At 59.8% G+C, this 57,671-nt stretch carries 48 protein-coding genes and 2 pseudogenes (1 of these 50 running past the window's edge); 21 read left to right on the top strand and 29 right to left on the bottom strand.

Annotated features, from left to right (window positions below; translation table 11 throughout):
• The 6 genes from hslU to ACIPLA_RS09865 form a co-directional block, all read left to right on the top strand.
• Nucleotides 1-1,126 carry the 3' portion of an ATP-dependent protease ATPase subunit HslU gene (gene hslU / locus ACIPLA_RS09890; protein ID WP_123499960.1) on the top strand. It extends 215 nt beyond the left edge of the window, so 1,126 of the gene's 1,341 nt are visible here — the last part of the coding sequence; the start codon falls outside the window, past its left edge; its stop codon occupies nt 1,124-1,126.
• Nucleotides 1,127-1,306: 180 nt separating this feature from the next.
• Nucleotides 1,307-1,684 carry a gamma-butyrobetaine hydroxylase-like domain-containing protein gene (locus tag ACIPLA_RS09885; RefSeq protein ID WP_008009230.1) on the top strand — a complete coding sequence of 126 codons (378 nt, stop codon included), beginning with the start codon at nt 1,307-1,309 and terminating at the stop codon, nt 1,682-1,684.
• A 242-nt stretch (nt 1,685-1,926) separates the two neighbouring features.
• A complete protein-coding gene (gene phaC, locus ACIPLA_RS09880) occupies nt 1,927-3,606 on the top strand; it encodes a class II poly(R)-hydroxyalkanoic acid synthase (RefSeq protein ID WP_218397027.1) in 1,680 nt (559 codons plus the stop codon).
• 134 nt (nt 3,607-3,740) lie between these two features.
• Nucleotides 3,741-4,595 (top strand): poly(3-hydroxyalkanoate) depolymerase, encoded by an 855-nt coding sequence (phaZ, locus tag ACIPLA_RS09875; RefSeq protein ID WP_008067658.1) that lies wholly within the window; start codon nt 3,741-3,743, stop codon nt 4,593-4,595.
• A 129-nt stretch (nt 4,596-4,724) separates the two neighbouring features.
• Entirely contained in the window at nt 4,725-6,407 is a 1,683-nt protein-coding gene (gene phaC / locus ACIPLA_RS09870) for a class II poly(R)-hydroxyalkanoic acid synthase (RefSeq protein WP_123499964.1), read from the top strand.
• A 59-nt stretch (nt 6,408-6,466) separates the two neighbouring features.
• Nucleotides 6,467-7,087: a TetR/AcrR family transcriptional regulator gene (locus ACIPLA_RS09865; RefSeq protein WP_218397020.1), complete on the top strand. Its 621-nt coding sequence runs from the start codon at nt 6,467-6,469 to the stop codon at nt 7,085-7,087.
• 176 nt (nt 7,088-7,263) lie between these two features.
• On the opposite strand, the gene ACIPLA_RS09860 is transcribed toward ACIPLA_RS09865, so the two are convergent.
• The 3 genes from ACIPLA_RS09860 to ACIPLA_RS09850 form a co-directional block, all read right to left on the bottom strand.
• Nucleotides 7,264-8,064 (bottom strand): phasin family protein, encoded by an 801-nt coding sequence (locus tag ACIPLA_RS09860; protein ID WP_401173030.1) that lies wholly within the window; start codon nt 8,062-8,064, stop codon nt 7,264-7,266.
• A 10-nt stretch (nt 8,065-8,074) separates the two neighbouring features.
• Nucleotides 8,075-8,497, bottom strand: a complete 423-nt coding sequence (locus ACIPLA_RS09855) for a phasin family protein (RefSeq protein WP_007899266.1) — start codon at nt 8,495-8,497, stop codon at nt 8,075-8,077.
• A gap of 245 nt (nt 8,498-8,742) precedes the next feature.
• Nucleotides 8,743-9,018, bottom strand: a complete 276-nt coding sequence (locus ACIPLA_RS09850; protein WP_007899268.1) for a polyhydroxyalkanoic acid system family protein — start codon at nt 9,016-9,018, stop codon at nt 8,743-8,745.
• Between the two features lie 155 nt (nt 9,019-9,173).
• On the opposite strand from ACIPLA_RS09850, the gene ubiE reads away from it, so the two are divergent.
• From ubiE to ACIPLA_RS09795, 11 genes and pseudogenes are all read left to right on the top strand, one after another.
• Nucleotides 9,174-9,944: a bifunctional demethylmenaquinone methyltransferase/2-methoxy-6-polyprenyl-1,4-benzoquinol methylase UbiE gene (gene ubiE / locus ACIPLA_RS09845; RefSeq protein WP_123499969.1), complete on the top strand. Its 771-nt coding sequence runs from the start codon at nt 9,174-9,176 to the stop codon at nt 9,942-9,944.
• Nucleotides 9,944-10,567 carry an SCP2 domain-containing protein gene (locus tag ACIPLA_RS09840; RefSeq protein WP_401173029.1) on the top strand — a complete coding sequence of 208 codons (624 nt, stop codon included), beginning with the start codon at nt 9,944-9,946 and terminating at the stop codon, nt 10,565-10,567. Before ubiE ends, ACIPLA_RS09840 begins: the two co-directional genes overlap by 1 nt.
• Complete coding sequence (ubiB, locus tag ACIPLA_RS09835) at nt 10,564-12,168, top strand: ubiquinone biosynthesis regulatory protein kinase UbiB (RefSeq protein WP_123358798.1); 1,605 nt, start codon at nt 10,564-10,566, stop codon at nt 12,166-12,168. The genes ACIPLA_RS09840 and ubiB overlap by 4 nt, the downstream gene beginning before the upstream one ends.
• A 90-nt stretch (nt 12,169-12,258) precedes the next feature.
• The gene (gene hisI, locus ACIPLA_RS09830) at nt 12,259-12,660 is read left to right on the top strand and encodes a phosphoribosyl-AMP cyclohydrolase (RefSeq protein WP_007909357.1); all 402 of its coding nucleotides are present in this window, start codon (nt 12,259-12,261) and stop codon (nt 12,658-12,660) included.
• On the top strand, nt 12,653-12,985 hold the full coding sequence (locus ACIPLA_RS09825; protein ID WP_003220849.1) for a phosphoribosyl-ATP diphosphatase: 333 nt from the start codon (nt 12,653-12,655) through the stop codon (nt 12,983-12,985). Before hisI ends, ACIPLA_RS09825 begins: the two co-directional genes overlap by 8 nt.
• A 24-nt stretch (nt 12,986-13,009) precedes the next feature.
• The gene (locus ACIPLA_RS09820; RefSeq protein ID WP_401173028.1) at nt 13,010-13,288 is read left to right on the top strand and encodes a twin-arginine translocase TatA/TatE family subunit; all 279 of its coding nucleotides are present in this window, start codon (nt 13,010-13,012) and stop codon (nt 13,286-13,288) included.
• A gap of 10 nt (nt 13,289-13,298) precedes the next feature.
• Nucleotides 13,299-13,730, top strand: coding sequence for a Sec-independent protein translocase protein TatB (gene tatB, locus ACIPLA_RS09815; RefSeq protein WP_218397009.1), 432 nt, complete (start codon nt 13,299-13,301; stop codon nt 13,728-13,730).
• On the top strand, nt 13,727-14,521 hold the full coding sequence (gene tatC, locus ACIPLA_RS09810) for a twin-arginine translocase subunit TatC (RefSeq protein WP_007899282.1): 795 nt from the start codon (nt 13,727-13,729) through the stop codon (nt 14,519-14,521). The genes tatB and tatC overlap by 4 nt, the downstream gene beginning before the upstream one ends.
• Nucleotides 14,518-15,225: a 16S rRNA (uracil(1498)-N(3))-methyltransferase gene (locus tag ACIPLA_RS09805; protein ID WP_008005066.1), complete on the top strand. Its 708-nt coding sequence runs from the start codon at nt 14,518-14,520 to the stop codon at nt 15,223-15,225. The genes tatC and ACIPLA_RS09805 overlap by 4 nt, the downstream gene beginning before the upstream one ends.
• A 239-nt stretch (nt 15,226-15,464) precedes the next feature.
• Nucleotides 15,465-16,544, top strand: a pseudogene (locus tag ACIPLA_RS09800) (methyl-accepting chemotaxis protein); the annotation flags it as partial.
• Entirely contained in the window at nt 16,530-17,402 is an 873-nt protein-coding gene (locus tag ACIPLA_RS09795) for a methyl-accepting chemotaxis protein (protein ID WP_401173070.1), read from the top strand. The pseudogene ACIPLA_RS09800 and the gene ACIPLA_RS09795, both read left to right, overlap by 15 nt.
• A gap of 198 nt (nt 17,403-17,600) precedes the next feature.
• Here ACIPLA_RS09795 and mdoH read toward each other — a convergent pair whose 3' ends face one another.
• The 18 genes from mdoH to hutC all read right to left on the bottom strand — a co-directional run bounded on the left by mdoH (nt 17,601) and on the right by hutC (nt 40,829).
• Nucleotides 17,601-20,171 (bottom strand): glucans biosynthesis glucosyltransferase MdoH, encoded by a 2,571-nt coding sequence (mdoH, locus tag ACIPLA_RS09790; protein WP_218397005.1) that lies wholly within the window; start codon nt 20,169-20,171, stop codon nt 17,601-17,603.
• A complete protein-coding gene (locus tag ACIPLA_RS09785; RefSeq protein ID WP_401173027.1) occupies nt 20,164-21,969 on the bottom strand; it encodes a glucan biosynthesis protein G in 1,806 nt (601 codons plus the stop codon). Before ACIPLA_RS09785 ends, mdoH begins: the two co-directional genes overlap by 8 nt.
• A gap of 321 nt (nt 21,970-22,290) precedes the next feature.
• Complete coding sequence (gene dtd / locus ACIPLA_RS09780) at nt 22,291-22,728, bottom strand: D-aminoacyl-tRNA deacylase (protein WP_008068825.1); 438 nt, start codon at nt 22,726-22,728, stop codon at nt 22,291-22,293.
• Nucleotides 22,725-23,696, bottom strand: coding sequence for a prolyl aminopeptidase (gene pip, locus ACIPLA_RS09775; protein WP_218396999.1), 972 nt, complete (start codon nt 23,694-23,696; stop codon nt 22,725-22,727). The genes dtd and pip overlap by 4 nt, the downstream gene beginning before the upstream one ends.
• Nucleotides 23,697-23,801: 105 nt before the next feature.
• Nucleotides 23,802-24,731 (bottom strand): alpha/beta hydrolase, encoded by a 930-nt coding sequence (locus ACIPLA_RS09770; protein WP_401173026.1) that lies wholly within the window; start codon nt 24,729-24,731, stop codon nt 23,802-23,804.
• Between the two features lie 174 nt (nt 24,732-24,905).
• The gene (locus ACIPLA_RS09765; protein WP_218396995.1) at nt 24,906-25,853 is read right to left on the bottom strand and encodes a choline ABC transporter substrate-binding protein; all 948 of its coding nucleotides are present in this window, start codon (nt 25,851-25,853) and stop codon (nt 24,906-24,908) included.
• A 283-nt stretch (nt 25,854-26,136) separates the two neighbouring features.
• Nucleotides 26,137-26,940 carry an N-formylglutamate deformylase gene (gene hutG, locus ACIPLA_RS09760; RefSeq protein ID WP_218396993.1) on the bottom strand — a complete coding sequence of 268 codons (804 nt, stop codon included), beginning with the start codon at nt 26,938-26,940 and terminating at the stop codon, nt 26,137-26,139.
• 10 nt (nt 26,941-26,950) lie between these two features.
• Complete coding sequence (hutI, locus tag ACIPLA_RS09755) at nt 26,951-28,156, bottom strand: imidazolonepropionase (RefSeq protein ID WP_401173025.1); 1,206 nt, start codon at nt 28,154-28,156, stop codon at nt 26,951-26,953.
• A 16-nt stretch (nt 28,157-28,172) separates the two neighbouring features.
• The gene (locus tag ACIPLA_RS09750) at nt 28,173-29,582 is read right to left on the bottom strand and encodes an amino acid permease (RefSeq protein WP_401173024.1); all 1,410 of its coding nucleotides are present in this window, start codon (nt 29,580-29,582) and stop codon (nt 28,173-28,175) included.
• Nucleotides 29,583-29,692: 110 nt separating this feature from the next.
• The gene (hutH, locus tag ACIPLA_RS09745) at nt 29,693-31,225 is read right to left on the bottom strand and encodes a histidine ammonia-lyase (protein WP_218396987.1); all 1,533 of its coding nucleotides are present in this window, start codon (nt 31,223-31,225) and stop codon (nt 29,693-29,695) included.
• Nucleotides 31,226-31,340: 115 nt separating this feature from the next.
• Complete coding sequence (hutH, locus tag ACIPLA_RS09740) at nt 31,341-32,864, bottom strand: histidine ammonia-lyase (protein WP_401173023.1); 1,524 nt, start codon at nt 32,862-32,864, stop codon at nt 31,341-31,343.
• Between the two features lie 169 nt (nt 32,865-33,033).
• Complete coding sequence (locus ACIPLA_RS09735) at nt 33,034-33,864, bottom strand: glycine betaine/L-proline ABC transporter ATP-binding protein (RefSeq protein WP_007907824.1); 831 nt, start codon at nt 33,862-33,864, stop codon at nt 33,034-33,036.
• The gene (locus tag ACIPLA_RS09730; protein WP_030129253.1) at nt 33,861-34,712 is read right to left on the bottom strand and encodes a proline/glycine betaine ABC transporter permease; all 852 of its coding nucleotides are present in this window, start codon (nt 34,710-34,712) and stop codon (nt 33,861-33,863) included. The genes ACIPLA_RS09735 and ACIPLA_RS09730 overlap by 4 nt, the downstream gene beginning before the upstream one ends.
• Nucleotides 34,713-34,783: 71 nt before the next feature.
• On the bottom strand, nt 34,784-35,752 hold the full coding sequence (locus ACIPLA_RS09725) for an ABC transporter substrate-binding protein (protein ID WP_123500000.1): 969 nt from the start codon (nt 35,750-35,752) through the stop codon (nt 34,784-34,786).
• A gap of 68 nt (nt 35,753-35,820) precedes the next feature.
• The gene (locus ACIPLA_RS09720; protein WP_218396985.1) at nt 35,821-37,293 is read right to left on the bottom strand and encodes a cytosine permease; all 1,473 of its coding nucleotides are present in this window, start codon (nt 37,291-37,293) and stop codon (nt 35,821-35,823) included.
• A gap of 134 nt (nt 37,294-37,427) precedes the next feature.
• A complete protein-coding gene (gene hutU / locus ACIPLA_RS09715) occupies nt 37,428-39,110 on the bottom strand; it encodes a urocanate hydratase (RefSeq protein ID WP_218396984.1) in 1,683 nt (560 codons plus the stop codon).
• A gap of 470 nt (nt 39,111-39,580) precedes the next feature.
• Complete coding sequence (locus ACIPLA_RS09710; protein ID WP_218396983.1) at nt 39,581-40,150, bottom strand: HutD family protein; 570 nt, start codon at nt 40,148-40,150, stop codon at nt 39,581-39,583.
• 10 nt (nt 40,151-40,160) lie between these two features.
• A complete protein-coding gene (gene hutC, locus ACIPLA_RS09705) occupies nt 40,161-40,829 on the bottom strand; it encodes a histidine utilization repressor (protein ID WP_232252242.1) in 669 nt (222 codons plus the stop codon).
• Nucleotides 40,830-41,029: 200 nt separating this feature from the next.
• Between hutC and ACIPLA_RS09700 the strand changes: the two genes are divergently transcribed.
• The gene (locus ACIPLA_RS09700; protein WP_063341839.1) at nt 41,030-42,394 is read left to right on the top strand and encodes a formimidoylglutamate deiminase; all 1,365 of its coding nucleotides are present in this window, start codon (nt 41,030-41,032) and stop codon (nt 42,392-42,394) included.
• 119 nt (nt 42,395-42,513) lie between these two features.
• Here ACIPLA_RS09700 and ACIPLA_RS09695 read toward each other — a convergent pair whose 3' ends face one another.
• Together ACIPLA_RS09695 and ACIPLA_RS09690 are read right to left on the bottom strand one after the other, a co-directional pair.
• On the bottom strand, nt 42,514-43,083 hold the full coding sequence (locus ACIPLA_RS09695) for a lipocalin family protein (protein WP_008068806.1): 570 nt from the start codon (nt 43,081-43,083) through the stop codon (nt 42,514-42,516).
• Nucleotides 43,084-43,116: 33 nt separating this feature from the next.
• Nucleotides 43,117-43,371, bottom strand: coding sequence for a hypothetical protein (locus ACIPLA_RS09690; RefSeq protein ID WP_007907841.1), 255 nt, complete (start codon nt 43,369-43,371; stop codon nt 43,117-43,119).
• Between the two features lie 279 nt (nt 43,372-43,650).
• Here ACIPLA_RS09690 and ACIPLA_RS09685 point away from each other — a divergent pair.
• Together ACIPLA_RS09685 and ACIPLA_RS09680 are read left to right on the top strand one after the other, a co-directional pair.
• Nucleotides 43,651-44,685, top strand: a pseudogene (locus ACIPLA_RS09685) (cache domain-containing protein); the annotation flags it as partial.
• Nucleotides 44,686-44,778: 93 nt separating this feature from the next.
• The gene (locus ACIPLA_RS09680) at nt 44,779-45,543 is read left to right on the top strand and encodes a methyl-accepting chemotaxis protein (RefSeq protein WP_370694726.1); all 765 of its coding nucleotides are present in this window, start codon (nt 44,779-44,781) and stop codon (nt 45,541-45,543) included.
• A gap of 112 nt (nt 45,544-45,655) precedes the next feature.
• On the opposite strand, the gene ACIPLA_RS09675 is transcribed toward ACIPLA_RS09680, so the two are convergent.
• From ACIPLA_RS09675 to ACIPLA_RS09655, 5 genes are all read right to left on the bottom strand, one after another.
• Entirely contained in the window at nt 45,656-46,258 is a 603-nt protein-coding gene (locus ACIPLA_RS09675; protein ID WP_218396977.1) for a DUF924 family protein, read from the bottom strand.
• 3 nt (nt 46,259-46,261) lie between these two features.
• A complete protein-coding gene (locus tag ACIPLA_RS09670; protein ID WP_063341843.1) occupies nt 46,262-47,272 on the bottom strand; it encodes a class 1 fructose-bisphosphatase in 1,011 nt (336 codons plus the stop codon).
• Between the two features lie 305 nt (nt 47,273-47,577).
• Nucleotides 47,578-48,945, bottom strand: coding sequence for a DUF3999 domain-containing protein (locus ACIPLA_RS09665; protein WP_401173022.1), 1,368 nt, complete (start codon nt 48,943-48,945; stop codon nt 47,578-47,580).
• Nucleotides 48,942-52,529, bottom strand: coding sequence for a DUF2339 domain-containing protein (locus ACIPLA_RS09660; RefSeq protein ID WP_401173021.1), 3,588 nt, complete (start codon nt 52,527-52,529; stop codon nt 48,942-48,944). Before ACIPLA_RS09660 ends, ACIPLA_RS09665 begins: the two co-directional genes overlap by 4 nt.
• Before the next feature lie 289 nt (nt 52,530-52,818).
• Entirely contained in the window at nt 52,819-55,269 is a 2,451-nt protein-coding gene (locus tag ACIPLA_RS09655; protein WP_123500018.1) for a glycogen/starch/alpha-glucan phosphorylase, read from the bottom strand.
• Between the two features lie 256 nt (nt 55,270-55,525).
• Between ACIPLA_RS09655 and ACIPLA_RS09650 the strand changes: the two genes are divergently transcribed.
• A complete protein-coding gene (locus ACIPLA_RS09650) occupies nt 55,526-55,963 on the top strand; it encodes a YkgJ family cysteine cluster protein (protein ID WP_008005123.1) in 438 nt (145 codons plus the stop codon).
• Nucleotides 55,964-56,188: 225 nt separating this feature from the next.
• On the opposite strand, the gene ACIPLA_RS09645 is transcribed toward ACIPLA_RS09650, so the two are convergent.
• The coding region (locus ACIPLA_RS09645; protein ID WP_401173020.1) for a GTP-binding protein TypA/BipA at nt 56,189-57,671 on the bottom strand (1,483 nt) is incomplete at its 5' end.

The following is a 57,671-nucleotide window of genomic DNA, read 5'->3' as shown; positions in this document are numbered from 1 at the left end:
CGCCAACGCGCCGTTCATCAAAGTCGAAGCGACCAAGTTCACCGAAGTGGGCTACGTTGGCCGTGACGTCGAATCGATCATTCGTGATCTGGCCGACGCTGCGATCAAGCTGTTGCGCGAACAGGAAATGACCAAGGTTCGCCACCGCGCCGAAGACGCCGCCGAAGAACGCATCCTCGACGCCCTGCTGCCACCGGCACGCATGGGCTTCAGCAACGAGGACTCCGCACCGTCCCAGGATTCCAACACCCGTCAGCTGTTCCGCAAACGCCTGCGTGAAGGTCAGCTGGATGACAAGGAGATCGAAATCGAAGTGGCCGAAGTGTCCGGCGTCGATATCTCCGCGCCACCGGGCATGGAAGAAATGACCAACCAGTTGCAGAGCCTGTTCGCCAACATGGGCAAGGGCAAGCGCAAAAACCGCAAGCTCAAGGTCAAGGAAGCGCTGAAACTGGTACGCGACGAAGAAGCCGGTCGCCTCGTCAACGAAGAAGAATTGAAGGCCAAGGCCCTGGAAGCCGTCGAGCAGCACGGCATCGTGTTCATCGACGAAATCGACAAGGTCGCCAAGCGCGGTAATTCCGGGGGCGTCGACGTGTCCCGTGAGGGCGTACAGCGCGACTTGCTGCCGCTGATTGAAGGCTGCACCGTCAACACCAAACTGGGCATGGTCAAGACTGACCACATCCTGTTCATCGCTTCCGGCGCGTTCCACCTGAGCAAGCCGAGCGATCTGGTGCCGGAGCTGCAAGGTCGCCTGCCAATTCGGGTCGAACTCAAGGCCCTGAGCCCGGAAGATTTCGAGCGCATCCTCAGCGAACCGCATGCATCGCTCACCGAGCAATATTGTGCACTGCTGAAAACCGAAGGCCTGCTCATCGAATTCCTCCCGGACGGCATCAAGCGTCTCGCCGAGATCGCCTGGCAGGTCAACGAGAAAACCGAAAACATCGGCGCCCGTCGCCTGCATACCCTGCTCGAGCGCCTGCTCGAAGAGGTGTCGTTCAGCGCCGGTGATCTGGCCAGCACCCACGAGGACAAGCCGATCCTGATCGATGCCGATTACGTCAACAGCCACTTGGGCGAATTGGCGCAGAACGAAGACCTGTCCCGTTATATCCTGTAAGCCATACTTACAGCGGTAGCGGACCCTGTGGGAGCGGGCTTGCTCGCGAAGAGGCCGTAACATTCAACATCTGTGTTGACTGTTACACCGCTTTCGCGAGCAAGCCCGCTCCCACATTTGAACTGTGGTGTTTTGCAGATCAGGTTCCACCAGGTCTCCCACACAGACGGACTGCCAGCCATGACCCAACTCCCCACCGACATCAAACTCCACAAAGCCTCGAAAACCCTGTCGCTCAAATACGCGTCCGGCGAGGAATATCACCTGCCCGCCGAGTTTCTTCGCGTGCACTCTCCTTCCGCCGAAGTCCAGGGCCACGGCAAACCTATCCTGCAATTTGGCAAGATCGGCGTCGGCCTGAGCAAGGTCGAACCGGCCGGTCAGTACGCACTGAAATTGACCTTCGACGACGGCCACGACAGCGGCCTGTTCACTTGGGAGTATCTGTACCAGCTGGCAGTGCGCCAAGAAGATCTTTGGAACGATTATCTTGCGGAACTCAAAGCGGCTGGAAAGACCCGTGATCCGAATGAGTCGGTCGTCAAGCTGATGCTCTAATACAGGCCTCTGGCTGTTTAGAGGGCATTTTCTAATTCCATCTGTTTGAATGCTCCGCTGCGGTGTCAACGATTGGCCCGCTTGCGAAAAAAATTAAACTCGGGTAACCAATGGAGCTGGCAAGTTCCGTGCATTTGTAGCTATTCGCAATTAACGGTCACCCGAGCAGTAGTACCTGGCGTTTGCTGTGTGACTACACAGCTGAGCTCAGGTACTCGTCTCAGGACAATGGAGCGTCGTAGATGAGTAACAAGCTTAACGATGACTTGAAATTTCAGGCTTCGGAAAATACCTTGGGGCTGAATCCTGTTGTTGGACTACGTAGAAAGGATCTCTTGGGCTCTGCCCGCATGGTGCTGAGCCAGGCCATCAGGCAACCCATCCACAGTGCCAGGCATGTCGCTCATTTCGGCATCGAACTGAAGAACGTACTGTTTGGAAAATCCGAGCTTCAACCGCAAAGTGATGACCGTCGCTTCCTTGACCCGGCGTGGAGTCAGAACCCGCTCTACAAACGTTATTTGCAAACTTATCTGGCGTGGCGCAAGGAGCTTCACGCGTGGATCGATGACAGCAATCTTTCGCCCAAGGACGTCGCTCGCGGGCATTTCGTGATTAACCTCATGACCGAAGCCATGGCCCCGACCAACACGGCGGCCAACCCGGCGGCGGTCAAACGCTTCTTCGAAACCGGTGGCAAGAGCCTGCTCGACGGTCTCTCCCACCTGGCCAAGGATCTGGTGCACAACGGCGGTATGCCGAGCCAGGTCAACATGGGCGCGTTCGAAGTCGGCAAGAGCCTGGGCGTGACCGAAGGCGCAGTGGTGTTTCGCAACGATGTGCTGGAGTTGATCCAGTACCGACCGATCACCGAGCAGGTGCATGAACGCCCGCTGCTGGTGGTGCCGCCACAGATCAACAAGTTTTATGTTTTCGACCTGAGCCCGGACAAGAGTCTGGCGCGCTTCTGCCTGCGCAACAATGTGCAGACGTTCATCGTCAGCTGGCGTAACCCGACCAAGGAGCAGCGCGAGTGGGGTCTGTCGACCTACATCGAAGCGCTCAAGGAAGCGGTCGACGTGGTCACCGCAATCACCGGCAGCAAAGACGTGAACATGCTTGGCGCCTGCTCCGGCGGCATCACCTGTACCGCCCTGCTGGGTCACTACGCAGCGATCGGCGAGAAGAAGGTCAACGCCCTCACCCTGTTGGTCAGCGTGCTGGACACCACCCTGGACAGCGATGTGGCCCTGTTCGTCGACGAGCAGACCCTCGAAGCCGCCAAGCGCCATTCCTACCAGGCCGGCGTGCTGGAAGGTCGCGACATGGCGAAAGTTTTCGCCTGGATGCGCCCCAACGACCTGATCTGGAACTACTGGGTCAACAACTATCTGCTGGGTAATGAGCCGCCGGTTTTCGACATCCTGTTCTGGAACAACGACACCACCCGGTTGCCGGCAGCGTTCCATGGCGACCTGATCGAGATGTTCAAAAACAACCCACTGATCCGCCCCGATGCACTGGAAGTGTGCGGCACAGCGATCGACCTCAAGCAGGTGACCGCCGACATCTTTTCCCTGGCCGGCACCAACGATCACATCACTCCGTGGAAGTCCTGCTACAAATCCGCGCAGCTGTTCGGTGGCAAGGTCGAGTTCGTGCTGTCCAGCAGCGGGCATATCCAGAGCATTCTGAACCCTCCGGGCAATCCGAAAGCGCGCTATATGACCAGCACCGACATGCCGGTCAAGGCCGAAGAATGGATGGAAAACTCCACCAAGCACACCGACTCCTGGTGGTTGCATTGGCAGGCGTGGCAGGCCGAGCGTTCGGGCAAGCTGAAAAAATCCCCCGCCAACCTTGGCAACAAGGCCTATCCAGCGGGTGAGGCTTCGCCGGGTACCTACGTGCATGAACGTTGAGCTTCAAATAACTCGCAGTCCGCGGCACTGGGAGGTGCCGCGATCTCTATCGATTACTCTCGAGGCCAGCCTCGAACATTCTGCGACGGCCCGGGACGGCTCGATCAGCGTTTAAAACCTACAGGGCTTCGTGCATGCCGCAACCGTTCGTCTTTCGTACCGTCAACCTGGATGGCCAGACCCTCCGCACTGCGGTACGCCCCGGCAAGCCTCACTTGACGCCCTTGCTGATTTTCAACGGCATCGGCGCCAACCTGGAGCTGATATTCCCGTTCGTCCAGGCTCTGGATCCGGACCTGGAAGTCATTGCCTTCGACGTGCCCGGTGTCGGCGGCTCATCGACTCCCAATCGACCCTATCGCTTCTCGGGCCTGGCAAAACTCACGGCGCGAATGCTCGACTATCTCGATTACGGGCAAGTCAACGTGATTGGCGTTTCGTGGGGCGGCGCTCTGGCGCAGCAGTTCGCCCATGACTATCCCGAGCGCTGCAAGAAGCTGGTGCTGGCGGCCACGGCGGCGGGCACCGTGATGGTTCCGGGCAAGCCTAAAGTGCTGATGATGATGGCCAGCCCGCGACGCTATATCCAGCCCTCCCATGTGATCCGCATTGCACCGATGATCTACGGCGGCTCGTTCCGTCGCGATCCGACCCTGGCAGCCAGTCACGCCGCCAGGGTTCGTTCGGCAGGCAAGCTCGGTTACTACTGGCAACTGTTCGCCGGCCTCGGCTGGACCAGCATTCACTGGCTGCACAAAATCCATCAACCGACCCTGGTACTGGCCGGCGACGACGACCCACTGATCCCGCTGATCAACATGCGCATGCTGGCTTGGCGAATTCCCAACGCCCAACTGCACATCATCGACGACGGCCATCTGTTCTTGATTACCCGCGCCGAAGCGGTGGCACCGATCATCATGAAGTTTCTCGAGGAAGAACGTCAGCGCGCAGTAATGCATCCGCATCCGGCGCCATCGGGCGGTTAACCGACCCCGGCTTTCATTTATGAAAAGGAGTCGGCAGGAGGCCGTGCCGCGCAACAACCCGCAACAACGTCTATGGTGTTTTGTTCGGGTGTGTTTGTTTTTGGCCTGATGACGAAGGAGTGTTAACTCATGCGCGACAAACCAGCGAAGGGCTCTTTGCCCACTCCCGCTGCATTCATCAATGCTCAGAGTGCGGTTACCGGTCTGCGCGGCCGGGACCTGCTTTCGACCTTGCGCAGCCTGGCCACCCACGGCCTGCGCAACCCGGTGTATACGGCCCGGCATGCCTTGAAGCTGGGCGGCCAGTTGGGCCGCGTGTTGTTGGGTGAAACCCTGCATCCGACCAACCCGCAAGACAGTCGCTTTGCCGACCCGACGTGGAGCCTCAATCCCTTTTATCGCCGCAGCCTGCAGGCCTATCTGAGCTGGCAGAAAGAAGTCAAAAGCTGGATCGACGAAAGCAACATGAGCCCGGACGATCGTGCCCGCGCCCACTTTGCCTTTGCCTTGATCAATGACGCCGTGGCGCCGTCCAACACCCTGCTCAATCCGCTGGCGATCAAAGAGTTTTTCAACTCCGGCGGCAATAGTCTGGTGCGGGGTATCGGCCATCTGGTCGACGATGTCCTGCACAACAACGGCCTGCCAAGACAAGTCACCAAACAAGCATTCGAGGTGGGCAAAACGGTCGCCACCACTACCGGCTCGGTGGTGTTTCGCAATGAGCTGCTGGAGCTGATCCAGTACAAGCCGATGAGCGAAAAGCAGTATTCCAAGCCATTGCTGATCGTGCCGCCACAGATCAACAAGTACTACATCTTCGATTTGAGCCCCAACAACAGCTTCGTTCAGTTCGCCCTTAAAAACGGTTTGCAGACCTTCGTTATCAGCTGGCGCAATCCCGATGTGCGTCATCGCGAATGGGGATTGTCGTCTTACGTCGAAGCCACTGAAGAAGCGATGAATGTGTGCCGGGCAATCACCGGAGCGCGCGAGGTCAACTTGATGGGGGCCTGTGCCGGTGGGCTGACCATTGCCGCATTGCAAGGGCATTTGCAGGCCAAGCGACAGCTACGACGAGTATCCAGCGCGACCTACCTGGTCAGCATGCTCGACAGTCAGATAGACAGCCCGGCTACCCTCTTCGCCGACGAACAAACGCTGGAAGCGGCCAAGCGCCGCTCGTATCAGAAGGGCGTTCTGGAAGGTAGTGACATGGCCAGGGTGTTTGCCTGGATGCGTCCCAACGACTTGATCTGGAATTACTTCGTCAATAACTACCTGATGGGCAAGGAGCCGCCGGCGTTCGACATCCTCTACTGGAACAATGACAACACGCGTCTGCCAGCAGCGTTTCATGGCGACCTGCTGGATTTCTTCAAGCACAACCCGCTGAGTCATCCGGGCGGGCTGGAAGTGTGCGGCACACCGATCGACCTGCAGAAAGTCACCGTCGACAGCTTCAGCGTGGCAGGCATGAATGATCACATCACCCCGTGGGATGCGGTGTATCGCTCGACTTTACTGCTGGGGGGCGAGCGGCGCTTCGTGCTGTCCAACAGCGGTCATGTACAGAGCATTCTCAACCCGCCGAACAATCCGAAAGCCAACTACGTCGAGAATCCGAAACTGAGCAGCGACCCGCGGGCCTGGTATTACGACGCCAAGCGCGTCGACGGTAGTTGGTGGACGCAATGGCTGGACTGGATTCAGGAACGCTCCGGTGCACAACACGAAACCCGGATGACCCTCGGCAACCAGAACTATCCACCGATGGAGGCGGCACCCGGTACTTACGTGCGCGTGCGCTGATGTTTAACGAACCACGGCCACCAATGGCCGTGGCATGACTCGACCATTAAGAAGACTGGATGAAAACCCGCGACCGGATTCTCGAATGTGCCCTGCAGTTGTTCAATCAGAAGGGCGAACCGAATGTGTCCACCATGGAAGTGGCCAACGAAATGGGCATCAGCCCGGGCAACCTCTACTACCATTTCCACGGCAAGGAACCGCTGATCCTTGGGCTGTTCGAGCGTTTCCAGGCCGAGTTGACGCCCTTGCTCGACCCACCGTCCGATGTGGAATTGGCGCCTGAAGATTACTGGCTGTTCCTGCACCTGATCATCGAACGCCTGGCCCATTACCGGTTTCTGTTCCAGGACCTGTCGAACCTTGCCGGCCGCCTGCCGAAACTGGCCAAGGGGATACGCAACCTGCTCAATGCGTTGAAGCGCACACTGGCTTCATTGCTGGCGCAATTGAAAGCTCAAGGTCAGTTGGTCAGTGACACCCAGGCGCTGGGGCAACTGGTGGAACAAATCACCATGACGTTGCTGTTCTCACTGGACTATCAGCGAATTCTCGACCGTGAAGGTGAAGTGCGACTGGTGGTGTATCAGATCATGATGCTGGTGGCGCCGCACTTGCTGCCGCCTGTCAAGGTTGCGACCGAGCGGTTGGCGTTGCAGTACCTCGAAGAGCACGACTAACCCTGTGGGAGCGGGCTTGCTCGCGAAAGCTACTCATCATTCAACATTGATGTCGATTGACCCACCGCTTTCGCGAGCAAGCCCGCTCCCACATTGGATGTGTGGTGCTTTCTGGAATCCATGCACAAACAAAAACGCCCGACCTTCGCAGGCCGGGCGTTTTTTTAGTCCTGAAATCAGGACTGACTGGTTGGCGTCGATGGAGCCGGCGCAGCAGTCGGGGTTACAGCAGGTGTCGGAGCAGTGGCGGAGTTCGCCGTGCTGACCGGGGTTACCGGCTTGGCGGCAGCCACTACTGGTTTCGGTGCAGCCGCTTTCGGGGCGGCCGGTTTTTTCACTGCAGGCTTCTTGGCTGCCGGCTTTTTCGCAGCGGCGGGTTTGGCTGCTGCGGTTTTAGCTGCAGGTTTGGCCGCCGGTTTAGCGGCTGGTTTTGCGGCCGCTTTGGCTGCAGGTTTCGCCGCGGCAGTTTTGGTTGCCGGTTTGGCGGCAGCCTTGGCCAATGGTTTGGCTACGCTTTTGGCCGCCGGTTTGGCCGCCGCGGTTTTCGCCACAACAGGCGCAACCTTGGCACCGGTGAGTTTTTCGATTTGCTTGGTCAGGGTATCGACCTTGCTGTGCAGTGCCTTGACCTCATTGCGGCTCGGTACACCCAGGCGCGAAATGGCGCTGTTCAGACGCTTGTCGAAAGCCCCTTCCAGCTCATCCCATTTGCCCAGTGCACGATCTTTCACGCCGCTGATGCGCGACTTGGCCGACGAAGCGGAGTCCTTGGCGGCATCGACTTTCTTGCCGACAGCGCTCTTGGTGAGCTTCTCGGCTTTCTCGCCGTCCTTAACCAATGTATCGAAGAGCTTGCTGCCGTCAGTGTCGATCTTCGAGTACACGCCTAAACCAGCCAGCCAGATCTTGCGGGAGTAGTCTTCGACCTTCCCGATCCACGAGCTGCCTTCTTTTTCAGTATTCTTTTTACCAGCCATCCCGTTCTCCTTAAGATTTACGCGCGACACGTTCGAGCAATGCCGTCAGCTCATCGAGCTTAGCAGAGAGTGTCTCAACGTCATGTTTAGACGGAATGCCGATACGATTCAAGGCACTTGCGATACGTGTATCGAAAGCCCTTTCGACTTTGTCGAGTTGAAGTTCGACTTTGCCTTTGAAAGTGCTCACTTCACTCTTGGCTTCATCGATCTCGGCATTGGCCGCTTCAAGTTTTTCAGTGACTACTTTTTTGCCTTTCTTTTCAACAGCTTGACCAGCCTTGATCAGCTCTTGAACGTACTCGCTACCCTCTTGGCCGACCTTGGTGTAAGCACCCAGGCCAGCGAGCCAGATCTTGCGGGCATACGATTTGACGTCGCCCAGAGCGTTAGTTTCAACGTCGACTTTTTTCTTCAAAATAACTTTGGCCATGGTGCACCTCACGCGCAGAAGGGTCGAGGAACTGCCCGCAGAGAGTCGGGCTCAGGCACAAAGTAGTGAGAATAATTAGAAACGGCACCCTAACAAGTGACATAAACAAGTAGGTACGCCGCCGAACCTGTGGGAGCGGGCTTGCTCGCGAATGCGGTGTGTCATTCAGCATTGATGTCGACTGACACACCGCATTCGCGAGCAAGCCCGCTCCCACATTAATCGTATTTCACACAACGACCGGATTATGCCAACGCTTTATCGAGCGCCCTTTCGATTTCCGATTTGATCGTGCCGCTCATGGCAGACATCAACAGGCCCAGTTCGACATCGACCTTGATCGAGTCCTCGCCCACATACACCGCCCCTTTTACGCCCGAGCGTCTGAGGTTCAGAGTGTCGCCAGACCACTGCGGCTCCAGGCCATATTGTTCGGACAGTTTCTGCGCCAACTTGTCGGCCTTCTCGCGGGCCGCTTCCTTACCCAGGCCGTGGGCACGCTCAACACTAATACGGGCCATCGAATGACTCCTGCTTTATCGTGACTTGCTCAAGACATCTTGACCCTGCATGCGTCAAAACGTCCCGGTAGTTGCCTATCTTACCTTCAGCCTTGCCAAGACAAAGCAGGCCACCAGGATTAGAATGTCCCGCATTCTCTTTTGGTGACAGCGATATGACTGATCAGCGCAAAGGCAGCGATGCCGAACCCACCACTCACTTCGGCTTCAAAAACGTTCCGGAAAGCCAGAAAGCGGAAAAAGTCGCTGAGGTTTTCCACTCGGTAGCCGCCAAGTACGACCTGATGAACGACCTCCTGTCGGGCGGCATGCACCGCCTGTGGAAGCGCTTCGCAATCGAACTGTCGGGCGTGCGCACCGGTAACCGCGTGCTGGACATCGCCGGCGGCACCGGCGACCTGACCAAAAAGTTTTCGCACCTCGTTGGCCCGACGGGCCAGGTCGTTCTGGCCGACATCAACGAATCCATGCTCAAGGTCGGTCGTGACCGCCTGCTGGATCTGGGTGTGTCCGGCAACGTCGAATTCGTCCAGGCCGACGCTGAAAAGCTGCCGTTCCCGGACAACCATTTCGATTGCGTGACCATCGCTTTCGGCCTGCGCAACGTTACCCATAAAGAAGACGCCCTGCGCTCGATGCTGCGCGTACTGAAACCGGGCGGCCGTTTGCTGGTGCTGGAATTCTCCAAACCGACCAACGCACTGATGTCCAAAGCCTACGACGCCTACTCGTTCGCCTTCATGCCGCTGATGGGCAAGCTGATCACCAACGACTCGGAAAGCTATCGCTACCTGGCCGAATCGATCCGCATGCACCCGAATCAGGAAACCCTGAAGTCGATGATGGTCGAGGCCGGTTTCGATCGCGTGACCTATCACAACATGACCGCAGGCATCGTCGCCCTGCACCGCGGCATCAAGCCCTGATGCTGCTGGCCGGCCTGCTTGCCAGCGTTGAGCTCGGCCTGAACCGGGTGCTGCGTCTCGACAGCACGGCGCTGCCGCGGCTGGCGCATTTGAGTGGCAGGGTGATTGCCGTCGACTGCCGCAGCCCGGCGCTGCAACTGTTCATCCTGCCCAGCGATGAAGGCCTGATGCTCGCCTCTCAGTGGGAAACCGGTGCCGACTGTACCTTGCGCGCACCGGCCTCAAGCCTGCTGAAACTGGCGACGAGCAAGGACAAGACTTCGGTTCTGCATGCGCCAGAAGTCGAACTCGACGGCGACAGCGGCCTGCTGCTGGAACTGGCGGCGATCCTTCAGGACCTCGAACTGGACTGGGAGTACGAACTCTCGCGCTGGCTGGGACCTGTGGCCACGCAACTGGTCGGCGGTCACCTGCGCAGTCGCGCACGCTGGTATCAACAAGGGTTCGCCAGCCTGAATCAGAACCTGGGTGAATACCTGGCCGAAGAATCGCGCGCCCTCGTCGGTCAGCGCGAAGCGGACGCCCGTTTTAATGAACTGGACCAGATCAAGCTCGATCTGGAACGTCTCGAGGCGCGTTTCGAGCGCCTTTTCCGATCCCTCGACCCAAGCGATAACGCATGAAGCTGCTTGCCGTCCGCCGTTTGTTGCGCATCCAGCGCGTTGTGATTCGCTACCGCCTCGATGACTTGCTGTTCGCCCTGCCACTGCCCTGGTTTTTGCTGGCGCTGCGCTATGCCTTGCCGTGGCGCTGGTTTCCGCGCAAGACGCTGGACCTGAGCCGTGGCGCGCGACTGCGCCTGGCGCTGCAGGACCTGGGGCCGATTTTCATCAAGTTCGGCCAAATCCTGTCCACACGCCGCGACCTGTTGCCCGAAGACATCGCCGATGAACTGATGAAGCTGCAGGACCGCGTGCCGCCGTTCGACTCGCAAGTGTCGATCCGGCTGATCGAAGAGCAGCTCGGCAAAAAAATCAGTGAAGTCTTCAGCCGTTTCGACGTCGAACCGCTGGCCTCGGCTTCGGTGGCGCAAGTGCATGCCGCGCAGCTGAAAACCGGCGAAGAAGTCGTCGTCAAGGTGATCCGCCCGGGTCTGAAACCGATCATTGCCCAAGACCTCGCGTGGCTGTTCATCCTCGCCCGCGCCGCGGAAAAACTCTCGGCCGACGCTCGCTTGCTGCACCCGGTAGACGTGGTCAGCGACTACGAAAAAACCATCTACGACGAACTCGACCTGCTGCGCGAGGCGGCTAACGCCAGCCAGCTGAAGCGCAATTTCGAGGGCTCGCCGCTGCTGTATGTGCCGCAAGTCTATTGGGACTGGTGCCGGCCGAAAGTGCTGGTGATGGAGCGCATCTACGGGATTCAGGTCACCGACCTCGCGACCCTGGCCGACCAGCGCACCGACATGAAAATGCTCGCCGAGCGGGGCGTGGAGATTTTCTTCACCCAAGTGTTCCGCGACAGCTTCTTTCACGCCGACATGCACCCCGGCAACATCTTCGTCAGCACCGTGCAACCGTGGAGCCCGCAGTACATTGCGATCGACTGCGGCATCGTCGGCAGCCTGACCCCGGAAGACCAGGACTATCTGGCGCGCAACCTGTTCGCGTTCTTCAAACGTGATTACCGGCGTGTCGCGCAGTTGCACATCGATTCGGGCTGGGTGCCGGCGGAAACCAAACTCAACGAATTCGAAGCAGCGATCCGTACCGTGTGCGAGCCGATCTTCGAAAAACCGTTAAAAGATATTTCCTTCGGTCAGGTGCTGATGCGCCTGTTCCAGACCGCTCGACGTTTCAACATGGAAGTGCAGCCGCAGTTGGTATTGTTGCAAAAAACCCTGTTGAACATCGAAGGTCTGGGCCGTCAGCTGTACCCGGACCTCGATCTGTGGAACACCGCCCAGCCGTTCCTCGAACGCTGGATGCGCGAGCGCGTCAGCCCCAAAGCCTTGTTAGGCAACGTGCAGAGCCAGTTCGAGCAGATCCCGCACCTGGCCAACATGGCCCGCGACCTGCTCGAGCGCATGTCCCAGCCCCACGCCAACGACCCGCCTCCCCCTTGGCACAAACGCAAGGATGACTGGTTCCTGCGGTTGCTCGGCACCGCTCACCTGGCGGGTGGCACGATACTCGCCGCCGGTGGCCCGTTGAACGAACTGGGGCACTGGCCCGCCGGAATCATGGTGGCGGTCGGCTTGTATCTGGTCGTTCGCCGATAGCCAGTTGGATGATCGGCTGGCACACTGTTTGAACGCTGAATTTGAACATTGGCCTCAACTATTGAAGTAGAGCCCGCGTCGGAGTCGAAGATGAAAAACTGGCTGGACGAGATCAAGTGGGACGCCGACGGCCTGGTGCCGGCGATTGCCCAGGATCACAAGACCGGACGCGTCCTGATGATGGCCTGGATGAACCGCGAAGCACTGGAATTGACCGCCGCCGAGAACCGTGCCATTTACTGGTCACGTTCCCGTGGCAAGCTGTGGCGCAAGGGCGAAGAGTCCGGCCACGTGCAAACCCTGCATGAGATGCGCCTGGACTGTGACGCTGACGTGATCATCCTGATGGTTGAGCAGATCGGCGACATCGCCTGCCATACAGGCCGTCAGAGCTGCTTCTATCGCGTCTTCGAAAACGGCGACTGGAAAACCGTCGACCCGGTGCTGAAAGACCCGCACGCTATCTATTCCGCAGGACACAAACATGAGTGACACTTTGACCCGTCTGGCTCAAGTACTGGAAGAGCGCAAAGGCGCCGCCGCCGACAGCTCGTATGTCGCCAGCCTGTACCACAAGGGTTTGAACAAGATTCTGGAAAAAGTCGGCGAAGAGTCGGTCGAAACCATCATTGCCGCCAAGGATGCCGCCATCAGCGGTGACTGCAGCGATGTGATCTACGAGACCGCCGATTTGTGGTTCCACAGCATGGTCATGCTCGCCCAGTTGGGGCAGCATCCACAGGCTGTGCTTGATGAACTGGACCGTCGCTTCGGTCTGTCCGGACACGTCGAGAAAGCCTCTCGCCCGTCCGCCTGAACAACTATTAGAGAGGAACGCAGCATGGGCATTTTTGACTGGAAACACTGGATCGTCATCCTGGTTGTCGTGGTGCTGGTGTTCGGCACCAAGAAGCTGAAAAACCTCGGCACTGACGTGGGCGAGTCGATCAAGGGCTTTCGTAAAGCCATGAACGACGACGAGAAAGCGGCCGACCCGACAGCGACCCCGGCCCAACCGGTTCCGCCAGCTCAACCACAGACCACACAGTCCGTGAACCCGCCGCACACCATCGACGTGCAGGCGCAAAAAGTCGAAGAGCCGATCCGCAAAGACTCGTGAGCACTGACTAATGTTTGGTATCAGCTTCTCTGAACTGCTGCTCGTCGGCCTCGTCGCCCTGCTGGTGCTGGGCCCCGAGCGTCTGCCGGGTGCTGCGCGCACCGCCGGCCTGTGGGTCGGGCGGCTGAAGCGCAGCTTCAACGCGATCAAACAGGAAGTTGAACGTGAAATCGGTGCCGACGAGATTCGCCGGCAACTGCACAACGAGCACATTCTGTCCCTGGAGCAGGAGGCGCGGAAGATCTTCACGCCGACTCAACAGGAGCCGACGCCGGTGGAACCTGTGGCGACGCAGACAATTCATGCGCCTGCGACTGAGGCTACGCCGGTAGTTGCAGCCGCTGCACCTGCACCTGCACCTTCAGTAGAACCTGTTGCTCCTGCCGCCGCGCCGACAACGCCGGCGCCTCACGACACCACTTTGCCGCCGCGAGCCCCATGAGCGATCTCCCCGAAAACGACCAGCACATGCCGCTGGTTTCGCACCTCACCGAGTTGCGCACTCGCCTGCTGCGTTGTGTCGTGGCGGTGTTCATCATTTTTGCCGGGCTGTTCGCCTTCACCCAGCAGATCTACACCTTCGTCTCCACACCGCTGCGCCAGTACCTGCCGGCCGGCGCGACGATGATCGCCACCGACGTGTCGTCGCCGTTCCTGACGCCGCTGAAACTAACCATGATGGTCTCGCTGTTCCTGGCGATCCCGGTGATCCTGCACCAGATCTGGGGCTTTATCGCGCCAGGCCTGTACAAGCATGAGAAGCGCATCGCAGTGCCGTTGCTGGTCTCCAGCATTCTGCTGTTCTACACCGGCATGGCCTTCGCCTATTTCCTGGTGTTCCCGTTGATCTTCAAGTTCTTCGCCGCCGCCACCCCGGCCGGCGTGGAAATGATGACCGACATTACCAGCTACCTCGATTTCGTCATGACGCTGTTCTTCGCCTTCGGCGTGGCGTTCGAAATTCCGGTGGCTGTGGTGCTGCTGGTGTGGATCGGCGTGGTCAACGTCGCCTACCTGAAGAAAATCCGCCCGTACGTGATCATCGGCTGCTTCGTGGTCGGCATGATCCTGACGCCGCCGGACATCTTCTCGCAGACGTTGCTAGCTGTACCGATGTGGTTGCTGTTCGAAATCGGCATCCTGTTCGGCAGCCTGATCAGCAAGCGTGGCGAGCATCCGGACGACCAGCCAGCTGACGATCACAACGACCAGCCACCAGCGACCCAAGCGTGAACCTGCTGCTCCTCGAAGAGGCCGACTTCATTGCGGCCGACCGGGCGATCTTGCGCGATCGCCGGTTGACCCACATGCAGGAAGTCCACCGCTCGGTGGTTGGCGACAGCCTGCGGGTCGGACGTATCGGCGGCTTGATGGGCTCAGCCGAGTTGCTGCGCCTGGACGCCGATGAAGCCGAGTTGCGCGTCACCCTCGACCAGCCGCCACCGGCCAAGCTGCCTCTGACTTTGGTGCTGGCTTTGCCGCGACCGAAAATGCTCCGCCGAGTGTTTCAGACCGTGGCCGCCATGGGTGTGCCGCGCATCGTGCTGGTGAACAGCTATCGCGTCGAGAAGAGTTTCTGGCAAACCCCGTTCCTGGAGCCCGAGGCGATTCGCGAGCAATTGATCCTGGGTCTTGAACAAGCCCGCGACAGCGTGCTGCCAGAGGTCGTCATCGAGAAGCGTTTCAAGCCCTTTGTCGAAGACCGTCTGCCGGCCATTACCGAAGGCACCCTCGGCCTGGTCGGTCATCCCGGTAACTACCCACCCTGCCCTCGCGGCCTGGACGAGCCAGTGACCCTGGCTATCGGCCCCGAAGGCGGCTGGATTCCCTACGAAATCGACTTGCTGGGCAAGGCTGGCCTGCAACCGGTGCAACTTGGTGACCGCATCCTGCGGGTTGAAACTGCCGTTACCGCGCTGCTCTCGCGGCTGTTTTAACGTCAAACATCACACCTGTGGCGACGGGGCAACCTGTAGGAGCGAGGCTTGCCCGCGAAGAACGATGACGCGTCATGCCTGAAAAACCGCGGTGCATTCTTCGCGGGCAAGCCTCGCTCCTACAGGATCTTCGTCGCTCAAATTTCTTAACATTAGGGCAAAACCCTCGCCGCCCGAACATTGCGCCGCGCCTACAGAACGCCGCTCGCCTGCCGATACAGCTCCCATAAAACCAATTAATGGTCCGAGGGAGTAGCAGCATGTACCGATGGCTGGCCGAGAAACTGGGAAATGTAAGCGTCAATCGCAAACTGGGTGTCGGCTTCGGTCTGGTGCTGCTTCTGACCTTGTTGATCACCTTTACCGGCTGGACCGGCCTGAGCGGTGTGATCAGCCGTGGCGATACGCTTGGGTTTATTTCCAGCCTCAATGAGCTGACCAAAGACCTGCGTCTCGCCCGTCTGGATTACGACATGCGCCGTGGCGAACAAGGCCCGGGCGCCGTCAACGAGCTGATCGGTCAACTCGATACCGGCCTGAAAACCGCCCGTACGCTGGTCGAACAGCCTGCCGACGTGGCAATGGTCGATCAACAGCTTGCCGCCGTCAGCGAGTACAAACGCGCCTTCGCTGATATGACTCAGGCTACCGCCACCCGCGAAGATGCTCGCAGCAAATTGGGCGCCACTGCCGATAACGCCGTGGCCCGGGTCGCTGAAGTCGAAAAATCCCTGCTGCAAGGCGACAGTGTCGCCCAGTTCAACAGCGTGATCGACCTGAGCAAGCTGATCCAGCAAGCGCGTTTCCAGGTCCGCGGTTACACCTACAGCGGCAAGCCCGAAGCCGAGCAGCCAGCGCTGGACGCCATCGGCAATGCTCTGAAAAACCTCGAAAGCCTGCCGTCTCAACTGCCGGAACAACACATCGCCAACCTGCAACAAGCGACCGACTCGCTCAAAGCCTATCGCGCGGCGGTCAGCCAATTCCGCGACTCCCAGGTCGCCAGCGCTGCGGCCCTCAAACGCATGAGCGCGCAAGGCGACATTCTGTTCGACGTCAGCAAAAAGCTCACCGTCTCGCAAACCGTCGTGCGTGACACCGATGCGGCACATGCAAAAAACCTGCTGCTGTTGGCCACCGTCCTGGCGTCAGCCTTTGGTTTGTTCGCGGCCTGGGCCATCACTCGCCAGATCGTCATTCCCCTGAGCCAGACCCTCAAAGTGGCCGAACGTGTTGCCGCGGGCGACCTGACTCACAATCTCATTTCAGAACGTCAGGACGAACTGGGTCAGCTACAGCGCGCCATGCAAAGCATGACCCTGGGCCTGCGAGAACTGATCGGTGGCATCAGCGATGGCGTGACCCAGATCGCCAGCGCCGCTGAAGAGCTGTCCGCCGTCACCGAGCAGACCAGCGCCGGGGTCAACAGCCAGAAGGTCGAGACCGATCAGGTGGCCACCGCCATGCATGAAATGACCGCCACGGTGCAAGAAGTCGCGCGCAATGCCGAGGAAGCGTCCGAAGCGGCCGTCGCCGCCGACCAACAAGCCCGCGAGGGTGACAGAGTGGTCGGCGAAGCCATCGCCCAGATCGAGCGCCTGGCCGTCGAAGTCGGCAACTCGACCGCCGCCATGGGCGATCTGAAACGCGAAAGCGACAAGATCGGCAGCGTGCTCGATGTGATCAAGTCCGTGGCCCAGCAAACCAACCTGCTGGCGCTCAACGCCGCCATCGAAGCCGCCCGTGCCGGTGAAGCCGGGCGCGGTTTTGCGGTGGTCGCTGACGAAGTCCGCAGCTTGGCCCAACGCACCCAGAAGTCCACCGAAGAAATCGAAGAGTTGATCGTCGGCCTGCAAACCGGCACTCAGCAGGTCGCGACCATCATGGACAACAGCCGCGGCCTGACCGACAGCAGCGTCGAACTGACCCGCCGCGCCGGTGGCTCGCTGGAAAGCATCACCCGCACCGTATCGGCGATCCAGTCAATGAACCAGCAGATCGCCGCCGCTGCCGAGCAACAGAGCGCCGTGGCTGAAGAGATCAACCGCAGCGTGCTGAACGTGCGTGATGTGTCCGAGCAGACCTCGGCCGCCAGTGAAGAGACCGCGGCCTCCAGCGTCGAGCTGGCGCGGCTGGGGACGCATTTGCAGATGCTGGTGGGGCGGTTCAAGGTTTGAGCTGATGCGGGCATCCCGGTTCGCTTGAAACCGGGCTGATGCCATCGCGGGCAAGCCCGCTCCCACAGAATCCTGCCATCCATGTAGGAGCGAGGCTTGCCCGCGAAGGCTTCTCCCCGTTCTCACAGAATTTGCGCCCGCCCCAAAAAGCAGCAGGCGAAAAAAAGCCCCGCTTCCTTTCGAAAGCGGGGCTTTTCATCAGGCCAACTGAGGCTGCACGCTCACAGGCTTGAGCGGCAACAGCGGCGCATGGGGATCGGCATCCACCGATGTGCGCCAGGCTTGCAGCCACTCGGCGTGGCCTTCGTTCCAGACTTGCTCATGCAAGCGACCCAGTGCCACCGGATCACTCAGCAGGGCCACGCGCTCGTCGTTGGTCAGCCCGGCAGGCCCGACCTTCATCGCATGGCGAACCCGCTCGATACGCAGCCATTCGATTGGCTCGGCCTGACGGTGACGAGACGTCGCCAGCGCACACGCCAAAGCGTTCTGCTGAGGATCGACCACCGACCGGACGAAGCCGTCGTTCAGTGCATGCCAACGGTTTTCGTGGGTGTACTGATCGGTCGCCAGCAATTCCTGTGGCGGGGCATATTCCTCAGGAATCAGGAACAGGCTTTCGTCACGGGACTTCAGGCCCAGGCCGACGCGACTGGAGATCACCGATACCGGGATCGACAACATCAGCGAACCGACGATCGGCACCAGCCACCAGAGGAAGCTCGGGTTCAGCCAGATCACCAACAGCGCCCAGAAGAAGCCCAGCAAGGTTTGCGGACCGTGGCGTTTTACCGCTTCGCTCCATGGCGTCGAGTCATCGTCACGTTGTGGCGAGTTCCAGGTCGCGGCCCAGCCGAGGAATGCGGCGAGTACGAAACGGGTGTGGAAGATCATCCGCACCGGCGCCAGCAGCATGGAGAACAACATCTCCAGCAGCATCGACAGCGTCACCTTGAACTTGCCACCGAACTCTTTCGCGCCCTTGGCCCAGATCAGGATGATGCTCAGCAACTTCGGCAGGAACAGCAGCACGATGGTCGTCGAGAACAGCGCAATTGCCTTGTCCGGCTGCCATTGTGGCCACAGTGGATAGAGCTGACGCGGTTCCAGGAAGTATTGCGGCTCCATCAACGTGTTGACCGCCAGCAAGGCCGTCGACAACACCAGGAACAAGAACCACAACGGCGCAGACAGGTACGACATCACGCCGGTCAGGAACACCGCACGGTGCACCGGGTGCATGCCTTTTACCAGGAACAGCCGGAAGTTCATCAGGTTACCGTGGCACCAGCGACGGTCACGCTTGAGTTCGTCCAGCAGGTTCGGTGGCAGTTCTTCGTAGCTGCCGGGTAAGTCGTAGGCAATCCATACGCCCCAGCCGGCACGGCGCATCAGCGCAGCTTCGACGAAGTCGTGGGACAGAATCGCTCCGGCAAACGCGCCTTTACCGGGCAACGGCGCCAGGGCGCAGTGCTCGATGAACGGCTTCATGCGGATGATCGCGTTGTGACCCCAATAGTGGGATTCGCCCAACTGCCAGAAGTGCAGACCGGCGGTGAACAGCGGACCGTACACACGCGTGGCGAACTGCTGCATACGCGCATAAAGGGTGTCCATGCCCGACGCACGCGGCGCGGTCTGGATGATCCCGGCGTCCGGCGTGGCTTCCATCAGGCGCACCAGACTGCTCAGGCATTCGCCGCTCATCACGCTGTCGGCGTCGAGCACGACCATGTACTTGTAGTCACCACCCCAACGACGGCAGAAGTCGTCGAGGTTGCCGCTTTTACGTTTTACGCGGCGACGGCGGCGACGATAGAAGATCTTGCCGAAGCCTTTGCCTTCACGGCAAACGTCCAGCCAGGCCTGCTGCTCGGCAACGCAGATATCGGCGTCGTTACTGTCGCTGAGTACGAAAAAGTCGAAGCGATCCAGGTTACCCGAGGCCGCCACCGATTCGAAGGTCGCCCGCAAACCGGCGAACACCCGCGGCACGTCTTCGTTGCAGATCGGCATCACCAGTGCAGTGCGTGCGTCCTTCGCGATCGGCTCGTTGCCGGCGCTGGCGCCGGAAATGCGGTACTTGTCACGACCGGTGATCAGCTCAAGGAAGCCCATCAGCGCAGTCCAGAAACCGGCCGAGACCCAGCAGAACAGAATCCCGAACATAATCAGAATGCTGGTTTGCAAGGCATAGGGCAGCACTTGCGTGGCGGTTTGGCTCAGAGGTTGATGCAGGACTTCTTCAAGATCGACGAACGACCAGCCCTGGTACGGCATGATGCCTTTCATGTACCAGCCGGCGACGATCGTCTGACCGAGCATCAGCACCAGCAGAATGTAGCGTCGGATCGAACCGACAGTGCGCCAGCGAGCCGCCGGCAGCACGTTCTCATCCTTCGGCGGGGCCGGCGGATTGGTGCGACCGGTCAGCCGACGCCAGCCACGCACCAGAATGTTGGTGCGCCACGGCTCGGGCACGACTTTGGTCCGACGGATCGGTGGGGTTGCCTTCAGGCAAACCCGACCACTGGCGTCGAGCACCAGCATTTCCGCGTCCGCCAGTTCTTCGGCGGAGTTCAGGGTCAGGCGCCGGCCAACCGAGGCTTGAGCAGCCTCGGTTGGCGCGTCGAACGTCGAGGACGACAGACGTTCGTGCAGTTCACTGAAAGACTTGCAGCCCGCGAGTTCCGCGCGCTGCTCGTCGCTCATCGGCAAATGCGCCAGGTACTCGGCAAGCGTTTGTGGCTGTACGTGTGAATTACTCATCGGCGGGCAACTGATAGCTCCAGGTCTCGGTCAGGACTTGTTCAGTCGGTGCCGATTCCGTTGTGGCTGGGGCCGCTTGGGCAGCGACAGGCTGCTTGGCGTCTTTGTTGTCCTTGTCCTTGGTATCCTTGACTTGCAGGGCTTGTGATTCAGCCTGCTTGGCTTCCTTGTCCTTCTTCTCTTGCTGGCGGGCGGCAATCTTGTCGGCCTTGGCAACGGAAGAACTGGACGCTGGCGCAGCGGTCTTGAGCGCCTCGGCAGGCGTGATGTTCTTGACCAGCGCAGCGCGCATTTCGGTGGCCTTGCCCGGATCCTTGATCTTCATCCGCAAAGTCAGGCGCCAGCCCTTGGTTTCAGGGTTGTAACGGACGCTGTTCTCGACCAGTTCTGCGTTGTCGCCAACACTCACCTGGCTGCGCACTTCAGCATCTTCCGGCAGGACTTGCAGGGACGGACCTTCGAAATCCACCAGATAGGCCACGCTGCCGTCCGGCTGACGAATCAGGTTCGACTGCTTGACGTCACCCGTGGAACGCAGGGTCTGTTGAACCCAGGCGCTGTCCGGCGAATGCAGGGAGGCTTCGTCGATGGTCCAGTGCATGCGGTAGGCAACGTCCAGGGACTGGCCAGGCTCAGGCAGTTTTTCCGGGCTCCAGAAAGCGACGATATTGTCGTTGGTTTCGTCGGCCGTAGGAATCTCTACCAGATCGACGGAGCCTTTGCCCCAATCGCCTTTCGGTTCGATCCAGGCACTTGGGCGCTTGTCGTAGCGGTCATCGAGGTCTTCGTAGTGACTGAAGTCACGGCCACGTTGCAGCAAGCCGAAACCGCGCGGGTTCTCGATCGAGAAGTTGCTCACCGCCAGGTGTTTCGGATTGTTCAGTGGGCGCCAGATCCATTCGCCGTTGCCGGCATGGATCGACAGGCCGCTGGAATCGTGCAGCTCGCGACGGTAGTTCAGCACTTTCGACGGCTGGTTGGCGCCGAACAGGTACATGCTGGTCAGCGGCGCAACGCCGAGCTTGGTGACCTTGTCACGCAGGAACATCTTGGCCTTGACGTCGACGACCGTGTCGCTGCCCGGACGCAGGGTCAGGCGATAGGCACCGGTGGCACGCGGTGAATCCAGCAGGGCAAAGATCACCAGATGCTTGTCGCCCGGCTTCGGCTGTTGAATCCAGAACTCGGTGAAGCGCGGGAACTCTTCGCCGGATGGCAACGCGGTATCAATGGCCATGCCGCGAGCGGAGAGCCCGTAGGTTTGCCCCTTGCCGATGACGCGGAAGTAGCTCGCGCCAAGCATGGTCATGATTTCGTCTTGCTTGTCGGCCTTGTTGATCGGGTACAGCACACGGAAACCGGCATAGCCCAGCTGTTCGGTGGCTTTAGGATCGAACTTCACGTCGCCGAAATCGAAACGACTTGGGTCGTATTTGATCTCTTCGACGGTGTTGGCCGTGATTTCGTTGATTTTCACCGGCGTATCGAAGTGCATGCCCTGGTGATAGAACGACAGCTTGAAGGGGGTTTTCTGGTTCGCCCATTCGGCTTTTTCCGTGAGGAACCGGATTTTTTGATAGTCCGCGAATTTCATCTCGCGAAATTCATTCGGCAGGTTACTGCGCGGGGCTTCGTACTTTTGCCCGGCCAGCTCTTTTGCCTTGACCGATACGTCATCCAGATTGAATGCCCAAAGTTGACCGGCGCTGAACAGGCAGAGCAGTGCAGAGCCTGCTACCAGAGCGCTTCGAAACCGTTTGGCAGACAATTTTGGTGCATTACAGGGACTAACAATCACGAGCAACCCTCGCCGAAAACAGATCAAAAAACCAACGGCCAGTTAAAGTGCCAGCACGGTGTGCGGTGGAAAAAAACCGACCCTGCGAACGACTCTTGCCAAGTTGGCGAGCATTGTTCCGACTCCTATGAGGCAAAATGATTCCCCAACAGGTCTCGGACAAGTCTCTACCTAAGTCAAAACGGACCAACGAACGCTGATCCCCGTAGCGCGCGATTATCTAGCAGGCCGCGTTACAACGCATCAGGGGGAACCAAGTATTTATCGGGAAAAGCCTCTGTTTTCAGTCGAAATGCACTTAAAAAGATGTTTCAAGCGCTTTCACGTCTGTAACAGGAAGGTTACCGGGCCATCATTGACCAGATGCACCTGCATATCCGCGCCGAATCTACCTGATGCCACAGTGCCATGCATCTGTTTCGCTTTACCTGTTAGATAGTCGAACAGTTCCTCACCCAAACCTGGAGGAGCCGCAGTCGAAAAGCTTGGGCGCAACCCGTTTTTGGTGTCAGCGGCCAGGGTGAACTGCGAGACCAGCAGCAACCCGCCGCCTACGTCCGCCAAGGACAGATTCATCTTGCCCTCGGCGTCACTGAATACTCGATAGTTAAGCAGTTTATGCAGAAGTTTGTCGGCACTGGCCCGCGTATCGTCAGGCTCGACCGCCACCAGCACCAGCAACCCCTGATCTATCGCGCCAACCACCTCTCCCGCAACCTCGACTCGCGCGCCACGCACGCGTTGTAGCAGGCCCTTCATGCTTCGTCAGGCGACAAGTCGAGCATACGACGGGCCATCAGATCAGCGGCGCGTACCAAGGCATCCGTAATACCTGTTTCGGACGCCGCATGGCCGGCGTCGCGAATCACCTGCAACTCGCTGTTCGGCCAGGCCTGATGCAGTTCCCAGGCGTTGTCCAACGGACAGATCACGTCGTAGCGACCATGGACGATGACGCCGGGCAGGTGGGCGATCTTGGCCATGTCGCGAATCAACTGGTTCGGCTCGAGGAAAGCATTGTTGGTGAAGTAGTGGCACTCGATACGGGCGATGGACAACGCACGCTGAGGCTCGGAGAAGCGGTCGACCACCAGCGGATTCGGCCGCAGGGTGGCGGTGCGCCCTTCCCACATGGACCAGGCTTTGGCCGCGTGCATCTGGGCGATCTGATCGTTGCCGACCAGGCGTTTGTGGAACGCCGAGAGCAAGTCGTGGCGCTCATCCTGCGGGATCGGCGCGATGTAGTCCTGCCAGTAATCGGGAAACAGGCGACTGGCGCCACACTGGTAGAACCACTCGATTTCCTGGGGACGGCAGAGAAAAATCCCGCGCAGAATCAAACCGAGCACGCGTTCCGGATGGGTTTGCGCGTAGGCCAGGGCCAGGGTCGACCCCCAGGAGCCGCCGAACAGCACCCATTTGTCGATGCCCAGGTGCTTGCGAATCCGCTCGAGGTCGGCGACCAGATCCCAGGTGGTGTTGTTTTCCAGGCTGGCGTGGGGCGTGGAGCGACCGCAACCACGCTGGTCGAAAGTGACAATGCGATACAGGTTCGGATCAAAATACCGGCGGCTCTGGGCATCACACCCGGCGCCGGGACCGCCGTGGATGAACACCACCGGCAAACCTTCCGGCGAACCGCTTTCGTCGACATACAGCGTGTGGGTTTTATCGACGGCCAGATCGTGCCGGGCGTGGGGTTTGATCTGCGGGTACAAAGTCTGCATTGCGCGCTCCGTAAGGGGTCGAGGTCATCCCTGGGGGGACTTCTATTATTCTGCCGTCCGGCATCATAAACCCGAATTACGTCAATGAGCATGCCCCTTGCAGCGTCAGAGTTTGTCAGCCGTCGTCTCAGCCAAATAGCCGAGCAGGGTTTCATAGAGCCGGTCGACCTCGGCGACCTGCCCCCGCGCCCGCAAACAGCCGTGAACCAGTCCTTCCCCGTAATAAAGCGTTGCGCTCACGCCGGCGGCGTTGAGTCGCTCGGCGTAAAGCACGCCGTCATCGCGCAGCGGGTCGAACTGCGCCACGGCGATCAACGCCGGTGGCAGACCGCTGAAATCGTCGGCGAGCAAGGGCATCGCATAGGCACCCGGTTGTCGGCTACCGCCCAAATACAACGCGAAATAACAATCCAGGTCGCTGCTGCTGAGCAATGGCGCATCGGTGCACTCGCTGCGCGACGGCAATCGGTGATCGCCGCCCAGTCCCGGATAGATCAGAACTTGCGCGCACGGCATAGGTTCGTCGGCATCGCGTAAAGCGAGGCACAACGCGGCGGCAAGGTTGCCGCCAGCGCTGTCGCCCACCACCAGGGTGCGTGCAGGGTCGAGCCGAAACGGTCCTGTACGCAGCGCGCGCCAGACACCCAGGCAGTCATCGAACGCCGCTGGAAATGGATGCTCCGGCGCCAACCGATAATCGACGGCGATCACCAGCACGCCGAGCACCGACGCCAGTTCGGCACAGATGAAGGCGTGGGAGTCCAGATCCCCCACCACCCAACCGCCACCGTGCAGATACACAATGCACGGCCAACCGTTGGTCGATGGCGTGACCGGCGGTTGCCAGGAGCGCACGGCAACGCCTGCCAATTGAAAGTCGGCCACCTCAAGCCCCGCAGGACACGGTGGGGTAAACGCCTGGCACATCTCGCTGTAGGCCTGACGCAAACCGGGGAGGCTGCTGTCGGTGCTGTTGAAGCTGAGGGTTTTCTCGACGAAAGCCGCCATCTGTTCAGAGAGTGGATAAGAAGTCATGAGTCTGCAGCCAAGAGGAGAAAATTGAGCGACGAAAATCCTGTAGGAGCGAGGCTTGCCCGCGAAGAACGATGACGCGCAATGCCTGAAAAACCACGGCGCATTCTTCGCGGGCAAGCCTCGCTCCTACAGCATCAGGGCAACCCCCTCGCCACAGTGATCCCGCTCGACCAGTCAGTTCTTCAAACTGGCCTGAACGGTTGCCACACCCTCCTTGCCATCAAAACTGCTGACCCCTGCCAGCCAGCGCTGAAGATCTTCAGGATGATCACGCAGCCATTGCCTGGCGACATCCTGCGGCGTCTTGCGCTCCATGATCGGCACCATCAACTGACTTTCCTGGGCGGCGGTGAAGGTCAGGTTTGCCAGCAAGCGGTTCACGTTCGGGCAGCGCTCGGCATAGTCCGGCGCGGTCACGGTGGAAACGGTCGCCGCTCCCTCGTTCGGCCCGTAGACGTCTTCGCTGCCGGTCAGGTAGGTGACGTTCATGTTGATGTTCATCGGATGTGGGGTCCAGCCGACGAACACCACGAACTCCTTGCGATTGACCGCCCGTTGTACGGCGGCGAGCATCCCGGCCTCACCGGACTCGATCAGTTTGAAGTCCTTCAAGCCAAATTGATTGCTCTCGATCATGGTTTTGATCGTGGTGTTGGCGCCGCTGCCCGGCTCGATGCCGTAGATCTTGCCGCCGAGCTGATCCTTGAATCTGGCGATGTCGGCGAAGGTTTTCAGGCCCGCCGCCGCAACATAGTCAGGCACGGCAAGGGTCGCCTGGGCATCCGAGAGGCTCGGTTTGTCCATGACCTTCACTTGATTGGCAGCCACAAACGGCGCGATGTTTTTGTCCATCGCCGGTTTCCAGTAACCGAGGAAGATATCGAGGCGTTTGTCGCGGATGCCGGCGAAGATGATTTGTTGCACGGCGCTGGTTTGCTTGCTTTCGTAGCCGAGGCCGTTGAGCAATACGTCAGCCATGCCACTGGTGGCGATGACGTCGGTCCAGTTGACCACGCCCATGCGTACGGTTTTGCAGGATGGCTCGTCACTGGCCAGAACGCTGGTGCTCAGAAAAGCCGTGCCGCAGAGGATTGAGAGACAGCGGGTGAACAGTCGTTTCATCGGGAGAGTCTCGTGCGGCAGATTATTGTGAGGGCAGGTGTCTTCGTGCACCGTGCCCAGAACATTACGCAGCGTCGAGAGGGTAAAAGTGAACTGTGGCGACCGAGATTTGCACGGTGGCGACAGTTCCAGTCAGGTATCGAGGCGAGTGATGACCTGTAGCGTAGGGGTTAAGCGCAATCCATGTGGGAGCGGGCTTGCTCGCGAAGACGGTGTACCAGGCAACATAGATGTCGACTGACACTCCCTCTTCGCGAGCAAGCCCGCTCCCACAGGTGAATGGTTATGCCTGATATCGCTGTTGACCCCAAGCCAGCAACCCTTGCAGCAATTCCCTGAGCACCACTTGCGTCGGCGCTGCCAAATCCGGGCGATAACGGAACGGCTCGAACTCTTCCATGTACGTGCACTGGCCCAACTCAAGTTGCACGGCATGGATGTTCTCGGCCGGGTTGCCATAGTGCCGGGTGATGTGCCCGCCCTTGAAGCGACCGTTCAGCACATGGCTGTAATCGCCGTGCCGTGCGCAGATGGCTTCCAGTTGGCTGGCCAGTTGTGGATCGCAACTGGCGCCGTTGAAGGTGCCGAGGTTGAAGTCCGGCAGTTTGCCGTCGAACAGGTGCGGGATGATCGAGCGGATCGAGTGTGCATCGAACAGCAGCGCGTAGCCGAATTCGGCTTTCAGTCGCGCCAGCTCTTCCTGCAAGGTGCGGTGGTACGGCGTCCAGATGTGCTCCAGATAATTCGCGCGTTCTGTGGCCGAGGGCTCCATACCCTCACGGAACAATGGAATACCGTCGAACAACGTCGCCGGGTACAAACCAGTGGTGGCGCCGACATATAAAGGCTTGTCGTCGGACGGTCGGTTCAGGTCGATGACAAACCGCGAGTACTCGGCGGCGAGGGTGCTGGCGCCCAGCTCGGCGGCGAATTCGTACAGCCTGGGGATGTGCCAGTCGGTGTCCGGCAGGCTTTTCGCGTCGGGAATCAACCCGGCTTCGACCGCCGGGGTCAGTCGCAGGCCGGCGTGGGGCATGCTGATCAGCAGCGGCACGCGGCCTTGTTTGAAGTTCAGAACCTTATCCACAACTGCTCTCCTAAACGCTTGTTTCGACGCCGTGACGCACGACGCGTTTTTCCAGGTCGCCGCCCAGCCAGTACGACAGGTCGGCTGGTCGATCAATCTGCCAGGCGACGAAGTCTGCGACTTTGCCGGCTTCCAGCGAACCATGAGTCTCGGCCATGCCCAGCGCGGTGGCGGCATGAATCGTTGCGCCAGCCAGGGCCTCTTCCGGGGTCATGCGCAAACAGGTGCAGGCCATGTTCAACATCAAGCGCAACGACAGCGCCGGCGAAGTACCCGGGTTGAGGTCGCTGGCGATGGCGATTTTTACGCCGTGTTTGCGCAGGGCTTCCATCGGCGGCAATTGGGTTTCCCGCAGGAAGTAAAACGCGCCGGGCAGCAACACCGCGACCGTGCCGGACTTGGCCATGGCGATGGCGTCGTCTTCGGTCATGAATTCCAGATGATCGGCGGATAATGCGTGGTAACGCGCCGCCAGGCTCGAACCGTGCAGCGACGACAATTGCTCGGCATGCAGCTTCACCGGCAAACCGAGGTTCTGCGCGGCGACGAAAACCCGTTCGACCTGTTCCGGCGAAAACCCCAGGTATTCACAGAAAGCGTCCACTGCATCCACTAGCCCTTCGGCAGCCAGGGCCGGGAGCATTTCAGTGCAGATGTGATCGATGTAAGCATCGGCGCGGTCTGTGTATTCCGGCGGCAAGGCGTGGGCGGCCAGGCAGGTGCTGCGCACGCTGACTGGCAGCTCGGCGCCGAGACGACGAACGACCCGAAGCATCTTGCGTTCGTTGGTCAGGTCCAGTCCATAACCGGACTTGATTTCAATGCTGGTGACGCCATCGCGCATCAGGCTCTTCAGACGCTTGGCGGCGCTGGCGAACAGTTCATCTTCAGTGGCCGCACGTGTGGCGCGCACGGTGCTGGCGATGCCACCACCGGCCGCTGCGATTTCCGCATAACTGACGCCTTGCAGACGCTGTTCGAATTCACCGCTGCGGTTGCCACCGAACACCGTGTGAGTGTGGCAGTCGATCAAGCCCGGAGTGACCCAAGCCCCGTTGAGGTCATTGACGGCCGGGTACTCGCCCGACGGCAGTTCGCCGCGCGGACCAATCCACTCAATGTGCGCACCGGACGTCACGATGGCCGCATCCTCGATGATCGAGTAGGCGCCTTGCGCCATGGTTGCGACGTGGCAGTGTTGCCAGAGCGTTTTCATCCTGGCCTCCATTAGGTTATCGATGAGAAAAATCAGGGTCCCGCGCCACCAATGCGGCCTGGCCTGCCGCCGGTTTCACCCACGTCAGGTAGGCCAACACCAGCAACACGATCCAGACCACACCGACGATCAACGCCGCCTGGGTGTCCGGGAAATAGCCCAGCACGCCGAAAATGAACAGCATGAAAGCAATCGCCGCCATTGGCGCGTAGGGCCAGAACGGCACCGGGAACTTCAGTTGTGCGACCTGCTCGGCGCTCATGGAGCGACGCATCGCCACCTGGGTGAACAGAATCATCAGCCAGACCCACACCGTGGCAAAGGTCGCAACGGAGGCGATTAACAGAAAGACGTTTTCCGGAATCAGGTAGTTCAGCAACACGCCCAGCAGCAGCGCGCTGCTCATCACCACCACTGTCAGCCACGGCACACCATTGCGCGACAAGCGGGCAAAGCCTTTGGGGGCGTGCCCTTGCTGAGCCAGGCCATACATCATGCGACCCGCGCCGAAGATGTCACTGTTGATGGCCGACACCGCCGCCGAGATCACCACGATATTGAGGATGGTCGCCGCCGAGCTGATACCCAGGTTGTCGAAAATCTGCACGAACGGGCTGCCTTGGCTGCCGATCTGCTGCCACGGAAAGATCGACATCAGCACCAGCATCGTCAGCACGTAGAACAACAAAATACGCAACGGTACGGCATTGATCGCCCGGGGCAGCACGCGCTGTGGGTCTTTGGCCTCACCAGCCGTTACGCCAATGATTTCAATGCCGCCAAACGCAAACATCACCACGGCGAACGAAGCGATCAGGCCGCCCACGCCATTGGGCATGAAGCCCCCATGGCTCCATAGATTGCTGATGTCAGTCGCCTGAGCGCCAGGCGCGGTGCTGATGCCGAACAACATGATGCCGAAGCCACCGAGGATCATCGCGACGATGGCCGCGACCTTGAGCAGCGACAGCCAGAACTCCATTTCGCCAAAGACTTTGACGTTGCACAGGTTCAAGCCGCCGACCACCGAAACGATGCCCAGGACCCAGATCCAGCGATCGACTTCCGGAAACCAGAAGCCCATGTAGATACCGAACGCGGTGACGTCGGCCATCCCGACGATGACCATTTCAAACGCGTAGGTCCAACCGAGAATGAAGCCCGCCATCGGCCCAAGATAAGTGCTGGCGTACTGGCCGAAAGAGCCGGCCACCGGGTTGTGCACCGCCATCTCGCCGAGGGCGCGCATGACCATGAACACCGCCGCGCCACCGATCAGGTAAGCGAGCAGGACCGCAGGCCCGGCCATTTGGATGGCCGAGGCAGAACCGTAAAACAGCCCGGTGCCGATCGCCGACCCCAGCGCCATGAAGCGAATATGTCGGGCAGAGAGCCCGCGTTTCAAACCTTTTGTTGGCTGTTGCATTTTTCGTCCTTAATTATTCTTATCCGACGCAAAATCGAATCGCGAGCAGGCTCGCTCCCACAGGTTCAGCGCAATCCAATGTGGGAGCGGGCTTGCTCGCGAAGAGGCCATTACAGGCTAGGCAACAACTTCGCCGAAACCAGCTCGTTCAGGCAACGAGTCGCCAGAAGCTCGCTAGCAGCATTGATGTCCGGCGCAAAGAACCGATCCTTCTCATAGAACGGCACTTCGGCACGCAGAATGGCACGAGCCTTTTCCAGTTTCGTCGAGGTCTTCAGACCCTCACGCAGATCCAGACCCTGGCAGGCCGCCAACCATTCCACCGCGAGAACGCCGCGAGTGTTTTCCGCCATTTCCCACAGACGCTTGCCGGCAGCCGGGGCCATCGACACATGGTCTTCCTGGTTGGCCGACGTTGGCAGACTGTCCACCGAATGCGGATGAGACAGCGCCTTGTTCTCGCTGGCCAATGCCGCCGCAGTCACCTGGGCGATCATGAAGCCGGAGTTCACGCCGCCATTGGCCACCAGGAATGGCGGCAGTTGCGACATGTGCTTGTCCATCATCAGCGAGATGCGGCGCTCGCTCAGAGAGCCGATTTCGGCGATGGCCAGGGCCATGTTGTCGGCGGCCATGGCCACCGGCTCGGCGTGGAAGTTACCGCCCGAGATCACATCACCTTCAGCGGCGAACACCAGCGGGTTGTCCGATACAGCGTTGGCTTCGACAGCGAGCACTTCGGCGGCCTGACGGAACTGGGTCAGGCAGGCGCCCATGACTTGCGGCTGGCAGCGCAGGGAGTACGGGTCCTGGACCTTTTCGCAGTTCTGGTGCGAGTCGGACACTTCGCTGCGCTCGCCCAGCAGATCGCGATAAGCGGCAGCGGCATCGATCTGGCCTTTCTGGCCACGAGCGGCGTGGATGCGGGCGTCGAACGGCGAGCGCGAGCCCAATACCGCTTCAACCGTCATGCCACCAATAGCCAGGGCGCCAGCGAACAGGTCTTCACCTTCGAACAGACCACGCAACGCGTAAGCGGTGGACACCTGAGTACCGTTGAGCAGCGCCAGACCTTCTTTCGCGGCCAGGGTCAGCGGGGTCAGACCGGCAACTTTCAGCGCTTCGGTGGCTTCCATCCACTCGCCTTTGTAGCGCGCCTTGCCTTCGCCCAGCAGCACCAGCGACATGTGCGCCAAAGGCGCCAAGTCACCGGACGCACCCACCGAACCTTTCAATGGAATGTGCGGGTAAACCTCGGCATTGATCAGGGCGATCAGAGCATCGATTACCACGCGACGGATACCCGAGAAGCCACGGCTCAGGCTGTTGACCTTGAGCACCATGACCAGTCGAACCAGCGCGTCGCTGATCGGCTCGCCGACACCGGCGGCATGGGATAAAACGAGCGAGCGCTGGAGGTTTTCCAGGTCTTCGCTGGCGATACGGGTCGAAGCCAGCAGGCCGAAACCGGTGTTGATGCCATAAGCGGTGCGGTTCTCGGCGAGGATCTGTTCCACGCAGGCAACGCTGGCTTCGATCTGGGCCGAGGCACTGTTGTCGAGGGTGATTTTGACCGGGTGCTGATAAACATCACGCAGTTGGGCAAGGCTCAGTTGGCCGGGAATCAAATTAAGCGCAGTCATTTTATGCTCCTTTTGAGAGTTTGTTGTTAACTCACCAGACGCTCCGGAGATGTCCGTTGTCCGTCGCGTCTCGCTTTTGGGGAGCCGCGCCTTGGCACGCTGGTGTTTGTAGAAATCAGTTCAGGTTGGGTAAAGCCTTGTGCAACAAAATCGGGTCTTTCAAAACACTGGCAGCGGCAGCAATGTCCGGTGCCAGCCAGCGGTCCTGGTCGTAGGCCGGGACTCGTTCACGCAGCAGACGCCACGCGGCATCGGTGCCTGCGCCGAAGCGTTGTTCTTTGAGGAATTCAAACGCCTGGGATGCCAGCAAATATTCAATGGCGAGGATCTGCGTGCAGTTTTCCAACGCGCGATGCAGCTTCAGCGCCGCATTGGTGCCCATGCTCAAGTGGTCTTCCTGCAAGCCCGAGGTGACATAGTTGTCGAGCACCGCCGGCTGCGCCAGTTGACGATTTTCCGCACACAGGGACGCGGCAACGTACTGGACGATCATCATCCCGGAATTCACCCCGGGATTGGCCACCAGAAACGCCGGCAGACCGCTGACGTGCGGGTTGATCAAGCGGTCCAGCCGACGCTCGGCGATGGAGCCGATTTCGGCCATGGCAATCGCCAGCAAATCCGCCGCCAATGCCACTGACTGACCGTGCGGGTTGGCCTGGGACATCACCCGGAAGTTGTCCGGCGTGCCCAGCAGCATCGGGTTGTCGGTAACAGAGTTGAGTTCGGTTTCGATCTGCTGTTTCGCGTGTTCAAGTTGATCGCGAGCGGCGCCGTGGACTTGCGGGATCGAACGGATGCTCAATGCATCTTGAGTGCGAATGCCTTTGCTGCTGGCAATCACTTCACTGCCATCAAGCAATGCCCGCAAGTTGATGCCAACTTGCTGCATGCCCGGGTGAGGCTTGAGCGCGATGATCTCGGCATCGAACGCGGCGATCTGACCGCGCTGGGCTTCGAAGCTCATGGCACCGATCACATCGGCCCACTGCACCAGACGCGTCGCATCGGCAATTGCCAGACAGCTGAGACCGGTCATGCATGGCGTGCCATTGACCAGGCACAAACCATCTTTGGCGCCGAGCTGAACCGGTTGCAGACCCTCCTCACTCAAGGCCTGCTGCGCGGAAACGATCTGCCCGCGATAGCTGACATTGCCGACACCCAGCAGCGTGATTCCGATGTGGGCCATGTGGGTCAGGTAGCCCACCGAACCTTGGGACGGTACTTGCGGGGTGATGCCGCGATTGAGCAGTGCCAACAGGGCTTCGACCACCCGGCGATGAATGCCGGATTTGCCATGGCTATAGTTGCGAATAGCGGCGCACATGATTGCGCGGGTCTGTTCGTCGGCCAAGGGGGCGCCGACGCCACAGGCGTGACTGAGCAAGGTATTGCGCGACAACTGGCTGAGTTGTTCGTCTTTGAGCGAGACGTTGCACAAGGCGCCCAGGCCGGTGTTGACGCCGTAGGCACGCTCGCCGCTGGCGACGATGCGCTGGACGATCGCCTGGGCGTTCTCGATCCGTGCCCAGATCTGGGGCGACAGCTCAAGCTGCGCGCCATGGCGAGCGACGGCAACCACATCCTGCCAACGCAACGGGGCGTCGGCGATAACGATTTTTTCAGCCTGGGACATCTTCAACCTCGTGCGTACAACCTTGATATTGATGCAGCTTCACTGACGCCTTCGCGGGCAAGCCTCGCTCCTACAAGGTTTGTGTCGTTCCCACATCCGGATGGCAAACGCCAATTCTGTAGGAGCGAGGCTTGCCCGCGAAGAGGCCCGCCCGATCACCGCAAATCTCTCAAACTACCGCAGCCCGCCGCTGTACGAACCGGTCCACATACTCATCCGCCGGCGAATGCAGGATCTCTCGTGGCGTGCCGACCTGAATCAGGCGGCCATCCTTGAGGATCGCGATGCGGTTGCCGATGCGCACAGCCTCGTCGAGGTCGTGGGTGATGAAGACGATGGTCTTGTGCAGGGTCTTTTGCAGTTCCAGCAACTGATCCTGCATTTCGGCGCGGATCAGCGGGTCGAGGGCGCTGAAGGCTTCGTCCATCAAGATGATGTCGGTGTCCGCCGCCAGGGCGCGCGCCAGGCCCACACGCTGGCGCATACCGCCAGACAGCTGATGCGGGTATTTGTTTTCGTAGCCCTTCAGGCCCACGGTGTTGATCCAGTGCAACGCACGCTCGGCGCACATCTGCTTGCTCTCGCCACGCACTTTCAAGCCGTAGGCGACGTTATCCAGCACGGTCTTGTGCGGCAGCAGGCCGAAGCTCTGGAACACCATGCTGATCTTGTGCCGGCGAAATTCGCGCAGGGCTTCCATGTCGTATTGCAGGATGTCCACGCCGTCCACCAGGATCGCGCCGCTGGTAGGGTCGATCAGGCGATTGAAGTGGCGCACCAGGGTCGACTTGCCGGAACCCGACAGGCCCATGATCACGAAGATCTCGCCGGTGCCGATGCTCAGCGACAGGTCGTTCACGCCGACCACACAACCGGTTTCGGCCAAGACCTGGTCCTTGGTCTTTTTTTGGCGAATCATTTCCAGCGCGTCTTTGGAACGGTTGCCGAAAATCTTGAAGACGTTCTTGACTTCAATCTTGCTGATGGCTTCGTTGCTCATTTGCTCACCTCATGCCGTGGCCGACCATACGCCTGAGTAATGCGGTCGATGACCACTGCCAGAATCACGATCGCCAGACCGGCTTCAAGGCCACGTCCGACGTTGAGGGTCTGAATCCCCACCAACACATCTTCACCCAAGCCACGGGCACCGATCATCGAGGCGATTACCACCATCGACAGGGCCATCATGGTGGTCTGGTTGATCCCGGCCATGATGCTCGGCAGGGCCAGCGGCAGTTGCACGCCAAACAGTTGCTGCCAGCGATTGGCGCCGAAGGCGTTGATCGCTTCCATCACTTCACCGTCGACCTGACGAATACCCAGATCAGTCAGGCGGATCAGCGGCGGCGCGGCGTAGATCACTGTGGCGAAAATCGCCGGGACCTTGCCCAGGCCAAACAGCATCAATACCGGGATCAGGTACACGAAACTCGGCATGGTCTGCATGATGTCCAGCAGCGGCATCAGCACCGAACGCAGGCGATTGCTGCGTGCCGAGAGAATACCCAGCGGAATGCCGATCAGCACCGAGATGACCGTCGCCACCATCATCAGCGCCAGGGTCTGCATCAGCTTGTCCCAGAGGCCGACCGCCCCCACCAGGAACAGCAGACCGACGATGACCGACGTGGTCACGACTTTACGGGTCGCGTGCCAGGCAACGCCCGCCACGATCGCCAGCATCAGCCACCAGGGCGCCGCACGCAGCAGCCCTTCGAGATTGACGATGGCCCACAGCAGGGTGTCGGAGATGCTGCGAAACACATCGCCGTAGTTGGTGACCAGCGAATCGACCCAACTGTTGACCCAGTCGGCGATGGAAAAGGTAAAGCTTTCGGGAAACATAAAAAGACTCTCAATCAAGGGGTTGCGATCAAGCATCCGACTGCCGTTGCCGACAGTCGGAGACACTCGACCTACAAGGCCGCGTCGATCTTTTTGGCTGCGTCTTCGCTCACCCACGCGTGCCAGACTTCAGGATGTTCCTTCAAGAAGATCTTGGCCAGTTTTGGCGATTCGATCCGCTCTTTGGCCATGCGCCCGAGGTTCTGATTCAGCAGGTCGATTGGCAGGTTGACCTTTTCCAGCACGGCCACCAGTTCCGGGGCTTGCTCGTGGAAGGTCTTGGACAGGCCGACCTTGATGGTCACGCTCTTGTCCACGCCTGGCTTTTCTTCGAGTTTGACCAGGTCGACCTGGCCCATCAGTGGGGTTGGCGACCAGTAGTAGAACAGGATCGGCTCGCCACGCTTGTAGCTCGATAGCACTGCCGCATCCAGCGCCGGGCCGGTACCTGGGCGGAAGTTGGTGTAGGTGCTTTCCAGGCCGTAGCTTTTGAGCATTTCGCTGTTGTCCAGCTCACAGGTCCAGCCGGCCGGGCAGTTGTAGAAACGACCCTTGGATGGCTCTTCCTGATCCTTGAACACGGCAGCGTATTTGCCCAGATCGGCGATCGCTTTCAGGTCCGGGGCTTTTGGCTCCAGCTTGCGCTTGGCATCGCCTTCGATCACGTAACGCGGCACGTACCAGCCTTCGATCGCGCCAACGACCGGAGCGCCGACACCGATAACCTTGCCGGCCTTCTCGGCCTTGTTCCAGACTTCACTACGACCGACCCACTCTTCGGCAAACACTTGAATGTCGTTGCTGCTCAGGGCGTTTTCCATGGTGATGGAGTTGCCTGGCAGGCTGTCAGTCTTGCAGTCGTAGCCTTTCTCCAAGACGATTTGCATCACGTCGGTCAGCAGCATGCCGCTTTCCCAGTTCAGGCCGGCGAACTTCACCGGTTTGCCCGATTCGCACCAGCCAGCCGCCTGGGTGGCGCCAGCACTGGCCAGCAGGCCCATGGAAAGCAATGTGGTCAGCAGGGTCTTGTTCGATTTCATTGTTTGACGCTCCTAATCATGAGTTGGCTTACGGCAGTCAAGAGGCATCCAGCCCTGTCCACGTCCAATCAGGCCTGCGCAGCAGCGCGACCGGCCCCGCTTGTTTCAGGTTGTACATCGCTGTCCTGCTCGACCGGCAGGATCAGGTGATCGGGTACTGCGCTGTGCCATTTTTTCGCGCACACGTAATACAGGCCTGCGGGAAGCACCAGACCGATGATCCAGGAAATATCCACACCGCCCAGAGCGTCCACCAGCGGACCGGTATAGAACTTGGTAGCGATGAACGGCAGTTGCACCAGCACACCGAAGACATAGACGCTGATACCGAGGGGGTTCCAACGGCCGTAGCGACCGTTCGGATCGGCCAGCGCCGGCACGTCATAGCGTTCGCGGGTGATGCAGTAGTAGTCCACCAGGTTGATCGCGCTCCATGGCGTGAAGAACGCCAGCAGGAACAGGATGAAGGACTTGAACGCACCGAGGAACGAGTGCTGACCGAGCAGCGCCATCAGGGTCGCAGCACCGACGATGACCAGCACGAAGACCAGACGCTGCAAGCGCGATACCTTCAGGTCACCACGGAAGCCGCTGATGATGGTCGCAATGCACATGAAGCTGCCGTAGGAGTTCAGCGTGGAGATGGTGACCTTGCCGAACGCGATGCTGAAATACAGCAGCGCAGCGGTGGCACCGGTACCGCCCAGACCGACGATGTAGGCGACTTCGTGACCGGCAAACTGGCCGTTGGCCGATGCGGCAGCGAACACGCCGAGGACCATCGCTACCTGCGCACCAATGACCGAACCCGCGCCTGCGGCAAAAAAAGTTTTCACCGAGGAAATCTTGCTCGGCAGGTAGCGTGAGTAGTCAGCCACGTAGGGGCCGAAGGCGATCTGCCAGGACGCCGCGAGCGACACCGCAAGCAGAAAGCTGCTCCAGCTGAAGTGGCGGATTTGCAGGAGTGCGCCAACGTCAGTCTGGCTCATCAGGCGACTGAACAGGTAAACGAAGGCAATCACGCCAATGACGCTGGCGACACGGCCGATGAAATGGATCACCCGATAACCGAGCACCGTGACCAGCACGATGACACTGGCGAAGATGAGGATACCGACGCTGTCGCTGACGCCAAACAACTGGCCCAACGCCTGGCCGGAAAGCACGGTGCCCGTTGCGGTGAAGCCCAGGTACATCAGGCACACCAGCACGATCGGGATGGCCGCGCCATACACGCCGAACTGTACCCGGCTGGAGATCATCTGCGGCAGGCCAAGCTTGGGCCCTTGCGCCGCATGCAGCGCCATTACACCACCGCCGAGCAGTTGACCGATCAACAGACCAATCAACGACCAGAACACATCACCGCCCAGCACCACGGCCAGGGCCCCGGTCACAATTGCGGTGATTTGCAGGTTGGCACCCATCCACAGAGTGAACTGGCTCAACAGACGACCGTGTCTCTCCGCTTCCGGGATGTAGTCGATCGAACGTTTCTCGATCAACGGTTTACTGCCTGCACGATCGCTGTTAACAGCCATGATTCAACCTCTGTGGATTGTTATTCGATGTTGGTGATCCCTGTAGGAGCGAGGCTTGCCCGCGAAGAATGCACCGCGGTGTGTCAGTTAAGACGCCTTCGCGGGCAAGCCTCGCTCCTACAGGTATTTCTGCGTTATTTACCGGTAATCATCGGCAGGTTCAGACCCTGCTCCTTGGCGCAGTCGATTGCGATCTGGTAACCCGCATCGGCGTGACGCATAACACCGGTAGCCGGGTCGTTGTGCAGCACGCGAGCGATACGCTCGGCCGCTTCGTCCGTACCGTCGCAGACAATCACCATGCCCGAGTGCTGGGAGAAGCCCATGCCGACGCCGCCGCCGTGATGCAGAGAAACCCAGGTCGCGCCGCTCGCGGTGTTGAGCAGAGCGTTGAGCAGTGGCCAGTCGGACACGGCGTCGGAACCGTCCTGCATCGATTCGGTTTCGCGGTTAGGGCTGGCAACAGAGCCGGAGTCCAGGTGATCGCGACCGATCACGATTGGCGCGGACAATTCACCGCTGCGAACCATTTCGTTGAACGCCAGACCCAGCTTGGCGCGCAGGCCCAGGCCAACCCAGCAGATACGTGCCGGCAGACCCTGGAAGCTGATGCGCTCGCGCGCCATGTCCAGCCAGTTGTGCAGGTGGGCGTCGTCCGGGATCAGTTCTTTTACTTTGGCGTCGGTTTTGTAGATGTCTTGCGGATCGCCCGATAGTGCAGCCCAACGGAACGGACCGATACCGCGGCAGAACAGCGGACGGATGTAAGCCGGTACGAAGCCTGGGAAGTCGAACGCGTTTTCAACGCCTTCTTCTTGTGCCATCTGACGGATGTTGTTGCCGTAGTCGAAGGTCGGAATACCCATCTTCTGGAATTCGAGCATCGCTTTAACGTGCACGGCCATGGACTGCTTGGCGGCTTTGACCACGGCAGCCGGCTCGGTCTTGGCGCGAGCGCGGTACTCTTCCCAGGTCCAGCCGGCTGGCAGGTAGCCGTTGAGCGGGTCGTGGGCGCTGGTCTGGTCGGTGACCATGTCTGGGCGCACGCCGCGCTTGACCAGTTCCGGCAGGATTTCAGCCGCGTTACCCAGCAGGGCGATGGAAATCGCTTTGCCTTCCTTGGTGTATTTGGCGATGCGGGCCAGCGCGTCGTCGAGGTCGGTGGCTTGCTCATCGACATAACGGCTGTTCAGGCGGAAATCGATGCTGACCTGCTGGCATTCGATGTTCAGCGAGCAAGCGCCGGCCAGTGTTGCAGCCAGAGGTTGAGCGCCGCCCATGCCGCCGAGGCCTGCGGTCAGGACCCAACGACCTTTCAGGTCATCGTTGTAGTGTTGGCGACCGGCTTCAACGAAGGTTTCGTAGGTGCCCTGGACGATGCCCTGGCTGCCGATGTAGATCCAGCTGCCAGCGGTCATCTGGCCGTACATGGCCAGGCCTTTGGCGTCGAGTTCGTTGAAGTGTTCCCAGCTCGCCCAGTGTGGCACCAGGTTGGAGTTGGCGATTAGCACGCGTGGGGCGTTGCTGTGGGTCTTGAACACGCCGACCGGCTTGCCGGATTGCACCAGCAGGGTCTCGTCGTCGTTCAGGTTGGTCAGGCTTTCGACGATCTTGTCGTAGCATTCCCAATTACGTGCTGCACGACCAATGCCACCGTAAACCACCAGTTCTTTAGGGTTCTCGGCGACTTCCGGGTCGAGGTTGTTCATCAGCATGCGCAGCGGCGCTTCAGTCAGCCAGCTCTTGGCGGTCAGCTTGTTACCGCGGGCAGCGCGGATTTCGACGTTACGAAACTTAGTAGGCTTATTGTCAGTCACGAAAAAGACTCCTCATCAATCAATCCAAACCAGCCCTGGCGGTGGGCAAGCCAGCCTGTGCGCGTCAAAGCGCCACAAGCGAATCAGTGGACGTTGCGAGGAGTCTCGATCGACTCATACGCATACGTCTTTACTTGTACATACAAGCATATGCAATCAAGCGGCCAACTTGCTGGATGGGTGTTCAAGAAAAGTTTTAAAAATGGCTGGAGAGCGCCTGAATCAAGGGTTCTAGCGAAGATGAAATTTTTCTGGGGGATTTTGCGAAGGGCGTGGCAGCTGTTACTTGAGCGTGGTTTTGCGCCACGCTGGGGCGTTCGGTAACAAAGTGGTGCGCAATGGGAAACGGATTTGAACGGTGGAAAGCTTCGCGGGCAAGCCTCGCTCCTACAGGGTTTATGTTTGCCATCCCAACGTGAGAACGACAAAAAACCTGTAGGAGCGAGGCTTGCCCGCGAAAGGATTTTGGATCAGCGTGCGATCAGCTCGATCACGCAGCATGGGCCGTTGCTGGAGATATCCAGCAGGCCAACGTTACCGTCCAGTTGCAGACAATCATGGCGCCCTAGCTGAGAGGCGTTGTTACCCACCGTCACTTCAAGTTGTTCAGCCACGCTGAACACCAGCACGGTGCCGGCGGAACTGAAAAACCGCTGCTCACCCTCCAGCCACTGCAACCGCGCGCTGTAACGGTCCGGCGCATAAATCAGGTTGAAGTCGCGGATCGGCCCGCCGAGCAATGTGCAGGACACATGACTCTCGCCACTGAAAGCAAAGGGGTCCAGTGGTAACAATGGCCGAGTGTCCTGACCATCAACCCGCAAGCTCATGCCGTCGCCTTGCAGCACGGTGATCACCCGCTCATAGCCGGCAAAGGTTGAAAAACCGCCCGACTCGCCAATATCGGCAATCGACAGGCGCCAGCCGAAACCCTCAAGGCCGGCACCTCCATCACGGGTGATTTCTTCGGTGCTGCCACCGCCGTTTTTCCACGGCATACGCGGGTAATCGGCCGCGCGTAAAACTTTCAACTGGCTCATTTATGGCTCTTTATTTATGGAACCGTCCTTCCAGACGATGACGGGAACCGGGGTGGATCAAACGGGCGGCGGTCACTGGCTGACGGCCGGACCAGGTGCGGCGACGAATCAGCAGGCACGGCTCGCCCTTTTCAATCTGCAGCAATTTGCATTCAGACGGCTCGGCAAGAATCGCTTCAACCACGTGCTCGCCTTCGGTCAGCGGCGCAACCTGATTCAGATAGGCGTAAGGCGTTTGCAGGGTGAAGTCTTGCTTGAGGTACTCCGGCGCCACCAGCGCGTTGACGAAACGGTCTTCGATTTGCACCGGAATATCGTTTTCGAAATGCACGATCAACGAGTGAAACACTTTCTGCCCTTCGCGCATGTCCAGCGCCAGGGCCCGCTCGGAACCGGCGGCCTCTTCTTCGAGGGTGATCACCTTGCAGGTGTGGCGATGGCCACGGGAGGCGATCTCGTCGGCGATGTTGTGCACTTCAAACAGGGCGGACTGGCTTTTCGGCTCGGCGACGAACGTTCCGACGCCTTGCATGCGCACCAACAGGCCGTCGGCGGTCATCTCGCGCAGGGCGCGGTTGATGGTCATGCGGCTGAAACCCAGCTGGCTGACCAACTCGCTTTCCGACGGAACGCGGTAATGCGGCGGCCAGTTTCCACTATCGATCTGCTGGGTGATCATCTGTTTTACGCGGGCGTACAAGGGCGCCGGACTGTCGCCCAGATTGGCGCTCAGATTGGCATTCGGCGGCAATGTGGCAGAGGGAGTCGGCACGGTTAATCCTTGTTCATCTGTTAGAGGTTGCTAGCTTGCCGGAGTTTACCGAGCAGGCAAACGTCTGTATATGTATATACAAATAACACACGATGGGGTGCTGAACCATGTCCGCCTTCTTTGCCGAACGCGCGCTGCTGCCTAGTGGATGGGCCAACAATGTACGTCTTGAGGTCAGCGCCGATGGCGTGCTGACCCATATCCAGGCCGATTCTCACGCAGATGACGCCGAACGGCTGAGCGGTCCGCTACTGCCGGGGATGCCGAATTTACACTCCCACGCCTTCCAGCGCGCCATGGCCGGGCTGGCGGAAGTGGCGGGTAATCCGAATGACAGTTTCTGGACCTGGCGCGATTTGATGTACCGGCTCGTCGGAAAAATCAGCCCGGACCAACTTGGCGTCATCGCCCGTCAGCTGTACATCGAAATGCTCAAGGCCGGTTACACCTCGGTCGCGGAATTTCATTATGTACACCACGATACGAGCGGCCAACCGTACGCAGACCCGGCCGAACTGGCGTTGCGCATCAGCCAGGCCGCCAGCTCCGCCGGTATCGGCTTGACCCTGCTGCCAGTGCTCTACAGCCACTCCGGTTTTGGTGGCCAGGCCCCGAACGAAGGTCAGCGCCGCTTTATCAACAGCACCGAAAACTACCTGAAACTCCAGTCGCGCTTGCAGCCGATCCTGGCGCAGCAGCCGGCGCAGGCATTGGGTTTGTGTTTCCACTCGTTACGCGCGGTCACCCCGCAGCAGATCAGTGAAGTGCTGGCGGCCAGCGACAAGCAGTGCCCGGTACACATTCACATTGCCGAACAACAGAAGGAAGTCGATGACTGCCTGAGCTGGAGCGGTCGCCGTCCGTTGCAATGGCTGTACGAAAACACCGACGTCGATCAGCGCTGGTGCCTGGTCCACGCGACCCACGCCAACCCGGAAGAAGTCACCCTCATGGCCAAGAGCCGCGCCATCGCGGGTCTATGCCTGACCACCGAAGCCAACCTCGGCGACGGGATTTTTCCGGCAGTAGACTTCCTGGCGCAGGGCGGGCGCATGGGCATCGGTTCCGACAGCCATGTGTCGTTAAGCGTGGTGGAAGAATTGCGCTGGCTGGAATACGGCCAGCGTCTGCGCGATCAGCGGCGGAATCGTTTGTATGGCGCGGATCAGCCGATGGTCGGCCGCACACTGTACGACGCCGCGCTGGATGGCGGTGCCCAGGCGCTGGGGCAACCGATTGGCGCCCTGGAAGTGGGCAAGCGTGCTGATTGGCTGGTGCTGGATGGTAACGATCCCTATCTGGCGACGGCCAGCGGCGACGGGATTCTCAATCGTTGGTTGTTCGCCGGTGGTGATCGCCAGGTGCGGGACGTGCTGGTCAACGGCCAGTGGGTTGTGCGTGATGGGCGGCATGCCGGGGAAGAAGAGAGTAATCGGGCGTTTACCCAGGTGCTGCGCGATCTCTTGGGCTGACCCAAAAAAAATGTGGGAGCGGGCTTGCTCGCGAAAGGGCCGTCACCATCAACACAATTGTTGACTGACAGACCGCTTTCGCGAGCAAGCCCGCTCCCACATTAGATCGCCGGTAACAGTTAGTTCGAAGTCTTGGCCATCTTGCTATCCGACGCGCGCCAGATCAGTCGCGTCGTGTCATAACCCTGCTGACGCGCCTTGCTCAGCAGCTCTTCTCGCACCACGCCATTGACCGTCGGGGTGCGTGACAGCAGCCAGAGGTGACGGCGGCTCGGGTCGCCGACAATCGCGGTCTTGTAATCATCGCTGACGTACAACACCCAGTACTCTCCCTTCGCCACACCGGGGATCAGTCGCGAGAACCAGGTATCGAACTCGACCCACAACTTGTCGGCCTTGCCGGGTACCTGTGGATAAGCCGTGCCTTTGGCCTCTTCCCATTGCCAGTCCGACGTCAGGCAGCGGTTCAGCACCGCCATGTCACCTTCAGGCTTGAGACTGTAATGGGCCTCGGATTGTGCGCAGTTGCGCTGGAAATACACCGGCAGACGCGCCAGTTCGTACCAGGTTCCCTGGTAGCGCTTGAGGTTGACCGTGTTGACGGTCTTGGGTGCCAACGGATCTACGCCAGAAGTGGCGCAGCCGGCCAATACCAGGCCGGCAAAAAGTACGATCAGTAACCGCTTCATTATTTTTTTCTCCCGTGGGCGAATAGCCCCGGTTTACTTCAGGCCTTGGCCAGAAAACATCAGCACTTTGTCACCGGCATACTGCACGCTGATAAAGCTGTTTTTGTCACCCCAGGTGCAACTGGACATGCCGAGTGCGCCGGAGCAATCGGTCGGTTTGCCCAGCAAGGTTTCAACCTCGGCCTTGGGCATGCCGGTCGACAGCTTCGAATAATTTTCCTGATTGATCTTGCCGCACGCTGCCAACAACACGCAGAACGAGAGCAAGGCGATAGATCGCAGCGACATGGTGTAACTCCTGGGGCGTAGGGAATGGCATGGCTGCCAAGCTGAAGCTTAGAAGAGAAAACCCTTGTCTGGTTCCCTGACCCTGCGGCTATTTGTTCGGCCATCCGTCTGCCCTTTACGATAAATCAGCCACTTTTTCGCGCCGTTGAGTATTTCGTCGGTTTTCCCGCAGGCCGCCTAATCTTTGGCGCCGGCCAGTCGACATAGAAGCAGTGTAAAGCCTTCCACTGTGGCAAATTGACACCCCTTGTTGACCAGCCCTTCGCGGTAGCTCATTTAATGACCAGAAACATGAAATTCAGCCACAAAATCCTGTTGGCCGCCGCCCTTGTGGTGGCCGTTGCATTCGCCTGTTTCATCCTGTTCAACGATTACCGCCAGCGGCAGACCCTGCTCAGCAGTACCGAGTCCTCGATGCAGGAACTCGGCAGCCTGACCACCAGCAACATTCAGACCTGGCTGGAAAGCCGCATTCAATTGCTGCAATCGCTGGCCCAGCAAATCGCCGTGGACGGCAGCGCCCAGGCCAATCTCAAGCGCGCCATCGATCTGCCGGCCTACACCGGCAACTTCCAGCTGAGCTACTTCGGCGGCACCGATGGCGTTATGTTCTCGGTCCCGGCCGGCAATCGCGCCGCGGACTACGACCCGCGCGCCCGTGGCTGGTACAAGGCGGCCAACAACGCGCAACAGACCATCGTCACCGAACCCTACATTGCGGCATCGTCGGGCAAACTGGTGATTACCGTTGCCACGCCGGTGAAGCACCAGAATCAAATGATTGGCGTCGCCGGTGCAGACATTGATCTGTCCAGCGTCAGCGCGATCATCAACTCGCTGAACTTCGGCGGTCATGGCCATGCATTTATCGTCAGCGCCGACGGCAAGATCCTGATCCACCCGGACAGCAAACTGGTGCTCAAGAACCTGGCTGACGCTTACCCCAACGGGGCGCCGAAAATCAGCCCGGGCCTGAAGGAAGTCGAACTGGACGGCAAAACCCGGTTCATTTCCTTCACTCACGTCAACGGCGTGCCGTCTGCAGACTGGTACGTGGCGCTGGTGCTGGATAAAGACACCGCGTTCTCGATGCTCAGCGAATTCCGCACCTCGGCGATCATCGCCATGGTCATCGCCGTGGTGATCATCATCGCGCTACTGAGCATGTTGATCCGCGTGCTGATGCAACCGCTGCTGACCATGGGTCGCGCCATGCATGACATCGCCGAGGGCGAAGGTGACCTGACCAAGCGCTTGACCATTCACGGCCAGGATGAATTCGGTGCGTTGGGCACCTCGTTCAACCGTTTTGTGGAACGTATTCATACCTCGATCCGTGAAGTGTCCTCGGCCACCGGTCAGGTCAATGAAGTCGCCTTGCGCGTCGTAGCTGCATCGAACTCATCGATGTTCAACTCCGATCAGCAAGCTTCACGCACCAGCAGCGTGGCTGCAGCCATCAACGAATTGGGTGCCGCCGCCCAGGAAATCGCCCAGAACGCCGCCCTCGCCTCGCAACATTCGAGCGACGCCCGTGCCTTGGCCGAAGACGGTCAGCAAGTGGTGGATAAAACCATCGCCGCCATGCAGCAGCTATCGGCAAAAATCAGTGATTCCTGCGGCAACATCGAAACCCTGAACAGCAACACAGTGAACATCGGCCAGATTCTGGAAGTGATCACCAGCATCTCGCAGCAAACCAACCTGCTGGCGCTCAACGCGGCCATCGAAGCGGCCCGTGCCGGTGAAGCCGGCCGTGGTTTTGCCGTGGTTGCCGATGAGGTGCGCAACCTCGCCCACCGCACTCAGGATTCGGCGCAGCAAGTGCAGAAGATGATCGAAGAACTGCAAGTCGGCGCCCGGGAAGCGGTCAGCACCATGACCGACAGCCAGCGCCAGAGCGAAAGCAGCGTCGGCATCGCCAACCAGGCCGGTGAGCGCCTGGGCAGCGTGACGCAGCGCATCGGTGAGATCGACGGGATGAACCAGTCCGTGGCCACCGCGACCGAGGAGCAAACTGCTGTGGTGGAGTCGATCAACGTCGACATCACCGAGATCAACACGTTGAATCAGGAAGGCGTAGAGAACTTGCAGTCGACTTTGCGTGCGTGCGCTGACCTTGAGCAGCAGGCGGCGCGGTTGAAGCAGTTGGTAGGTAGTTTCAGGATTTAGTGTTTTCAAGGGCCCCTTCGCGGGCAAGCCTCGCTCCTACAGGGACTGGCGCACCGCACAACCTGTAGGAGCGAGGCTTGCCCGCGAAGACGGCATTAGCCGCAAAGAAACTTTAGAAGCGAGATCCGGGGCCTGAAAGAAACTCCAACTCTTCAGCCGTAGACTCACGCCCCAACACCGCATTGCGATGGGGAAACCGTCCAAATCGCGCAATGATCTTCTGATGCCGCTCGGCATAATCCAGGTTGTCGGCAAACACCGTCCGATCCGCCTCGGGTTGCTGTTCGACCAGATCCAGAAACCGCGAAACCGCTTCGTTCTGCACCGCCAGATTTTCGCAGTGCTCGAACACCAGATAGACAAACACCCGCTGGATCGGCCGCAGTTGCCGATCGAAATCCGCAGCAATGCCTTGCGCTACCAGAGCCTGAGCCCTGAGATCGCCTGAAAAGGATTTGGGGGTATCGCGAAAGATCATGCGAGGAAGTTGATCGAGCAACAGCACCAGGGCCAGCCAACCTTCGGGGCGTTGCGCCCATTCGGTCAAACCGCCGGCCAGCGCCTGCTCGACCAGGCTCCCGAAACGCGTCCGCGCTTCGAGATCCTGGCTGTCGCGCTTGCCGAACCATAACTTGCCCTTGTCAGCCGCTATTTCGTTGGGTGATTCGAAAGATCCAAACCACCATTCGAGTAACGGCTGCCAGGGCGCGGTCATGGTTTATTCCTTGTGGTAAGCCGTGACGCGGGCAACTTCTTCTTTCGAACCGAGGAACACCGCAACACGCTGGTGCAGGCCTTCCGGCTGGATGTCGAGGATGCGCTGGTGGCCATCGGTGGAAGCGCCGCCAGCCTGTTCAACGAGGAACGACATCGGGTTGGCTTCGTACATCAGGCGCAGTTTGCCCGGCTTCGACGGCTCGCGGCTGTCGCGTGGGTACATGAACAGACCGCCGCGGGTCAGGATGCGGTGCACGTCCGCGACCATCGCCGCGACCCAGCGCATGTTGTAGTTCTTTTTCAACGGGCCTTCTTCGCCAGCCAGCAATTCGCTGACGTAGCGTTGTACCGGAGCTTCCCAGTGACGCTGGTTGGACGCGTTGATCGCGAACTCCTGAGTGGACTCCGGGATCTTGATGTCTTCATGGGTCAGCACGAAGCTGCCCATTTCGCGGTCCAGGGTGAAGCCTTTCACGCCGTCGCCCAGGGTCAGGATCAACATGGTCTGTGGACCATAGATGGCATAACCGGCGGCCACTTGCTGGGTACCTGGCTGCAGGAAAGCCTTTTCATTCAAGGGCTCGTTCTGACTCAGGTATTCGTTCGGGCAACGCAGTACCGAGAAGATGGTGCCGACCGGCGCGTTGATGTCGATGTTCGACGAACCGTCCAGTGGGTCAAATACCAGCAGGTACGCGCCTTTCGGGTATTTGCCCGGGATCTGGTAGGCGTTGTCCATTTCTTCGGACGCCATGCCGGCCAGGTGACCGCCCCACTCGTTGGCTTCGAGCAGGATTTCGTTGGAGATCACGTCGAGTTTCTTCTGCACTTCGCCCTGGACGTTTTCAGTGCCCATGCTGCCCAGAACACCACCCAGGGCGCCTTTGGAGACGGCGTGGTTGATTTCCTTGCAGGCACGCGCCACCACTTCGATCAGGAAGCGCAGATCGGCAGGAGTGTTGTTGCTACGGGTCTGCTCAATCAAATAGCGACTCAAGGTAACGCGGGACATGGACGGCTCCGGTGGAATGGGGGGGGCTAAAAACCCGCGCAGTTTAACGCGAGTCGGGGCGCATTTCCTCCTATCAGACGTGATACACCCAATAGAGTTCATGTGCGGGGTTGAGCGTAGTTCGAAATGGGGCCGATGTGGCCTGCGGATCAGTGGCAGATTGAGGTTTTTTTGTGGCTGATAGACCGCTTTCGCGAGCAAGCCCGCTTCCACAGTAGATCTTCAGCGTGCACAACATTTGTGTGCGACCGAGATCCAGTGTGGGAGCGGGCTTGCTCGCGAATGGCGCATAGCACCAGCCATTCTCAGGACTTAGCAGCAGGCTTGCGCAGCAAGCTGAACGCCATGGCCCCCAAAAACAGCACACTGAGCAACAGCACCGCCCACAACCCGAATTTCTTCCAGTTCGTGTCCGCCACCGCAGGCACGGTCGCCGCCGGAGTCACCACGACCCCACCTTCCACGGTCGCCTTGCCCAACGCCGCCAGCTTCGCCGCGCTGTAATCGGGAATCAGCGTCGACAACGGCAAGCTCGCCGCCTTCACCGTCGCACTCCCCAACGCCAGCGTATAAGGCCCGGCACCGCGTGCCAGGAACACCAGTTGCGTGGAGCGCACGGCAAATCGCACGGTCGGCGCTTCGGCGCCCAGGCCACCGCCGCGCTCATCCACCGTTAGCTTCAATTGCTGCACGGTCTGGCCCGGCAGCTGCAATTCGTTCTGCACCACGTCCTGGCCATTCTGGGTCAAGCGGTAGAGCAAACCGCTGGTCAGCGTTTGCCACGGCAGGCTGGTTTCCCGGCGACCCGACAACGTCACCGGCGCCAGGCTGTTGGGCTGATTCAGCTCGATCTGCAAGCGCTGGACATTCAACCCCATCGGCAATTGCCAGATGTACTCACCGGCCTTCACGCTGGTGCCAGCCAACGGTTGTGACCAGACCAACGGCAGCGGCAAGGTGCGAGGGTTGGTGCTTTCCAGTTGCGCCGACGTCAGCGCTGGCGCCGATTGCGGTGAGCTCCACAGCAAACGCAGATAGCGCGCCGATTGCCCCGGCAGGCCGACCTCATGTTGCTCAACCCGTTCGTCGGCAAACGTCAGACGTGCCACTTGCCCTTCGCCCCACGACTGCCAATGCTGCAAATCGTCGCTGGCTTCGATGCTGAAACGCTGAAAGCCGTCGCGATCGCTGGTCCAATCGAGGATCAATTGCTGTAACGGCGCCTTGATTCGACTGGCATCGAGTAACCAGCCGCGCAGCTCTTCTTCGCCCGCCTCCAACTGGCTGGACGGCTGCACCTCGATCAATGTGCCGTTGGTGTTCGATTGCACGCGCACACTCGGCGCGCGTTCGGTGGCTTCCGCCGAGTTGTACAACGGGAACCACTTCACGTCGTGAAGTGTGCGGTTTTCGCGGGTCTGCGCGGGTTCTCGGGCCAGCGCATAAGCCTGAGGCTCACCGGCGGCGTTGAACACGCGTAGATCGCTGAGATCGGTTTGCCGCGCTTTCAGTTGCACGCCCAAGGGCAATTCCAGGCGATACCACGGGCCTTCGCCACTCACCGACAACGGCACCTGCGCGGCAAAGTCCGCCGGTTTTTCCTGCGCGCCGGCCGACAGCGTCACACCCAACACCACAGCCCCCCACCAGCCCAGGTTCAGTTTCTGACTCAAGACGACACTCCTTCGGTTTCAGGGGCCGGTTTTTCAACATCCGGCACAGCTTCGGCACGCTTGGGTGGCAATGGAGCGAAATAGCCCACCACCAACAGCAACACGCCAACGCCGATAAACGACACGATCCGCGCGAGCCCGCCGCGGTTACTCAATTCAACGAAGAACAGCTTGGCGACCACCAACGCGATCAGCGCCGCGCCGATCAGCCAGACTTCGCGGCGATGACGCAGATGCCCACCGATCATCAGACTCAGGGCCATCAGGGTCCAGACGATGGACAGGCCGGCCTGCACCAACATCGACCCAAGCAGCAGATCCAGCGCGTACGGCACGCCACCCCAATGGTGAGCCGCGCGCATCACCAGCGCGGTGAAGAAGACGAACAGCGAAACCCCGGCGATCACTTGCGTGGCGTTATCGGCGTACTCCTTGCGAATTGCCAGTTGCGCCACGGCGCTGCGAGACCAGATGTAAACGCCGAACAGGGCAAACAGCAGGCCCAGCTCCAGCGGGTTGATCAGTGGCACATATGGCAACGGCTCGGCGGTGCCGTCACTGGCGATGTTCGCCAACCAGAACCAGCCGAGCATCAACAGTGCCAACGGCGCAGCGGCATAGACCCGGTACTCGCGGGGATAAGCCGACACCGGCCATGGCCACGCACGCGGTGCAGCCATCAGCACCAGATACAGGCTCGGCAGAATCGCCCAGCCCAACCAGCGCCAGGCGTTGTACTGTTCCGACAACAGCAGCAGACCGTAACGCAGCTCCAGGGCCAACACGCCGATCAACAGCCAGCAGCCGAGCACATGGGCGGTGCTCAGGGCTGTTGCGGGCAGCGTCGGCGCCAGACGCCGCAGCGAGATGAAATGCACGACAAACACCGCGATCCAAACTAGCCAGCCGAAGTTGGCGGCCGGGTGATAACGCGAATGCCAGGCCGCGAGCAGCACCATACCGGCAGCGGGAATCAGCAACGTGCAGAGCAAGCCCAGCGACGACCACTTCATGCGTAGCGCCAACACCGCCCACAGCGCGACACTCACGGCGGCGAAGGCCAGCAACAAAGTGGCTTGCAGATTCAACGGCGCAAAGCGCAGCACTTCGCTGACCCACGCCAGCGCCCACCAACCCGCGCCCCACACCAGCAATACTTCGGACAAGCGCTGCAGGCTCAACCCATCGAAGGCCGAGGCATGATTGCCGAGCTGCAAACGCCAGGCCCCGACGAAGGCGGCCAGCCCCAGCACCAGCGGCGTCCAGAAACCGCTATGCGCCAACGGTCGCAACCCTTCGCTGAGCAGCGGGCCGAGCAGGTCTGGCCCGGCGAACAGGAACGCCGCGCCACCGATCACCTGCAACAGCAGACCAAAGACAAAACTCACGCGCTGCTTCAGGTACAGGCTCAGCCAGATGATGAACAAACCACTGGCGGCCCACACCGCGCTCGCGGTTTGCCATGGCAACACAAACAACACGGCAAGGTTGATCAGCACCAGGCCGGCCAGCAACACCACTGACAAGCCGCGCAGCAAACGCACGTCGCTGCGCACCATTTCGTCGCGGGCCGCCAGCAACATCCCGGCGATCAATGCCAGCCCGATCAGGGACGCGCTGAGCAAACCGCTCCAACCGGCGCTGAACACCGCGGCAGACTCGCCGCCCGCCCCTTGCAGCCGCAACAGGAACAACGCACCGCCAAGCAGTTGCACAGCGAACGCGGTGAACAGGAAGGTTCGCGATTGCAGGCGCAGGCCGACGAACAGCGTCGCCAACCCGGCCAGCGCCCAACTGATCGCCGTGCCGTGGGTGAAGAAAAACAGCGGCGCCAGCAGATAGAGGAACGTCAGCCCCAGACAGGCCAGCACCGGCAGTGCTTGGCGCTCCCACTGCGACGCCTGTTCAGGCAACGCTTTGCGCAACTGGTAGAAGCTGAACAGCAGCGCCACGCCGAGCATCAACGCTCCCAGCGGTGCGCCATCGAGCAGGCTGCTCTCACCAGTCCGCAGCTCACTGAGAAAGGCCAGTGCCGAGCCCAGCTGCAGCAGCAAGGCAAAGGCTCGCGCCAGCGGTCGTTGTTGACGCAGACCGAGCCAGAAAATCCCCGCGCCTTCCACCGCCCAGGCAGCTGCGGTCCAACGCGCGTCGAGCCCCAAGGGAATCGCCAGGCTGGCGAAAATCACCCCCAACGCCAGACAGGTTTCCGCCAACAACAATGCTCGACCGCCCATCAGCAATCGGGCCAGCCCCATGTAAATCATGCCCAGTGCCAAGGCGCTGAAGGCGGCGGCAAATTCCAGATGCTCCACCAGCGCGAACTGCAAACCGAAACCCACCAGCGGAGGGGCGAACAGCATCGTGCCGTCGACGTAATCGCCCTTGCGCGCCGACCAGTGCAGCAGCGCCTCGCGGCTGTCGTCCTCGGGCGCATCGCTCATTTCCAGCAGTTTGCGCCGGGCGAACAACAAGCCGATGGCCAGGTACATCAGGAAAAACAGAATCAGGAACGGCTCGGTACTCCACAGCAATTCCGGTGTATAGGAACGCAGACCCCAGGCCAACCCGATGCCGAAGGTGCCGACAAAACCGATCAGGTTAAGCAGCCGCCAGGCCTTGAACCACGCGATGGCGAGGATGCCGGCATTGAGCAAGGCGAAGTAGCTGAACAGCGCGACATGGTTGCCGGCGCCGGTGGAGGTCAGGATCGGCGCGGCGAAACCACCCAGGGCAGCTGCGGCGGCCAAGCCCAAGGCGTTTTGGGTAATGGCGAGAATTGCCGAGAACACCGTCACCACCACCAACAGCCCCAGTGCAGCCGTGGGGTCGAGCAATGGATGCAGACGCATCGCGGCAAATACGGTCAGGTACAACACCGCGATCCCGGTGCCTTGCAGCATCAACGCGTAATTGCTGTTGCGCAGACGCAGCCACCAGCCCAGCGCGAGCAAGCCCAAGGCCGCCGCCGCGACACCGGCGTAACGCAACTCGACCGGCACCACCATGCCTTCGGTGGCGTAGCGCAACAGGAAGGCCAGGCCGAGGAACAACAGCACCACGCCGACCCGCAACACGGTATTACCGCCGAACAACCAGTTGCGCGCGCCGCTGATGGCGCGCTCGATGAAGTTCGGGCCGCGAGGCGCCGCCGGCGGCTGTGGTTCACGGGCAACCGGTTCGGGTTTCCAGAGATCATCGGGTAGCGGACGACTGGTTTCGGTGGCGGCCGCCGTGATGGGTTCAAATTCAGGCGGCAGCTCCCAGATCAGCTCCGGGGATGCGAGAGGCGCTTGTTCAAGAATGATTTCAGGGGATGGAACCGGCTCGCTAGGCGCAGGTTCAATGGCTTCAGGTGTTTTGACGCCCGACACTTCCAGCAATGCCAATCGCTGCTCGACCGCATTCAGCGCAACTTGCGCCTGATCGAGCAAGCGTCGCTGCTCGGCGGTTTGAGTACTCAAGCGGCCGATGCGGATGGCTTGGCCAATACCCAGCCCGAGCAAAGCGCCCAACAGCGCATCGCTGAACGACTCGTCGAGTAGCCAGCCCAGCAGCAGCCCAATCAGCATGAACATCCATTGCATGGTCGATATCCCTAAGCGGCCCCGCGGCGGGGCGAATCCGGGCGATACAGCGTCAAAGCTCAGTCTAGTGAGCAGACACCCGGAGTCCAGTGTGAGAGCAGATTGCATCTGCACCACAAATCCAATGTGGGAGCGGGCTTGCTCGCGAAGAGGGCCTGACATTCGACAATGATGTTGAATGTCGGTCCGCTTTCGCGAGCAAGCCCGCTCCCACAAGGGTCAAGTTGGTGCTTAGTATATCGATCAGGCCCAACGGACGTTGGGCCTTGCGCACATTTGTTGCAGAAAGTTACTCCAAAGCCTTCCAGATATCCGTGGCGTACTCGCGAATGGTCCGGTCGGACGAGAACCAGCCCATCCGCGCGCTGCTCAATACCGCCGAGCGCCACCACTCTTTGGAGTCGTGCCAATGAGCCTCGACCCGCATCTGAGCGTTCCAGTAAGAATCGAAATCGGCGCAGACCAGGAAGCGGTCATAGTCCACCAGCGAATCAATCAGTGTGGTGTAGCGGGACGGATCGTCTGGTGAGAACACCCCTCCGCGAATCGCTTGCAACACATCGTTGAGTCGATGGGAGGCGGCAATGTCCGGTGCCGCGCTGAACTCATGGTTGAGTTTGCGCGCTTCCACTTGCTCGGCGCTGAGGCCGAAGATGAACATGTGTTCGACACCAATGCGCTCGCTCATCTCCACGTTGGCCCCGTCCAGGGTGCCGATGGTCAGCGCGCCGTTGAGGCCGAACTTCATGTTGCTGGTGCCCGAGGCTTCGAAGCCTGCGGTGGAAATCTGTTCCGACAAATCCGCCGCTGGAATGATGCTTTCGGCCAGGCTGACGTTGTAGTTGGGCAAGAACACCACTTTAAGCAAACCACGCACGGTCGGGTCGTTGTTGACCACCCGGGCGATGTCGTTGGTCAGTTTGATGATCAATTTGGCCTGGTGATAACTGGCCGCCGCCTTGCCGGCGAAGATCTTCACCCGCGGCACCCAGTCGATTTCCGGTTCGGCACGAATCGCCTGGTACAGCGCAACGGTGTGCAGCAGGTTGAGCAACTGACGTTTGTATTCGTGGATCCGCTTGACCTGCACGTCGAACATCGCCGCCGGGTTGATCGCGACCCCCAGCCGTTCATGAATCAGGTATGCCAAGGCTTTCTTGCTGTGCAGCCGCTGTTCGGCGAACTGTTTGCGGAATGCAGTCTTCTCGGCAAACGGTTCCAGCCCTATCAGGCTTTCTTCGGGGTTATCCAGCATATCCGGGCCGAGGGCGTCGACCATCATCGAGGTCAGCTCGGGGTTGGCCTGGTAGAGCCAGCGGCGGAAAGTAATGCCGTTGGTCTTGTTGTTGATCCGCTCCGGATAGAGTTTATGTAACTCGGAAAACACGGTGCTGCGCATCAGTTGCGTGTGCAGGCCGGACACGCCGTTGACGCTGTGAGAACCAAGGAATGCCAGATTGCCCATGCGCACGCGACGACCGTTGTCCTCCTCGATCAGCGACACCGCACGCAACACGTCGAAATCGTGAACGCCCTTGGCCCGCAATGAGTCGATGTGCTGGGCGTTGATCAAGTAAATGATCTGCATGTGCCGTGGCAGCATCCGCTCCATCAAACCGACCGGCCAGGTTTCCAGCGCCTCCGGCAACAGCGTGTGGTTGGTGTACGACAGCGTGTCGACCGTAACTTGCCACGCCGCATCCCACGCCACGTCATAAACGTCGACCAACTGACGCATCAGCTCGGCCACGGCAATCGAGGGGTGAGTGTCGTTGAGTTGAATGGCCGCGTGATCGCCCAGGGTCAGCACCGAGGTGTGCATGTTGCGATGGCGGCGCAACAAATCCTGCAGGGATGCAGCGACGAAGAAGTATTCCTGACGCAGACGCAGTTCCTGGCCGGCCTCGGTGCTGTCCGCCGGGTAGAGCACGCGGGAGATACTTTCGGCCCGGGCCACTTCTGCCACCGCGCCCAGGTGGTCGCCAGCGTTGAAGCGCTCCAGGTGCAACTCTTCCATGGCCCGGGCACGCCACAGTCGCAGCGTGTTGACACTCGCGCCGCGCCAACCGACCACCGGGGTGTCATAGGCAATGGCCCGCACGGTTTCCGCCGGGGACCAGACTTGCCTGGATTTGCCGTTTTCATCGGTCACGGTTTCGACACTGCCGCCGAAGCCGATCGGGTAGGCGACCTCCGGCCGTTCGAACTCCCACGGGTTGCCGAAATCCAGCCAGTGTTCGGTCTGCTCCTGCTGCCAGCCGTCGACGATGGCCTGACGGAACAAACCGTGTTCGTAACGAATGCCGTAACCATGGCCGGCGATGCCGAGGGTCGACATGCTTTCCATGAAGCACGCCGCCAGACGCCCGAGACCTCCGTTGCCCAGCGCCGCATCGGGTTCCAGCAGACGGATGCGTTCGATGTCGACGCCAAGTTCGGTCATGGCCTCGCGAGCCACATCGAGCAGGCCGAGATTGCTCAGGCTGTCATAGAGCAAGCGGCCGATCAGGAATTCAAGGGAGAGGTAATAGACCCGTTTCTGGCCTTTGCGGTAGATCTGCCGGGTGTGGTCCATCCAGTGCTCGACCATGTGATCGCGCGCCGCCAGGGCGATGGCTTCGAACCAGTCGTGGTCGAAGGCGTGATCAGGGTCTTTGCCCACCGCGTAGGTAAGCTTGGTCAAGACGGCGTCGCGGAATGCGGCCACCTCTGCTTCGCGAACAAGTGGTTCTTGAGTCATCGATAAGACCTCGAGCGAGCGTGAAGTTGTCTGAGCCTAGTCGGTCTGACAGACCATTGAGACTCTGGTTCGGCAGTTTTTCCTGTTAGTGCGAGATAGGTCGACATTACGTTGTCGCGTGCCAGAAACAATGCAGGGGCCGTGCCGGACACAGGGATTATTTTGCGCCAAGCGAAAAAATCTGGCGAAAGGTTGTTCAAAAATCCACCAGTCCCGGTATGATCGCGCGCCCTGATGCACACGCTGGTAACAACCGATGATGAAGCCCAACCTGATCGCCGCCGCGGAGATCGATCGCCTCGATACCTGGGCAAAATACTCTGCCCCGATGTGCGGTTCCTGCGTGTCCAGCTGCTGCACCTTGCCGGTCGAGGTCAAGATCAAGGATCTGATCCGTATCGGCATTGTCGACGAATTCGAGCGTGGCGATCCGCCGAAGAACATCGCCAAGCGTTTGCAGAAGGAAGGAATCGTCGAGCGCTATAACCAGAAGTCCGAGATCTTCACCCTTCAGCGCATGAGCAACAACGATTGCCTGTACCTGGATCGCAAGAGCCGTTTGTGCACTATTTATGATAAGCGCCCGGATACCTGCCGCAATCACCCGAAGATCGGACCGCGGCCGGGGTATTGCGCGTACAAGCCTAAAGAAGTGGTGCGCGAGAACAATCCGCGGACGCTGGACAAGTTTTAAACAATCGTTGAGTTCTTCAGCGATAGACAGACCGCTTTCGCGAGCAAGCCCGCTCCCACAGGGGATTTGATCTTTACAGATGATCTGTGTTCAACGCCAATCCCCTGTGGGAGCGGGCTTGCTCGCGAAGAGGCCCTCACAAACACCGCACAAACCCCAGACAAACAAAAACGCCCCCGACCTTGCGGTCGGGGGCGTTTTTTTAAGCGCTAACTAAGTCGAAACTCAGTTACCAGCTTTCTTGGCAGCGCGGGTACGCTCGCTTTCGCCCAGGATCTTCTTACGAAGACGGATGGACTTAGGAGTGACTTCGCACAATTCGTCTTCTTGAACGAATTCCAGAGCCTGCTCCAGGGTGAAGCGGATAGGCGGAACCAGAGCGATGGTTTCGTCTTTACCCGAAGCACGCATGTTGTCGAGCTTCTTGCCTTTGGTTGGGTTGACGCCCAGGTCGTTGTCGCGGCTGTTGATGCCGACGATTTGACCTTCGTACACGTCTTCACCGTGACCCAGGAACAGTTTGCCGCGAGCTTGCAGGGTTTCCAGCGAGTAAGTCAGCGCCTTACCGGTAGCAACCGAAACCAGCACGCCGTTCTGACGGCCGGACATGTCGCCGGACTTCATCACGTCGTAACGGTCGAAGATCGAGGTCAGGATGCCTGCACCGGAGGTCAGGGTCAGGAACTCGTTACGGAAACCGATCAAGCCACGAGCCGGGATGTTGTACTCAAGGCGCACACGGCCCTTGCCATCCGGAACCATGTTGGTCAGGTCGCCCTTACGGATACCGATCTGTTCCATGATCGAACCTTGCGATTCTTCCGGCAGGTCGATGGTCACGTTTTCGTACGGTTCGTGCTTGACGCCGTCAACCATGCGGATGATCACTTCCGGACGACCAACACCCATTTCGAAGCCTTCGCGACGCATGGTTTCGATCAGTACCGAGAGGTGCAGCTCACCACGGCCGGAGACTTTGAACTTGTCGGCAGTGTCGCCTTCTTCAACGCGCAGAGCAACGTTGTAGAGCAGTTCTTTATCCAGACGTTCCTTGATGTTACGGCTGGTGACGAACTTGCCTTCTTTACCGCAGAAAGGCGAGTCGTTTACCTGGAAGGTCATGGAAACGGTTGGCTCGTCAACGGTCAGCGGCTTCATCGCTTCGACGTTCAGTGGGTCGCACAGAGTGTCGGAGATGAACAGCTGGTCGAAGCCGCTGATGCAGACGATGTCGCCGGCAGCTGCTTCTTCAACGTCGATGCGGTGCAGGCCGTGGTGACCCATCAGCTTCAGGATACGACCGTTACGCTTCTTGCCGTCGGCGTCGATAGCAACAACCGGAGTGTTCGGCTTGATGCGACCACGAGCGATACGGCCAACGCCGATAACACCCAGGAAGCTGTTGTAGTCCAGAGCGGAGATTTGCATCTGGAACGGACCGTCACGGTCGACTTTCGGCGCAGGTACGTTGTCGACGATCGACTGGTACAGCGGAGTCATGTCTTCAGCCATGTCGGTGTGTTCCAGACCGGCAATGCCGTTCAGGGCCGAGGCGTAGACGACTTTGAAGTCCAGCTGTTCTTCGGTAGCACCGAGGTTGTCGAACAGGTCGAAGATCTGGTCCAGAACCCAGTCCGGACGCGCGCCTGGACGGTCAACCTTGTTGATCACCACGATTGGACGCAGGCCGGCTTCGAAAGCCTTCTTG

It is taken from the genome of Pseudomonas sp. NPDC086112 (assembly GCF_044746425.1).
Classification (GTDB): domain Bacteria; phylum Pseudomonadota; class Gammaproteobacteria; order Pseudomonadales; family Pseudomonadaceae; genus Aquipseudomonas.
The sequence above is the reverse complement of the archived record's forward strand: the minus strand, read 5'-3'. Positions and strand labels throughout refer to the sequence as shown.

Excerpts from the sequence above, each read along its gene's own strand:
- ACIPLA_RS09885 (WP_008009230.1), top strand. The coding sequence starts at position 1,307 with ATGACCCAACTCCCCACCGACATCAAACTCCACAAAGCCTCGAAAACC.
- phaC (WP_218397027.1), top strand. The coding sequence starts at position 1,927 with ATGAGTAACAAGCTTAACGATGACTTGAAATTTCAGGCTTCGGAAAAT.
- phaZ (WP_008067658.1), top strand. The coding sequence starts at position 3,741 with ATGCCGCAACCGTTCGTCTTTCGTACCGTCAACCTGGATGGCCAGACC.
- phaC (WP_123499964.1), top strand. The coding sequence starts at position 4,725 with ATGCGCGACAAACCAGCGAAGGGCTCTTTGCCCACTCCCGCTGCATTC.
- ACIPLA_RS09865 (WP_218397020.1), top strand. The coding sequence starts at position 6,467 with ATGAAAACCCGCGACCGGATTCTCGAATGTGCCCTGCAGTTGTTCAAT.
- ACIPLA_RS09860 (WP_401173030.1), bottom strand. The coding sequence starts at position 8,064 with ATGGCTGGTAAAAAGAATACTGAAAAAGAAGGCAGCTCGTGGATCGGG.
- ACIPLA_RS09855 (WP_007899266.1), bottom strand. The coding sequence starts at position 8,497 with ATGGCCAAAGTTATTTTGAAGAAAAAAGTCGACGTTGAAACTAACGCT.
- ACIPLA_RS09850 (WP_007899268.1), bottom strand. The coding sequence starts at position 9,018 with ATGGCCCGTATTAGTGTTGAGCGTGCCCACGGCCTGGGTAAGGAAGCG.
- ubiE (WP_123499969.1), top strand. The coding sequence starts at position 9,174 with ATGACTGATCAGCGCAAAGGCAGCGATGCCGAACCCACCACTCACTTC.
- ACIPLA_RS09840 (WP_401173029.1), top strand. The coding sequence starts at position 9,944 with ATGCTGCTGGCCGGCCTGCTTGCCAGCGTTGAGCTCGGCCTGAACCGG.
- ubiB (WP_123358798.1), top strand. The coding sequence starts at position 10,564 with ATGAAGCTGCTTGCCGTCCGCCGTTTGTTGCGCATCCAGCGCGTTGTG.
- hisI (WP_007909357.1), top strand. The coding sequence starts at position 12,259 with ATGAAAAACTGGCTGGACGAGATCAAGTGGGACGCCGACGGCCTGGTG.
- ACIPLA_RS09825 (WP_003220849.1), top strand. The coding sequence starts at position 12,653 with ATGAGTGACACTTTGACCCGTCTGGCTCAAGTACTGGAAGAGCGCAAA.
- ACIPLA_RS09820 (WP_401173028.1), top strand. The coding sequence starts at position 13,010 with ATGGGCATTTTTGACTGGAAACACTGGATCGTCATCCTGGTTGTCGTG.
- tatB (WP_218397009.1), top strand. The coding sequence starts at position 13,299 with ATGTTTGGTATCAGCTTCTCTGAACTGCTGCTCGTCGGCCTCGTCGCC.
- tatC (WP_007899282.1), top strand. The coding sequence starts at position 13,727 with ATGAGCGATCTCCCCGAAAACGACCAGCACATGCCGCTGGTTTCGCAC.
- ACIPLA_RS09795 (WP_401173070.1), top strand. The coding sequence starts at position 16,530 with ATGCAAAGCATGACCCTGGGCCTGCGAGAACTGATCGGTGGCATCAGC.
- mdoH (WP_218397005.1), bottom strand. The coding sequence starts at position 20,171 with ATGAGTAATTCACACGTACAGCCACAAACGCTTGCCGAGTACCTGGCG.
- dtd (WP_008068825.1), bottom strand. The coding sequence starts at position 22,728 with ATGAAGGGCCTGCTACAACGCGTGCGTGGCGCGCGAGTCGAGGTTGCG.
- pip (WP_218396999.1), bottom strand. The coding sequence starts at position 23,696 with ATGCAGACTTTGTACCCGCAGATCAAACCCCACGCCCGGCACGATCTG.
- ACIPLA_RS09770 (WP_401173026.1), bottom strand. The coding sequence starts at position 24,731 with ATGACTTCTTATCCACTCTCTGAACAGATGGCGGCTTTCGTCGAGAAA.
- ACIPLA_RS09765 (WP_218396995.1), bottom strand. The coding sequence starts at position 25,853 with ATGAAACGACTGTTCACCCGCTGTCTCTCAATCCTCTGCGGCACGGCT.
- hutI (WP_401173025.1), bottom strand. The coding sequence starts at position 28,156 with ATGAAAACGCTCTGGCAACACTGCCACGTCGCAACCATGGCGCAAGGC.
- ACIPLA_RS09750 (WP_401173024.1), bottom strand. The coding sequence starts at position 29,582 with ATGCAACAGCCAACAAAAGGTTTGAAACGCGGGCTCTCTGCCCGACAT.
- hutH (WP_218396987.1), bottom strand. The coding sequence starts at position 31,225 with ATGACTGCGCTTAATTTGATTCCCGGCCAACTGAGCCTTGCCCAACTG.
- hutH (WP_401173023.1), bottom strand. The coding sequence starts at position 32,864 with ATGTCCCAGGCTGAAAAAATCGTTATCGCCGACGCCCCGTTGCGTTGG.
- ACIPLA_RS09735 (WP_007907824.1), bottom strand. The coding sequence starts at position 33,864 with ATGAGCAACGAAGCCATCAGCAAGATTGAAGTCAAGAACGTCTTCAAG.
- ACIPLA_RS09730 (WP_030129253.1), bottom strand. The coding sequence starts at position 34,712 with ATGTTTCCCGAAAGCTTTACCTTTTCCATCGCCGACTGGGTCAACAGT.
- ACIPLA_RS09725 (WP_123500000.1), bottom strand. The coding sequence starts at position 35,752 with ATGAAATCGAACAAGACCCTGCTGACCACATTGCTTTCCATGGGCCTG.
- ACIPLA_RS09720 (WP_218396985.1), bottom strand. The coding sequence starts at position 37,293 with ATGGCTGTTAACAGCGATCGTGCAGGCAGTAAACCGTTGATCGAGAAA.
- ACIPLA_RS09710 (WP_218396983.1), bottom strand. The coding sequence starts at position 40,150 with ATGAGCCAGTTGAAAGTTTTACGCGCGGCCGATTACCCGCGTATGCCG.
- hutC (WP_232252242.1), bottom strand. The coding sequence starts at position 40,829 with ATGATCACCCAGCAGATCGATAGTGGAAACTGGCCGCCGCATTACCGC.
- ACIPLA_RS09700 (WP_063341839.1), top strand. The coding sequence starts at position 41,030 with ATGTCCGCCTTCTTTGCCGAACGCGCGCTGCTGCCTAGTGGATGGGCC.
- ACIPLA_RS09695 (WP_008068806.1), bottom strand. The coding sequence starts at position 43,083 with ATGAAGCGGTTACTGATCGTACTTTTTGCCGGCCTGGTATTGGCCGGC.
- ACIPLA_RS09690 (WP_007907841.1), bottom strand. The coding sequence starts at position 43,371 with ATGTCGCTGCGATCTATCGCCTTGCTCTCGTTCTGCGTGTTGTTGGCA.
- ACIPLA_RS09680 (WP_370694726.1), top strand. The coding sequence starts at position 44,779 with ATGTTCAACTCCGATCAGCAAGCTTCACGCACCAGCAGCGTGGCTGCA.
- ACIPLA_RS09675 (WP_218396977.1), bottom strand. The coding sequence starts at position 46,258 with ATGACCGCGCCCTGGCAGCCGTTACTCGAATGGTGGTTTGGATCTTTC.
- ACIPLA_RS09670 (WP_063341843.1), bottom strand. The coding sequence starts at position 47,272 with ATGTCCCGCGTTACCTTGAGTCGCTATTTGATTGAGCAGACCCGTAGC.
- ACIPLA_RS09660 (WP_401173021.1), bottom strand. The coding sequence starts at position 52,529 with ATGCAATGGATGTTCATGCTGATTGGGCTGCTGCTGGGCTGGCTACTC.
- ACIPLA_RS09655 (WP_123500018.1), bottom strand. The coding sequence starts at position 55,269 with ATGACTCAAGAACCACTTGTTCGCGAAGCAGAGGTGGCCGCATTCCGC.
- ACIPLA_RS09650 (WP_008005123.1), top strand. The coding sequence starts at position 55,526 with ATGATGAAGCCCAACCTGATCGCCGCCGCGGAGATCGATCGCCTCGAT.